At 60.4% G+C, this 56568-nt stretch carries 54 protein-coding genes and 1 pseudogene (2 of these 55 only partly in view); 22 read left to right on the top strand and 33 right to left on the bottom strand.

The features are described 5' to 3' along the window. Positions 1 to 203: the start of a dihydrodipicolinate synthase family protein gene (locus RHSP_RS27795; RefSeq protein ID WP_004126716.1), read on the bottom strand. It extends 703 nt beyond the left edge of the window; the window shows 203 of its 906 coding nt (coding positions 1-203); its start codon is at positions 201 to 203; its stop codon lies off the left edge, out of view. Positions 204 to 212: 9 nt separating this feature from the next. Next, positions 213 to 920: a GntR family transcriptional regulator gene (locus tag RHSP_RS27790; RefSeq protein WP_004126713.1), complete on the bottom strand. Its 708-nt coding sequence runs from the start codon at positions 918 to 920 to the stop codon at positions 213 to 215. 132 nt (positions 921 to 1052) lie between these two features. On the opposite strand from RHSP_RS27790, the gene RHSP_RS27785 reads away from it, so the two are divergent. From RHSP_RS27785 to RHSP_RS27760, 6 genes and pseudogenes are all read left to right on the top strand, one after another. Further along, positions 1053 to 2138 carry a quaternary amine ABC transporter ATP-binding protein gene (locus tag RHSP_RS27785; RefSeq protein ID WP_037154882.1) on the top strand — a complete coding sequence of 362 codons (1086 nt, stop codon included), beginning with the start codon at positions 1053 to 1055 and terminating at the stop codon, positions 2136 to 2138. Continuing rightward, a pseudogene (locus tag RHSP_RS27780) lies at positions 2138 to 3120 on the top strand (ABC transporter permease). The gene RHSP_RS27785 and the pseudogene RHSP_RS27780 overlap by 1 nt, the downstream one beginning before the upstream one ends. Continuing rightward, entirely contained in the window at positions 3117 to 4103 is a 987-nt protein-coding gene (gene proX, locus RHSP_RS27775) for a glycine betaine/L-proline ABC transporter substrate-binding protein ProX (RefSeq protein ID WP_004126693.1), read from the top strand. Before RHSP_RS27780 ends, proX begins: the two are co-directional and overlap by 4 nt. A gap of 208 nt (positions 4104 to 4311) precedes the next feature. Further along, positions 4312 to 4608, top strand: coding sequence for a helix-turn-helix transcriptional regulator (locus RHSP_RS36120; protein ID WP_081615367.1), 297 nt, complete (start codon positions 4312 to 4314; stop codon positions 4606 to 4608). After that, positions 4523 to 5257, top strand: coding sequence for an SDR family NAD(P)-dependent oxidoreductase (locus RHSP_RS27765; protein WP_004126690.1), 735 nt, complete (start codon positions 4523 to 4525; stop codon positions 5255 to 5257). Before RHSP_RS36120 ends, RHSP_RS27765 begins: the two co-directional genes overlap by 86 nt. Continuing rightward, positions 5254 to 5991, top strand: a complete 738-nt coding sequence (locus RHSP_RS27760; RefSeq protein WP_004126687.1) for an SDR family NAD(P)-dependent oxidoreductase — start codon at positions 5254 to 5256, stop codon at positions 5989 to 5991. Before RHSP_RS27765 ends, RHSP_RS27760 begins: the two co-directional genes overlap by 4 nt. 138 nt (positions 5992 to 6129) lie before the next feature. On the opposite strand, the gene RHSP_RS27755 is transcribed toward RHSP_RS27760, so the two are convergent. Both RHSP_RS27755 and RHSP_RS27750 read right to left on the bottom strand, forming a co-directional pair. After that, positions 6130 to 7215 (bottom strand): FAD-binding oxidoreductase, encoded by a 1086-nt coding sequence (locus RHSP_RS27755; protein ID WP_004126683.1) that lies wholly within the window; start codon positions 7213 to 7215, stop codon positions 6130 to 6132. Further along, a complete protein-coding gene (locus tag RHSP_RS27750) occupies positions 7205 to 8461 on the bottom strand; it encodes an aromatic ring-hydroxylating oxygenase subunit alpha (protein ID WP_004126680.1) in 1257 nt (418 codons plus the stop codon). The genes RHSP_RS27755 and RHSP_RS27750 overlap by 11 nt, the downstream gene beginning before the upstream one ends. A 140-nt stretch (positions 8462 to 8601) precedes the next feature. On the opposite strand from RHSP_RS27750, the gene RHSP_RS27745 reads away from it, so the two are divergent. Continuing rightward, positions 8602 to 9504 (top strand): LysR substrate-binding domain-containing protein, encoded by a 903-nt coding sequence (locus tag RHSP_RS27745; RefSeq protein WP_037154876.1) that lies wholly within the window; start codon positions 8602 to 8604, stop codon positions 9502 to 9504. Here the strand turns inward: RHSP_RS27745 and RHSP_RS27740 are convergent. Together RHSP_RS27740 and RHSP_RS27735 are read right to left on the bottom strand one after the other, a co-directional pair. After that, complete coding sequence (locus tag RHSP_RS27740; protein WP_004126660.1) at positions 9496 to 9867, bottom strand: hypothetical protein; 372 nt, start codon at positions 9865 to 9867, stop codon at positions 9496 to 9498. The genes RHSP_RS27745 and RHSP_RS27740 overlap by 9 nt on opposite strands. A gap of 152 nt (positions 9868 to 10019) precedes the next feature. Further along, entirely contained in the window at positions 10020 to 10727 is a 708-nt protein-coding gene (locus RHSP_RS27735) for a TetR/AcrR family transcriptional regulator (RefSeq protein ID WP_004126656.1), read from the bottom strand. Between the two features lie 199 nt (positions 10728 to 10926). Between RHSP_RS27735 and RHSP_RS27730 the strand changes: the two genes are divergently transcribed. The 4 genes from RHSP_RS27730 to RHSP_RS27715 are packed head-to-tail and all read left to right on the top strand — an operon-like array spanning position 10927 to position 16067. Further along, on the top strand, positions 10927 to 12054 hold the full coding sequence (locus RHSP_RS27730; RefSeq protein WP_004126650.1) for an HlyD family secretion protein: 1128 nt from the start codon (positions 10927 to 10929) through the stop codon (positions 12052 to 12054). Next, the gene (locus RHSP_RS27725) at positions 12051 to 13823 is read left to right on the top strand and encodes an ATP-binding cassette domain-containing protein (protein ID WP_004126648.1); all 1773 of its coding nucleotides are present in this window, start codon (positions 12051 to 12053) and stop codon (positions 13821 to 13823) included. Before RHSP_RS27730 ends, RHSP_RS27725 begins: the two co-directional genes overlap by 4 nt. After that, entirely contained in the window at positions 13820 to 14950 is a 1131-nt protein-coding gene (locus tag RHSP_RS27720) for an ABC transporter permease (protein WP_004126646.1), read from the top strand. The genes RHSP_RS27725 and RHSP_RS27720 overlap by 4 nt, the downstream gene beginning before the upstream one ends. 4 nt (positions 14951 to 14954) lie before the next feature. Continuing rightward, positions 14955 to 16067, top strand: a complete 1113-nt coding sequence (locus RHSP_RS27715; RefSeq protein ID WP_004126644.1) for an ABC transporter permease — start codon at positions 14955 to 14957, stop codon at positions 16065 to 16067. Between the two features lie 65 nt (positions 16068 to 16132). On the opposite strand, the gene RHSP_RS27710 is transcribed toward RHSP_RS27715, so the two are convergent. From RHSP_RS27710 to RHSP_RS27700, 3 genes are all read right to left on the bottom strand, one after another. Continuing rightward, positions 16133 to 16675, bottom strand: a complete 543-nt coding sequence (locus RHSP_RS27710; RefSeq protein ID WP_004126641.1) for a TlpA family protein disulfide reductase — start codon at positions 16673 to 16675, stop codon at positions 16133 to 16135. A gap of 61 nt (positions 16676 to 16736) precedes the next feature. Then, a complete protein-coding gene (locus RHSP_RS27705) occupies positions 16737 to 17261 on the bottom strand; it encodes a DsrE family protein (RefSeq protein ID WP_240535533.1) in 525 nt (174 codons plus the stop codon). 113 nt (positions 17262 to 17374) lie between these two features. Next, on the bottom strand, positions 17375 to 17800 hold the full coding sequence (locus tag RHSP_RS27700; protein WP_037154869.1) for a DoxX family protein: 426 nt from the start codon (positions 17798 to 17800) through the stop codon (positions 17375 to 17377). 179 nt (positions 17801 to 17979) lie between these two features. On the opposite strand from RHSP_RS27700, the gene RHSP_RS27695 reads away from it, so the two are divergent. After that, positions 17980 to 18603 (top strand): TetR/AcrR family transcriptional regulator, encoded by a 624-nt coding sequence (locus RHSP_RS27695; protein ID WP_037154865.1) that lies wholly within the window; start codon positions 17980 to 17982, stop codon positions 18601 to 18603. A gap of 104 nt (positions 18604 to 18707) precedes the next feature. Here the strand turns inward: RHSP_RS27695 and RHSP_RS27690 are convergent, their stop codons facing one another. The 5 genes from RHSP_RS27690 to RHSP_RS27670 form a co-directional block, all read right to left on the bottom strand. After that, a complete protein-coding gene (locus RHSP_RS27690) occupies positions 18708 to 20411 on the bottom strand; it encodes a phospholipase D-like domain-containing protein (RefSeq protein ID WP_004126632.1) in 1704 nt (567 codons plus the stop codon). 278 nt (positions 20412 to 20689) lie between these two features. Then, entirely contained in the window at positions 20690 to 22414 is a 1725-nt protein-coding gene (locus RHSP_RS27685) for a dipeptide ABC transporter ATP-binding protein (RefSeq protein ID WP_004126629.1), read from the bottom strand. Then, positions 22414 to 23313: an ABC transporter permease gene (locus RHSP_RS27680; RefSeq protein ID WP_004126626.1), complete on the bottom strand. Its 900-nt coding sequence runs from the start codon at positions 23311 to 23313 to the stop codon at positions 22414 to 22416. Before RHSP_RS27680 ends, RHSP_RS27685 begins: the two co-directional genes overlap by 1 nt. After that, on the bottom strand, positions 23313 to 24278 hold the full coding sequence (locus RHSP_RS27675) for an ABC transporter permease (protein ID WP_004126623.1): 966 nt from the start codon (positions 24276 to 24278) through the stop codon (positions 23313 to 23315). Before RHSP_RS27675 ends, RHSP_RS27680 begins: the two co-directional genes overlap by 1 nt. Positions 24279 to 24408: 130 nt before the next feature. Then, positions 24409 to 25980 (bottom strand): ABC transporter substrate-binding protein, encoded by a 1572-nt coding sequence (locus tag RHSP_RS27670; protein WP_004126619.1) that lies wholly within the window; start codon positions 25978 to 25980, stop codon positions 24409 to 24411. Positions 25981 to 26139: 159 nt separating this feature from the next. Here RHSP_RS27670 and RHSP_RS27665 point away from each other — a divergent pair, with 159 nt between their 5' ends. The 3 genes from RHSP_RS27665 (at position 26140) to RHSP_RS27655 (ending at position 29611) form a co-directional block, all read left to right on the top strand. Further along, a complete protein-coding gene (locus tag RHSP_RS27665; protein WP_004126616.1) occupies positions 26140 to 27507 on the top strand; it encodes an amidohydrolase family protein in 1368 nt (455 codons plus the stop codon). A 40-nt stretch (positions 27508 to 27547) separates the two neighbouring features. Beyond that, a complete protein-coding gene (locus tag RHSP_RS27660; RefSeq protein WP_004126613.1) occupies positions 27548 to 28741 on the top strand; it encodes an amidohydrolase family protein in 1194 nt (397 codons plus the stop codon). A gap of 153 nt (positions 28742 to 28894) precedes the next feature. Then, positions 28895 to 29611, top strand: a complete 717-nt coding sequence (locus RHSP_RS27655; protein ID WP_004126610.1) for a GntR family transcriptional regulator — start codon at positions 28895 to 28897, stop codon at positions 29609 to 29611. A 121-nt stretch (positions 29612 to 29732) separates the two neighbouring features. On the opposite strand, the gene dinB is transcribed toward RHSP_RS27655, so the two are convergent. Further along, positions 29733 to 30830, bottom strand: a complete 1098-nt coding sequence (dinB, locus tag RHSP_RS27650; RefSeq protein ID WP_037154860.1) for a DNA polymerase IV — start codon at positions 30828 to 30830, stop codon at positions 29733 to 29735. A 395-nt stretch (positions 30831 to 31225) separates the two neighbouring features. On the opposite strand from dinB, the gene RHSP_RS27640 reads away from it, so the two are divergent. After that, positions 31226 to 31549: a hypothetical protein gene (locus RHSP_RS27640; RefSeq protein ID WP_004126602.1), complete on the top strand. Its 324-nt coding sequence runs from the start codon at positions 31226 to 31228 to the stop codon at positions 31547 to 31549. A gap of 3 nt (positions 31550 to 31552) precedes the next feature. On the opposite strand, the gene RHSP_RS27635 is transcribed toward RHSP_RS27640, so the two are convergent. Beyond that, positions 31553 to 32161 (bottom strand): DUF2026 family protein, encoded by a 609-nt coding sequence (locus RHSP_RS27635; RefSeq protein ID WP_004126599.1) that lies wholly within the window; start codon positions 32159 to 32161, stop codon positions 31553 to 31555. 313 nt (positions 32162 to 32474) lie between these two features. Between RHSP_RS27635 and ftsZ the strand changes: the two genes are divergently transcribed. Continuing rightward, complete coding sequence (ftsZ, locus tag RHSP_RS27630) at positions 32475 to 33482, top strand: cell division protein FtsZ (RefSeq protein WP_037154950.1); 1008 nt, start codon at positions 32475 to 32477, stop codon at positions 33480 to 33482. Between the two features lie 64 nt (positions 33483 to 33546). Here ftsZ and RHSP_RS27625 read toward each other — a convergent pair whose 3' ends face one another. From RHSP_RS27625 to RHSP_RS27615, 3 genes are read right to left on the bottom strand one after another with little or no spacing between them, the layout of a single operon-like run. Continuing rightward, positions 33547 to 34269, bottom strand: a complete 723-nt coding sequence (locus RHSP_RS27625) for an RNA polymerase sigma factor (protein WP_037154947.1) — start codon at positions 34267 to 34269, stop codon at positions 33547 to 33549. 37 nt (positions 34270 to 34306) lie between these two features. After that, the gene (locus RHSP_RS27620) at positions 34307 to 34630 is read right to left on the bottom strand and encodes a cupredoxin domain-containing protein (RefSeq protein WP_004126590.1); all 324 of its coding nucleotides are present in this window, start codon (positions 34628 to 34630) and stop codon (positions 34307 to 34309) included. A 7-nt stretch (positions 34631 to 34637) separates the two neighbouring features. After that, positions 34638 to 35156: a DUF4142 domain-containing protein gene (locus RHSP_RS27615; protein WP_004126586.1), complete on the bottom strand. Its 519-nt coding sequence runs from the start codon at positions 35154 to 35156 to the stop codon at positions 34638 to 34640. A 366-nt stretch (positions 35157 to 35522) separates the two neighbouring features. Here RHSP_RS27615 and RHSP_RS34930 point away from each other — a divergent pair, with 366 nt between their 5' ends. The 3 genes from RHSP_RS34930 to RHSP_RS27605 all read left to right on the top strand — a co-directional run bounded on the left by RHSP_RS34930 (position 35523) and on the right by RHSP_RS27605 (position 38475). Beyond that, entirely contained in the window at positions 35523 to 35669 is a 147-nt protein-coding gene (locus RHSP_RS34930; RefSeq protein WP_157385454.1) for a hypothetical protein, read from the top strand. Positions 35670 to 36084: 415 nt separating this feature from the next. Continuing rightward, positions 36085 to 36999, top strand: a complete 915-nt coding sequence (locus RHSP_RS27610; RefSeq protein ID WP_157385453.1) for a CheR family methyltransferase — start codon at positions 36085 to 36087, stop codon at positions 36997 to 36999. A gap of 3 nt (positions 37000 to 37002) precedes the next feature. Beyond that, positions 37003 to 38475, top strand: coding sequence for an oligosaccharide flippase family protein (locus tag RHSP_RS27605; protein ID WP_004126580.1), 1473 nt, complete (start codon positions 37003 to 37005; stop codon positions 38473 to 38475). A gap of 310 nt (positions 38476 to 38785) precedes the next feature. Here the strand turns inward: RHSP_RS27605 and RHSP_RS27600 are convergent, their stop codons facing one another. After that, on the bottom strand, positions 38786 to 39103 hold the full coding sequence (locus RHSP_RS27600; protein ID WP_004126578.1) for a hypothetical protein: 318 nt from the start codon (positions 39101 to 39103) through the stop codon (positions 38786 to 38788). Between the two features lie 501 nt (positions 39104 to 39604). On the opposite strand from RHSP_RS27600, the gene RHSP_RS27595 reads away from it, so the two are divergent. Both RHSP_RS27595 and galE read left to right on the top strand, forming a co-directional pair. Then, the gene (locus RHSP_RS27595) at positions 39605 to 40579 is read left to right on the top strand and encodes a UDP-glucuronic acid decarboxylase family protein (RefSeq protein ID WP_004126576.1); all 975 of its coding nucleotides are present in this window, start codon (positions 39605 to 39607) and stop codon (positions 40577 to 40579) included. Beyond that, positions 40576 to 41550 (top strand): UDP-glucose 4-epimerase GalE, encoded by a 975-nt coding sequence (gene galE / locus RHSP_RS27590; RefSeq protein ID WP_004126572.1) that lies wholly within the window; start codon positions 40576 to 40578, stop codon positions 41548 to 41550. Before RHSP_RS27595 ends, galE begins: the two co-directional genes overlap by 4 nt. A 3-nt stretch (positions 41551 to 41553) precedes the next feature. Here the strand turns inward: galE and RHSP_RS27585 are convergent, their stop codons facing one another. The 13 genes from RHSP_RS27585 to ntrB form a co-directional block, all read right to left on the bottom strand. After that, entirely contained in the window at positions 41554 to 42783 is a 1230-nt protein-coding gene (locus RHSP_RS27585; RefSeq protein WP_004126570.1) for a glycosyltransferase family 4 protein, read from the bottom strand. Further along, positions 42780 to 43520, bottom strand: coding sequence for a class I SAM-dependent methyltransferase (locus RHSP_RS27580; RefSeq protein ID WP_004126567.1), 741 nt, complete (start codon positions 43518 to 43520; stop codon positions 42780 to 42782). The genes RHSP_RS27585 and RHSP_RS27580 overlap by 4 nt, the downstream gene beginning before the upstream one ends. Next, entirely contained in the window at positions 43517 to 44827 is a 1311-nt protein-coding gene (locus RHSP_RS27575; protein ID WP_004126565.1) for a glycosyltransferase, read from the bottom strand. The genes RHSP_RS27580 and RHSP_RS27575 overlap by 4 nt, the downstream gene beginning before the upstream one ends. Next, a complete protein-coding gene (locus RHSP_RS27570) occupies positions 44824 to 46047 on the bottom strand; it encodes a glycosyltransferase family 2 protein (protein ID WP_004126564.1) in 1224 nt (407 codons plus the stop codon). Before RHSP_RS27570 ends, RHSP_RS27575 begins: the two co-directional genes overlap by 4 nt. Beyond that, positions 46028 to 47851, bottom strand: coding sequence for an ABC transporter ATP-binding protein (locus RHSP_RS27565; protein ID WP_004126563.1), 1824 nt, complete (start codon positions 47849 to 47851; stop codon positions 46028 to 46030). The genes RHSP_RS27570 and RHSP_RS27565 overlap by 20 nt, the downstream gene beginning before the upstream one ends. Continuing rightward, a complete protein-coding gene (locus RHSP_RS27560) occupies positions 47848 to 48849 on the bottom strand; it encodes a glycosyltransferase family 2 protein (RefSeq protein ID WP_037154852.1) in 1002 nt (333 codons plus the stop codon). Before RHSP_RS27560 ends, RHSP_RS27565 begins: the two co-directional genes overlap by 4 nt. Next, entirely contained in the window at positions 48833 to 48958 is a 126-nt protein-coding gene (locus RHSP_RS35920) for a hypothetical protein (RefSeq protein WP_276307851.1), read from the bottom strand. The genes RHSP_RS27560 and RHSP_RS35920 overlap by 17 nt, the downstream gene beginning before the upstream one ends. A 113-nt stretch (positions 48959 to 49071) precedes the next feature. Next, positions 49072 to 50304 carry an SAM-dependent methyltransferase gene (locus RHSP_RS27555; protein WP_004126561.1) on the bottom strand — a complete coding sequence of 411 codons (1233 nt, stop codon included), beginning with the start codon at positions 50302 to 50304 and terminating at the stop codon, positions 49072 to 49074. Beyond that, complete coding sequence (locus tag RHSP_RS27550) at positions 50276 to 52930, bottom strand: nitrate reductase (RefSeq protein WP_004126560.1); 2655 nt, start codon at positions 52928 to 52930, stop codon at positions 50276 to 50278. Before RHSP_RS27550 ends, RHSP_RS27555 begins: the two co-directional genes overlap by 29 nt. Beyond that, positions 52930 to 53277 (bottom strand): nitrite reductase small subunit NirD, encoded by a 348-nt coding sequence (nirD, locus tag RHSP_RS27545; protein WP_004126557.1) that lies wholly within the window; start codon positions 53275 to 53277, stop codon positions 52930 to 52932. Before nirD ends, RHSP_RS27550 begins: the two co-directional genes overlap by 1 nt. Positions 53278 to 53287: 10 nt before the next feature. Continuing rightward, positions 53288 to 55738, bottom strand: a complete 2451-nt coding sequence (gene nirB / locus RHSP_RS27540) for a nitrite reductase large subunit NirB (protein ID WP_004126555.1) — start codon at positions 55736 to 55738, stop codon at positions 53288 to 53290. Between the two features lie 4 nt (positions 55739 to 55742). Continuing rightward, positions 55743 to 56540, bottom strand: a complete 798-nt coding sequence (locus RHSP_RS27535; protein WP_004126552.1) for an ABC transporter ATP-binding protein — start codon at positions 56538 to 56540, stop codon at positions 55743 to 55745. Positions 56541 to 56550: 10 nt separating this feature from the next. After that, positions 56551 to 56568, bottom strand: the 3' end of a protein-coding gene (gene ntrB / locus RHSP_RS27530) for a nitrate ABC transporter permease (protein ID WP_004126549.1). 876 nt of this gene lie beyond the right edge of the window; the window shows 18 of its 894 coding nt (coding positions 877-894); the start codon falls outside the window, past its right edge — the gene reads right to left on this strand; the stop codon is at positions 56551 to 56553.

The following is a 56568-nucleotide window of genomic DNA, read 5'->3' as shown; positions in this document are numbered from 1 at the left end:
ATGATCTCCTTGGAGAGCGTCGCCAATTCGATGCGTTCTTCCATGGACTGTGCGTAATATTCGCCGGTTGACCCGCCGTTGATGATGCCATGCACACCTGAGGCGATCAGGTGTTCGATCATCCTGGCAAAAGCATCGCAATCGATGGAACCATCATCACGATACGGTGTGATCACAGGCGTATATATACCCTCGAATTTCATTGACGTCTCCTAGGCTATACTTTCCGGCACGCGTCCCAGCGGTGCGAAAACGCTTGTGGGTGTGACGAAACTTTCGATCTGGGCGCGTGACAGCTCCCAGTGGGCAATGGCCAGTTCGGCGCATGCCTCTGCGTCTCCGGTTTCGATCAGGGCGATGAACTGATCGTGCTGCTCGACGGCGGCCGCTCGCTGGTCGGCCAGTTCGGCGCTGCGGGGGCTGTAGAAGATCATGCCAATCCGTGTGTGATCGATGAGCAGTCGCCGCAGGCTCGGCATCAGGAACTCGTTGTCCGCCATCTCGCCTATGATCGAGTGGAAGCGCTCGTTCGTCAGAGCGCGCTGCTCCGTGTCCGCATCGCGGATTGAAGCACGGAACAGCAACTGTGTGTCCTTGAGCCGCATGATTTGCGCCGGTGTTGCGTTCTGCGCGGCAAGTCTGCTGGTCGCGGCATAGATCATCGGCGCTGCGATGAAGAAATTGCGCAATGTCCTGTGAGTCATCGGTGCGACCTGCGCGCCGCGGTTCGCGTGAAGGATGACATAGCCCTCGCCGGCGAGTTGCCTGAGAAGCTCACGAAGAGGAGGACGGGAAATGCCGTAAGCCTCGGCGATCTCCGTCTCATCGAGATAGCTGCCCGGCTCAAGCGCCTCGGTCAGGATGCGGCGACGGAGGTCTTCGAGGCAGTTGTTCTTGTTGCGCTTGGGTTCGCGATTCATGGGGATTTCCTCTCGCAGGGTTTTGTTCTGCGCCCTTCGAAACTTTGTAGCGCAGCATAATACAACTTGTCTACTCTGAAAATTTATGTTGTAAGAAGAAAAAATGACGAGAAACTGTGGGGAACTAGCGCAATGGCTATAACTGACGAGGCCGTCATTCGATGTGACGGCATATGGAAGGTCTTCGGCGGCCGAGCGAAGGAAGCCATCGAGGCAATCAAGGCCGGCCAGCTTTCAAAGGCCGACATTCGCGACAAGCTCGACTGTGTGGTCGGGGTCCGCGACGCGACCTTCAGCGTCGGCCGCGGCGAGATATTCTGTATCATGGGGCTCAGCGGCTCCGGAAAATCGACGCTGATCCGCCATATCAACCGCCTGATCGAGCCCACCGCCGGCGCCGTCCATATCGAGGGCCGCAACGTCAACGAGATGGGCGCCAAGGAATTGCGTCGGCTGCGGGCAGAAAAGATCGGCATGGTGTTCCAGAGCATGGCGCTCATGCCCCATCGCAATGTTCGCGACAACGTCGCCTTTGCGCTCGAGGTTCGCGGCGTGCCGGAGGAAAAACGTCACCGGATCGCCCGCGAGTCCATCGCCGCGGTCGAGCTCACCGGCTGGGATCTGAAATATCCCGACGAGCTGTCGGGCGGTATGCAGCAGCGCGTCGGACTTGCCCGCGCCATCGCCGCGAACCCGTCAATCCTTTTGATGGACGAGCCGTTTTCAGCGCTCGATCCGCTCATTCGCCACCAGCTGCAGGGCACCTTCATGCAGCTCTCTTCGGAGCTTCACAAGACCACGGTCTTCATCACCCACGATCTCGACGAAGCCATCCGCATCGGCGACCGTATCGCCATCATGAAGGACGGTGTTCTGGTGCAGGTCGGCACGCCTGAGGAGATCGTCACCAACCCCGCGGACGACTATGTCGCCGACTTCGTGGGCGGCATTTCCAAGCTCGATCTCGTCACTGCGGCAAAAGTCATGCAACCGCTCGAACACTATCGTCAGTCCAATCCCGGCCAGGAGATATCAGGCTGGCCGGTCGCCCGACCGGACGACAAGCTCAATGCGTTGGTCGATCTCTCGATCGGCACACAACACCCGGTTCTGGTGAAGGACAGTGACGTGACGATCGGTGTGGTCACGAAGGATGCCCTGCTTCGGGGTATCCAGGGACGGGATGAAGCGGCTTCAACTGCATGGAGGACACGCTGATGGCTGAGAGCTTCAACTGGCTCAATCCTTTCGAGAGCATCGACCTTGGCATTGCCGAACATTCCGACGGCATCAAGCAATGGGCGATTGACCATCGCGAGGCGATCCAGCCCTTCAAGTTCTTCTTCGATGGCCTGATCCAGAGCATAGAGCGGGCGTTTCAGGCGGTTCCGCCGCTAGTAATGCTCATCATCATCGTGCTGATCGCCTGGCAGGCGGCCGGGCGGAAGACCGCCGTCTATGTCGCGGTTGCGCTCGCTGTGCTTGGGCTGTTGTCGCCCGAGGCTTGGCCGCTGGCGATGACGACGCTCGCGATCGTCGTCGCCGCCGTCATCCTGGCCGTCATCATCGGATTGCCGCTGGGCATTCTCGCCGGTAAGAGCGACCGGTTCGAGGCGGTGCTGCGGCCGGTCCTCGATACGATGCAAACGATACCCGCCTTCGTCTATCTGGTTCCCGTCGTGATGCTTTTGGGGATCGGCAATGTCGCCGGCGTCATCGTGACGATCGTTTTTGCCCTCGCGCCGCTCATCCGTTTGACGTCGCTCGGAATCCGCTCGGTCAACCAGAGCGTTGTCGAAGCAGCCCGCGCCTTTGGCGCCACGCGCCGTCGCAGATCATGTTCAAGGTCGAACTGCCGATGGCGACGCCGACCATCTTCGCCGGTCTCAACCAGACGATCATGCTGTCGCTCTCCATGGTGGTCATCGCCTCAATGATCTCGGTGCGCGGTCTCGGCAACGAAGTGCTGCGCGCCATGGGACGCCTGGACGCCGGCAAGGCGATCGTCGGCGGTCTTGGCATCGTCATGCTGGCCATCGTGCTTGACCGGATCACCCAGGGCCTGGGTCGATCCGGCCGCGAGCGGGGTCATAGGAATTGGTGGCAGACAGGTCCGATCGGCCTCGTCGTGCAACTGATCGGCCGAAGAAAACGGTCGTCCGCGGGGAACCAACAACAACAACTGGGAGTAAGATCATGAAACGACTTCTGACTACAGGCCTAATGACGCTGGCGCTGATGGCGCAGCCGATTTTCGCCAAAGACAAGCCGGGTGAGGGCGTCACCGTGCGCCCGATGCTGCCAACCCAGATTGAGGAATTCTTCCAGCATCGGATCCTGTTCCGTGCGCTGAAGGATCTCGGCTATACGATCGCCGAACCGAACGAAGCCGAATATCAGACAATCCACGTAGCCATCGGCTCTGGCGACGCTGACTTTACCGCCGTCAGCTGGGACAAATTGCATGACGGCTTCTTCAAGGAGGCTGGTGGCGAGAAGGTGATGACCAAGGTCGGCACTTATATCGAGGGTGCGATTCAGGGCTATCTGATCGACAAGAAGACCTACGATTCCGGCGTCCACGATCTCAGCCAGCTCAAGGATCCGGCGATTGCCGCCAAATTCGATGCCGATGGCGATGGCAAGGCGGATCTCGCCGGCTGTATCCCCGGATGGGGTTGCGAGCGCGTGATCGAGCACGAACTCGATGAATACAAGCTGCGCGATACGGTCACTCACAATCAGGGCGCCTACCAGGCGATGATCGCCGACACGATCGCCCGCTACAAGACTGGCAAGCCGATCCTGTACTATACATGGACGCCCTATTGGGTTTCCGGTGTTCTCGTTCCCGGCAAGGACGTCGAATGGCTGAGCGTGCCCTATACCTCGCTGCCCGGTGGAGCGAAGGCGAATACGACGTTCAACGGTAAAAACCTCGGCTTTGCCGTGGACAGTATCCGTGTCGTCGCACGCAACGACTTTCTCGCGGCTAATCCGGCGGCCAAGAAGCTGTTCGAGGTCGCCAAGCTCGACATCAACGACGTCTCGGCTGAGAACAAGCTGATCCAGGACGGTCAGAAGAGTTCGGCCGACATCGACAAGCACGTCGACGACTGGGTCAAGGCGCACCAGCAGCTTTATGACAGCTGGCTGAAAGCAGCCCGCGACGCCGCCAAATGATGGTCAACAGCGAGGCGTCCATTACGCCTCGCAATTCCTTGTGCAACCATGAGCCCTGCGACCGCTTTTGTCTTTCTGCTTGTCGAAGAGTTTTCGCATCTGGCGTTCTCTTGTGCGTTGGCGCCGCTCCGGATTGCAAATCTGGTGGCCGACCGCGAGTTCTATCGCTGGCAACTTTCATCCGCTGGAGCGTCTGTTCGAACGGTACATGAATATGAGGCCAAGACGCTGCGCGATGGACTTGAGGCATCACCGGGCGCGCAACCTGATCGTCCAGTCCGACCAGGCGCAGACCGAGATCGCGGTGGCGTGCGGCTTCACCTCAACCTCGCTTTTTCCAAAGTCCACCGCGAGCGCTTTGGCAACACGCCGGCAAGTCGGCGGTCCATCCTCAACTAGAGCAAGCAGGAAGGAAACACATGAGCTATTTTCAGGGAAAGACAGCCTTGGTGACGGGTGCCGCAGGCGGCATCGGTGCGGCGATTGTCAAGCGCCTTCGATCTGAGGGTGCAAGGGTCGCCGTGGCGGATCGCGATGTTGCCGGCATCGATGCGGAAGCGCATCTGCCCGGCAACCTCCTTGAGGCGGCCTATGCGGACGGCTTGGCGAAGGCCGCCTTCGATGCGCTCGGCGGCCTCGATATTGTCGTCAATAATGCAGGCGTCATCACCCGCGGCGCGGTCACCAGCACGACGGATGCGGATTGGGATCTGTCGCTCGGGGTCAATGTTCAGGCGCCGTTTCGCGTGTGCCGTTCCGCGATCCCGATGATGGCCGGGCGCGGCGGCGGGGCGATCGTCAACGTTTCGTCCTGCTGGGGCGTGCGCCCAGGCCCAAATCACGCCGTCTACTGCATGACGAAGGCGGCAATCGCTTCTTTGACCCAATGCATGGGGATGGATCACGCCCATCAGAACATCCGCATCAACGCCGTGTGCCCGAACGAGGTCAATACGCCGATGCTCCGGACCGGCTTCGTCAAGCGCGGCTTCGATCCTGATACTGCGGTCGCGGAACTCGGCAAGACCGTTCCGCTCGGCCGCATCGCAGAGCCTGAGGATATCGCCGATGTCGTCGTATTTTTGGCGTCTGACGCCGCGCGCTACATGTGCGGCTCGCTGGTCGAGGTCAATGGTGGAAAGCCTGTAGGATGAAGAGATTTGATGGCAAAGTCGCCCTTGTCACGGGCGGAAGGAGCGGTATCGGGCAGGCAATCGCACGCCGTCTTCGAGACGAAGGTGCGCGTGTGTTTACGGCGCAGCGCGGTGAGGACAGCGATTTCGAATCGATCCCGATCGATTTCACCGTCCCGGCCGAAGCGGGCAGGGCGGTCGACGCGGTCGTTAAGGCGGCCGCCCGGCTCGATGTCCTGGTCAACAATGCCGGGGTCATGCAGGAGGCGTTCGCCGAGGACATGAACCTTGCGGATTGGGAGCGGACGATTGCGGTCAATCTGACCACGCCTTTCATGCTGATCAAGGCCGCTATGCCGCATCTGCGCGCGGCTGGCGGGACGATCGTCAACATAGGCTCGATCGAGGGGCTGGGTTCCAATCCGAAACACGCAGCCTATTGCGCGTCCAAGGCGGGTATCCATGGCCTGACACGGGCGATCGCGATAGACCACAGCGCCGAGGGCGTCCGCTGCAATGCGGTGGCGCCCGGCTGGATCGATACAGACCTGAACCTCGATTTCATCGAAAACATGCCTGACCCAGTCGGTTTCCGTCAGCAGATCGGAAAAATCCATCCAGTCGGGCGCACAGGCAAGCCGGACGAGGTCGCGAGCCTCGTGGCCTGGCTGGCATCGCCGGAATCTTCCTTCGTCACCGGACAGGTCTGGACCATCGATGGGGGGCGGATGGCCAAGCTGAGCTTGCCGCAATAGTTAGCAAGGAATTTCGGTTGCCCGGCGGCAAGCGTGACCCGGAGGCCTCTACGGCTCTTCGGGTCACCTGTCATAGACTGGCCTGGGACGGCCACGGACGGAAAGCGTCGATGTCAGATCGGTCCGTTTGGGCAGTTTCTATCGCTCGACAACCAGATCGCTGAGCGGTTTCGAGCAGCAGGGCAGAAACAATCCGGCGTCGATTTCCCGTTGTCTGATTCCGCCGTTGTGGGCCATGTCGACCGATCCGGATAAGAGCTTGGACTTGCACGTTCCGCATACCCCGTTCGAACAGGATGACGGGAGCCTGACCCCGGCCTTCTTCGCGCAGGAGAGGAGCGTCTGGTCGCCCGAAACCTCGATCTTGCGCCCCTGCTTGGAAAATTCGACCTGAAACACGCGGGTCGTGGCTTCCTCGACAAGCGGGATATCGACGTCATCGATCACCGCCGCGTCGAAACTCTCTTCGATATAGTTGGAAGGTGGTACGCCAAGTTCGGCCGTGATATTGCGGGCCGCAGCCATGAACGGCGCCGGGCCGCAGCACATCACGATACGTTCGGCCAAGTCCGGAACAGCAAGTCTCACATACTCGACCGAAATACGGCCCGTCAGGCCGGGCCAATGGGTTTCACCCGCGACCGTTTCCGGAAGAAACTGCAGGCGCAGATCTTTGATCCGGTTTGCATGGCACGTCAGTTCGTCGCGAAACACCAGATCCTTCGGCGTTCGCGCGGCATGTAAGAAGACGACGTCAGCCGGCTCAAAGGTGTCAGCGAGTTCACGCAACATCGACATCACCGGCGTAATGCCTGAGCCGCCCGAGAGGAAGAGATACTTCTGTGCGCTCGGCCGGATGAAATGGCCAAGAGGGCCGTTTGCCCTGACTTTCGAATCAACGATGATGTTGTCATGCAGCCAGTTCGATATCTTGCCGCCCGTCACGCGCTTTACGGTCACCGAAAACGCATTGCGGCGGCAGGGCGACGAGGAGATGCTATAGCAGCGACTTTCCGCCTCCCCGCCGATGTCGAGATCGAACAGGAAATACTGCCCGGCCTCGAATGCAAAGCTCTTGCCCTCGGGAGAGGCGAAAGTGAAGGTCTTTACGTCATGGGTTTCCTGGTGGACGTCGACACAGACGAGATCTTCGTCCGTATCGCGATTCCAAAGACCGGCGCGAACAGGAGTTCCCGCTGCACGATCATGGCTCTTAATATCCATGGGCGCGCATCCGGTCGATGTACCAGGTCGCGAACTTGTCGAGATTGGTCTCGGAGAAGGCCGAATAGGGGCCGGGGATATAGGCGGGATCCTCGATACCTGCGTGGGACCGGGCGACGAGATCGGCATCCTGGTCGGTGGTCGCCAGCCAGACATCGGTCAGTTTTTGCAGGTGGTAGTCCACGCCTTCGACGGCATCCTTGTGGACCAGCCATTTGGTTCTCACGAGTGTCTTGTCTGCGGAGAGCGGAATGACGATGGCGACGACAGCATGGTCGCCCATGAAGTGGTTCCAGCTGTTGTGCCCCCAAAGATGCGTGTCGCCGAGATCCTTGCGGGTCATATGGCCGAGCAGTTTTGACGAAGCTGCGGTGGCATCATGCGTCTGGGATTCGCCGGCGCCGGAGATGATCAGCCGTTGGGTGCGAAAATTGGTGGCGCAGTCGACCAGCTGCTCCACGGCGGCTGACGGATACCCATCGGCTTCCCATTGCTCGGTCCGCCGGGCGTAAAGCGCGAAATGTTCTTCGGCCTGGCTGCGATCTTCCGGGCTGAGAGCCTCCGGGTCAAAGCCGAAATCGAGGTCGACGAAGGACACACAAAGCTCGGGATGGTTAGCGGAGCAATGGTAGCACTCGCGATTGTTCTCCATCGTGAGCTTCCAGTTGCCCTGTTCGATCACGTCGAACTCATGCGCGACCTTGGCATTGCGAATGTCGTAGGGCGCCAGCCGTTCCGCCATCACCTGCTCCAAACGATCGATATCCTCGGGTGGATTGTCGGAAAGGCAGACATAGATCAATCCGCCGATCGACTTGAATGTCACCGGCTTCAGGCTACGGCACTCCCTGTCGAAGCCGGCCCCCATATGCGGCGCGAAACTGAGCTCGCCGGTGAGCTCATAGGTCCAGGTATGATAGGGGCAGACAAGCTTGGAAATAATCGTCTTGCCCGGATTGAGCAGGCGTGAGCCACGATGCCGACAGACATTGTGGAGGACGCGAATTTCGCCCTCGTCATCACGCAGGATAATGAGGCTGGTCTTGCCTATATCGACGACGGTGGCGTCCCCCGGCTCGGGTACGTCGCATTCGACGCCGACACATATCCAGTGCTGGCGAAAGAAGACTTCGAGTTCGGCCTCAAAGACATCTTCGCGGATATAAAGACCGGCCGGAAGCGAATGTCCTTCGGCCCTCGAATCGAGAAGCGCCGATATGGAGGAGGAGGCAAGCGTCTGTAACATAATCCCACCTGATAGTTTGATCGCACGCAAATTGGAGCGAAGACAGGATTACTCGGAAGCCGTTTGTGCTCAACGGCACAAATGTGCGAGGATGACATAACTCAATGTAATGCGTGGGTCTTTCCATCGGAGATAATCGCGTGGTCAATCTGAGAAAAAAGCTTCCGCCATTGACAGCGTTGACGGCCTTCGAGGCGGCGGCCCGCCTGTCCAGCTTCACGCGGGCGGCGGCGGAATTGGGCGTCACCCAGGCTGCTATCAGCCGGCAGATCCATCTGCTCGAAGAGGATTTCGGTTTTCCACTCTTTCGCCGGCTACATCGCAAGATCGAGTTGACGGCGCAGGGCAAGCTCCTGTCGGTCGCCGCCGGTGATGCGTTCAATCTCATCGCAGATGTCGTGACCGATCTCAAAGCGGAGCGGTCAGATGACGAGCTGACGATCTCCGCAACGATTGCGTTTTCACATTTCTGGCTGCTTCCCCGAATTGCAGCCTTCTCGGGCGCCCATCCCGAAGTCAAGCTTCGCATCATCACTCAGGATGCGATGACCAACATGCAGGCCGGCGATATCGACCTTGCCATCCGCTACGGAACAGGTGTGTGGCTCGACGGGCAAGCCGAGATGCTGTTCGAGGACGAGGTGTTTCCCATTTGCAGCGCCGGCTATGCCGAAGCGGTAGGACCGGTGCTTGCGCCCGAAGAACTGGTCGATCATCCTTTGATTTCCAGCGACGTTGACGATCCGACCTGGATGGGATGGGAGGAGTGGCTGGCCGCGTTTTCGGTGAGCGTTCCGAGGAAGGGTCGCGGCCTGCGTTGCAGCTTCTACACCGAGGCGATCTATGCCGCGATGAACGGCCAGGGCGTGGCGCTTGGGTGGAGCCGTCTGGTGGACGACCTTATCCGGCAGGATCGTCTGGTCCGTCTTACCGAGGCGTCGATCCGAACGCGCGCCGCCTACTTTGTCGTCGTGCCGGCTCGCAAGATGAAAAAGGCGAGCGTCCGTCTCTTCGTTGAATGGCTGCGCGAAGTCTCAGCATAGGTCTCGCATTTGAGGGCATCGGCATTCGGCAAAGGCGGCCCGGTCGGCTTGTGCCGAGCCACCAGAGCCTCGGGCCAGTTTCGAAATATATCGGCCGCCGAAGCGCAGGATGATCCGACGCAAAATGAACATGACGCCATTCGGCGGGACGAAGATCTGCGATTTGAACCACGCCAGACGGCGCCGCTTCTCGGTCATGGGTCGGAGGATTTCCTCCCTCTTGTTGAGCCCCGCATCGATATCGGTGTTTGATACGGGCAGGGCTTCTCGCAAATCACAGCCGCCTTTTGTCGGGCGCCAGTTTTCAGAGTTCTCCGGTGTACGGATGTGGATGCCTTCACTCACACCGAGTTTGCGGGCCATCTCCTTGCCGATATCATTCAGTCCGATGACATGGCCACCGGTTCGCCTCTCGGGCGGCCGAGCTATGACGATTGGTTCTCAGCCATTCTCTTTAAGCGGGATGGCACTGGACACGCCGACGATGCCGAGGCCAACGACGAGTGCACGTGGTTTCATGATTTTCCCGCCCTAGTCAGCACGGCCATTGGAGCCGGTTGCGGAGCGCCGTGCATCGGGGTCGATCGAGACTGCCCGATCGCCTCCAGCCCGCCGACCGCGAACGTGTAGAGGTGGTCGACCAGATCCCTGCGCGGCATGTGGCGGATTTCATCGGCGACGCGGGAGACGTTTCGGCCGACGACCAGCAACATCGCGCATGGGGCGACGACGCTGATCAGACAGCGAAGCAGCATTGGATCGCCGGATGGGATCGCTGTGATTTCACTAAGAATGGTGAGTATGAACGGCATCTTCGCCGGTATCTCGCTTTCGAGCAGCGTCTGGAGATGGGAGGAGGGCGCCAGGATTTCGCGGCTGAGCACGCGTGCGTGCCAGCCATCATCGGCGGTCGCGCTTTCCACCAGCATTTCGATAAGCGCTTTCAGCTTTTCGCGTGCCGGCACCTCAGTCGCGACCAGTTGCTGCAGACCCTGGACACTGACCAGACGCCGATGAGCCTCGACCAGGACTGCCTGATAAAGGCCGTTGCGACTGCCAAAATGGTAGTTGATCGAGGCGAGGTCGACTTCGGCTTTCGCGGCGATCATCTTGTTCGTCGTCTCTGCGAAGCCGGTGAAAGCCAAGAGCTCGCCCGCCACGTCCAGAATGCGGCTTCGCGTAATCTCTCCATCGGTCCGCTGTGTTCGATTGGCCTTTTTCATGATTTTGCGTTGCACTCCCTTCATTGCGTCCCGGCGTTGATCTACGCCGCGCCGCTGAATGGCGCCGACAGAAGGCTGCTAAGGCTGTGAGACCTCGGCCAGAAATTGCACTGGCAAAGGCTTCTCCGTCGATGCGAGCGCGCGGCAAGCGTTGCTTCGATTTGACCAAGAGGGGTCTCAACCATCGGCCGAAAATTAAGTGTCAAAACTGGTTCCTCGTAAACAGGACTCGACATTAATCGTTTATGAATCTAAATTCAATTTAAATTTAGTTTTGCATCGAGCGCATGCCGCATTCCCCCGGAAGCTTGTCATGAAGAAAATCGTCATCACCATCCTGCTGATCGCGGCCATCGCCGCCACCGGCTGGTATTGGTGGAGCCATCGCAGTGCCGACAACTCCGATGAGCTGACGCTTTTCGGGAATGTGGACATTCGCCAGATCTCACTCGCTTTCGATAATAGCGGCAGGATCTCGGAGTTGCGGGCCGAGGAAGGCGACCACGTGGCAGCCGGACAGATCGTCGGCCGCCTTGATACCAGGACGTTGGAGTTGCAGGCCGAGCAGCAGGAGGCCAATGTCGAGGTCCAGCGGCAGGCCCTGCTCAAGCTGCGCAACGGCACCCGACCCGAGGAAATCGATCAGGCGAGGGCGCAGCTTGCGTCGGCGCAGGCGTCCTCCGTCCGGGCGGATCAGGATTTCGAACGCGCCAACCGGCTCTACGATGCTCGAGGTGGCGCGATCAGTGAGCAGAGCGTCGATCAGGCGAGGGCGGACGCACAGACGGCCAAAGCGAAGGTCGCAGAATTGCAGGCGGCGCTGAACCTGGCCCTGGCAGGCTCTCAAGTCGAGGACATCGCCGGCGCCGAAGCCCAGGTGAAGGCATCGGAAGCCAATCTCGCACTTTTGAAACACCAGATCGATCAAGGCCAGCTTCGCGCCCCCGTCGATGCTGTCGTGCGCTCTCGCCTGCACGAACCGGGCGATATGGTCACCTCTGCGTCGGCGGTGTTCTCGCTGGCGCTGACCGAGCCCAAATGGGTGCGTGTCTATGTGAGCGAAACGGACCTCGGAAAGATCAGACCGGGGATGGAAGCACAGGTTTCCACCGACAGTCATACGGATCACCCAGTCAGCGGCAAGGTCGGATATATTTCGTCGGTGGCGGAGTTCACGCCGAAATCGGTGCAGACAGCGGAGTTGCGCACCAATCTCGTCTATGAGGTTCGTATCATTGTTACCGACGCCGACAACGTTCTGCGTCTCGGCCAGCCGGCGACGGTGCGCATATCGACTGGGGCGACGCCCATCGAGGCAGCCCGATGAGCGATCAGAGCCTCACCGTCGCGATCGAGAACCTGCGCAAAACCTTCGAAGGTCCAGACGGCGGCGAGATTGCCGCTGTCGACGGGATTTCGCTATCGGTCCGAGCCGGCGAACTGACGGCGCTCGTCGGACCGGACGGCGCCGGCAAGACCACGCTCATGCGCATGATGGCCGGACTGCTGAAGCCTGATTCAGGCTCCTTGCATATGCTCGGCATTGATGTTGCCGCCGACCCTCAATCGGTTCAGGACCGCATCAGCTATATGCCGCAGCGCTTCGGGCTTTACGAGGATCTCAGCGTCCAGGAGAACCTGGATCTTTATGCCGACCTGCACGGCGTTCCGCAGGACGAACGGCGCGAGCGCTTCGCCCGCTTGCTGGAAATGACGGATATGGCCCGCTTTACAGACCGTCCGTCCGGCAAGCTCTCGGGAGGCATGAAGCAGAAGCTCGGGCTTGCCTGCACGCTAGTGCGCTCTCCCGACCTGCTGCTGCTCGACGAGCCGAGCGTCGGCGTCGATCCGCTATCGCGTCGCGACCTCTGGAAGATCGTGCAACAGCTCATAGATCAGGAACAGCTCAGCGTCATCGTCAGCACCGCCTATATGGACGAGGCAGAGCGCTGCGCGCAGGTCTTTGTGATGAACAAGGGAAAGCTGCTCGCGGATGGCGCTCCCGGCGAATTGAAGAAGCGGGCGGAAGATCTGACTTTCACCGCGACACCGCCCGAGGGCGTGCCGGCGCGCGAACTTCAGGCCCGGCTGATCGATGCGCCGGGTCTCATCATCGATGCCGTGCCGAAGGGCGGCGACGTGTGTTTCATCCGCCAGCCGGACTGTGATCAGGCACGCCTGGAGGAATTGCTCCATGACGCTCCGATGGAGCCTCGCGCGGAAGAGCTGGAAGATGCGTTCATGATGCTGCTGCGGGAAGAAGAAGGTCGAGCAGAAGCGGGAACGTTACCATCCGGGGGCCATAAGGCATCCCCTCACGATGTGCCGAAGAATGGCGGCGAGCCGGTGATTGTGGTGCGCGATCTCGTGCGCAAATTCGGTGATTTCACCGCGGTCGCCAGCACGTCCTTCGACGTTGCGAAGGGTGAGATTTTTGGGCTGCTCGGTCCCAATGGCGCGGGGAAGACGACAACCTTTCGCATGCTCTGCGGTTTGCTGCCGGCGACCAGCGGTCATCTTGAGGTCGCCGGCCTCAACCTGCGCAATGCGCGCGCCGCCGCACGCGGGCGCATCGGCTATGTCTCCCAGAAGTTCGCGCTCTACGGCAATCTGACCGTGCGCGAAAATCTGGAATTCTTCGGCGGCGCTTATGGTCTCAGCGGCAAAGCGTTGCGCAGCCGCGTTTCCGCATCGATCGAGCAGTTCGGCCTCGATCCCGGCGCGCAGAGCGGCATCCTGCCTGCCGGCTATAAGCAGCGCCTAGCCATGGCGACCGGACTTCTGCACGAGCCCGACATCCTCTTCCTGGACGAGCCCACCAGCGGCATCGATCCGCTCGCCCGTCGGGCTTTCTGGCGCACGATCACATCGCTTGCCAAAAGTGGCGTGACGATCATCATCACCACGCACTTCATGGAAGAAGCTGAATATTGCGACCGGATCGCCATTCAGGATGCCGGCGAGATGCTGGCGCTTGGCACGCCGCGCGAGGTGCGCGAACAGGCGGGCGATGCCGCCGCGGACATGAATAGCGCTTTCATCGCCATTGTCGAAGGGGGCCGTGCGGGCCGTGAGAAGAAGGGTAAGGCCGCATGAGCGAATCCGGCTTCATCAAACGTCTTGTCGCGCTGACACGCAAGGAAACCCGGCAGATGCTGCGCGATCGCAGCAATCTCATCGTCGGCTTGCTGCTGCCGGCGGTTTTGATCCTGCTGTTCGGATACGGGCTGTCTTTCGATGTGAAGGACGCGCGTGTGACGGTGGTGCTGGAGGACAGATCGCCGACAGCCCGCAATATTATTGCGGGCCTCCATGGCTCTCCCTATCTGGCTCCGAGCTGGGCCACCTCGATGGCCGAGGCCGAGCAGATGATACGCGCGGGCGAGACCGACGCCATCCTGCGCGTGCCGGTCGATTTCTCGCGCCGGCTGGCGACGGGCGATGCGCAGTTGCAGCTGCTGCTCAATGGTGTCGATTCCAATACAGCCTCGACAATGGAAGGTTACATCGGCGGTGCTCTTGCTCTCCCGAGCCAGCTGCAAACCGACCGGGCCGGTAACAAGCCTGCGCCAGCCGCCAGCGTCACGATCGTGCAGCGCATGTGGTTCAACGAAGCGGGTGAAAGTACCTGGTATCTCGTTCCCGGCCTGATCGTGCTGGTGATGACGCTGATCGGTGCCTTTCTCACCTCGTTGCTCGTCGCCCGCGAATGGGAGCGCGGCACATTGGAATCGCTCTTCGTCACGCCCGTCAGGCCGCTTGAGCTGGTTCTGGCCAAGCTCGCCCCCTACACCGTCATCGGCGCCATCGACCTGATCACGTGCCTGCTCGCGGCTAAATACCTGTTCCAGGTGCCGATGCGCGGCTCGCTGCTGGTCATCATCATCTCCTCCTTTCTCTACCTGATGGTCTCCCTCAGCCTCGGGCTGTTTATATCGGCGGCGACGCGCAACCAGTTCGCCGCAAGCCAGTTGGCACTTCTCACCAGCTTCATGCCGGCCATGATGCTGTCGGGCTTCGTCTTCGACCTGCGCAACGTGCCGGTGGTCATCCAGGTCATCAGCCAGCTCATGCCCGCGACGCACTTTATGGGTTTGATCAAGACGCTGTTCATGGCCGGCGACTATTGGCCCGATATCCTGCGCGATTGCGCCATTCTCGCGCTCTACGCCATTGTCCTGATCGTTCTGTCGCGGCGATCGCTCAAGAAGAAGCTGGACTGACGCCATGAACCCGGTGATCGTCTATCTCGTCAGAACATTCGCGTTGTTCCGCAAGGAGCTTTTGGCCCTTCTCAAGGACCCGTCGAGCCGCGCACTGCTCTTTGCGCCCGCCTTCTTGCAGGCCCTGCTCTTCGGTTACGGCGCGACCTACGATCTGACGCATGTTCCCTATGCGGTTCTTGATCAGAGCCGCGGGGCCGCCGCCACCGAACTGCTGGCGCGGCTTGATGGAACCGGAGTGTTCGAGCGGGTCGCGACCTTGAGCTCGTCCGATCAGATCGCCGGAATGATCGACAAGGGCAGGGCGCTGCTCGTCATCAGCATTCCCTCGGATTTTGAGGCGCGTCTTGCCGCCAACCAGCAGGCGCCGTTACAGGTCATTCTCGACGGGCGCAACTCCTCCACCGCGGGGGCCGCGACAGCTTATGTCTCCTCGATCGTCGCGTCCTACAACGAAACGCTCGGCAACACGTCTTCCATGACGATCGTTAGACGCTCCTGGTTCAATCCTAACCTCGAATCCCGCTGGAATATAATGCCGGCGCTGATCGCCTCGCTCAGCATGATGCAGACGCTCATGCTCGCGGCACTCTCGGTCGCGCGCGAGCGCGAGCAGGGTACGTTCGACCAATTGCTGGTCACGCCGCTCACCCCATTGCAGATACTGATCGGCAAGGCGCTTCCCTCGATCTTCGTCGGTCTCCTGCAATCGACGATCATCTTCCTGATTATCCTGTTCTGGTTCCAGATCCCGATGAATGGATCGGTTTGGCTGCTTTATCTCGGGCTCCTTTCCTTCACGGTGGCGTCCGTCGGCATCGGCCTGTCGATTTCGGCGGTCTCGCTCACCATGCAACAGGCGATGCTTTACACCTTCATGCTGGTGATGCCGCTGATGCTGCTGTCAGGGCTATTGACACCCGTGCGCAACATGCCGGCGATCCTTCAGGTCGTCACCTACGCCAATCCCTTGCGGTTCGGCATCGATCTCGTGCGCCGTGTTTATCTGGAAGGGGCGACATTGGGAGATGTCGCGTTCAACTTCATACCTCTACTGGCCGTGGCGGCAGTCACTCTGCCGCTGGCTGCATGGCTGTTTCGAAATCGCTTGTCGTAGCGCGCGTGTAGGATCGTCGCCCAGGCTTGTGCTTCGCCGCCCCCGCGTCGGCTCCTCTCCGGCAATCAAGCGTTCGCGTAATATCGAAGCAAGCTCCGGGCGTCCGCGGAGAGCCAATCGGCAACGCCCAGAATATATCCCGCGATACGGCCCGACGGCGTGACGAGGTAAGTTGCCGGCATTCCCCTCGACAATGGGAAGGGTGCTTTCGTCCCTGGCGTACTATTTCCAAGTTGCCCGGTGTCGTCGAGAAAAACCGGCAGCGATCGGATGGAGAGCCGGTCGAGATAGTCCCGAACTGCGTTTGCTTGCCCTGGCGCATCGGTCGAAACCGCAGCCACCTTGACTTCCTTTCCCATGACATCGTGGAAGCGTTCCAGCAAGGGCAGGTCCCATTGACATGCCTGACACCACGTTGCCCAGAAATTAATCAACGTTATCCTGCCCGGCGTCGCGCCAAGCCGAGCGGGCCGTCCCTTTAGGTTCGGCAGCGTGACCGCCGGCATCTGAACGCTCGGTTCGATCAAGGTAAACTGATGTCGCGCCGTCGCGAACACCGGCGGGTAATCGTGCACTTCGGCAAGCGCCGGCCTATCCATTGCGGCCATGAATGATAGCGCCGTCAAGGAGGAAAGAAGCTTGCGCCGACTCATTTCCGGAGATGAGCTTTCAGCCATGGATGTAGGTCCAGCCGCTTTCCTCAAGATCGACCACCCTGCCGATACCGAGGGGCACGAGCCTCGCGCCGTCGATCAGAACGATGGGATGACCTTCTTTCGCTTCGGCAATCTTCTTGGAGGACTCGCACATGCTGAAAACGATGTCGGGAATAGTCTGGCGCAGCATTGCAAGCGGCTGTCGCAATGGTGAGCGGTCGGCACGGAACACGGCAATGCCGGGACCGTTGGCCACGACCTCGATTTTGACGCTTTCGTTTTTCAGGGCGAAGGAGCGAGTGATGTTCAGTGAATAGCTGATCGCATGCCCCATGACTTTCTGGTCGTCCGAATCGATAAGGATGACCACATGGTGTTCTGGGAGCCGCGCTTGTGCACTCGCCGTGGTGACATTACCACCGGACACATAGACGATTGCCGCGGCGATTGTCGCGACCGTCGAGATCGCGACAACAGGCAAGCGTGCAACCCGCCTCATCGTCGCGTCGACGAAACGCGAAACATAATTGATATCCATCGAGGTTCGTTTCCGTTTCCTGACTGACCTGGCGGCACAGTCTGCGGGAGAAGCAAAGGAGCCTTGGCGAACGCCTGAGTTCTCAATTGTTCGCCTAAGCCCTGCGAAGACGTTCAGGCGCGCGGGAAGATCGGCGCCTTCTTTCCTCTGCCCCAAAGGATGAATGCCGATAGCGCCAGGAGCACAAAATTGAGAGGCGTCACCATGGCTTCCCCTCGCGATATGTGGAAGACGATCGCCGAAATCTGAAGCACGACGCATCCGAGAGCCGCGAGAACGGTAAGGCCTGGTTTGATCCGGGTGACGGCCGGCAGAAAGACGCCGGCGCCGCCTGCCGCATCGACCAATCCCATTAGGCGCAGGAACCAGGTCGGAAGCTGGCCGGGCCAGACCCACATGGCGGCTAGTGTGTCCACGGGCATGAACATCTTCATGAAGCCGAAGACCGCGAACGAGACGAAGATCAGGGTCTGCGCCGCCCACAGACCGATATTGAGGCCGCGGGAGGGGGGCGAGGGGGAAATCTGGTGTATGCTCATGTCGACGTCTCCTGTGTTTTCAACGGATGTTTCCATGGCCTGCCTTCGTGCCCGGCGACGCCCGCCAGGCAGGGGATAATCCAAGAGAGACAGACGGGTACGTATCATGATAATGGTGGCTCCATTATCGTTTGTGATACGATAGGCTCTATTATCATATGGTGGGGAAGTCAATAGCGATGAAGACATGGGCGGAAAACCATCCCAAGGCCAGATTGATGGCGCAAAAGCGCGCTTCGATCCTGAGAGCCGCGAAGGAATGTTTCCTGAATGTCGGCTATGAGGGTGCATCGATGGAATCGATCGCCGCAGGCGCGAACGTCTCCATCATGACGCTTTATCGCCATGCCGACAGCAAGGACGATTTGTTTGAAGCCGTGATATCGGCTGCCTGCGAGCATAAGGTCGACGTTGGTCCCGAGTCCGCCTTGATAAAAAGGCCGCTCCGGGAACTGTTGCTGCAAGTCGCAGACCTGTTCCAGGAAAGATTGTCCAATGCGGAAACGCTTGCACTGCTGCGAGCCGTAATGATCGAGAACCAACGTTTCCCAAAACTTGCCGAAGCGGCTTATGAGGGGTTCATCGAAGCTTGGAAAAACAATCTTGAGGCGCTTTTTTCGCATCGAGTTGAATTTGCCGACATCTCGGTGAACGACAGAAAGAAGATGCTATCGGAGTTCATCGACGGGCTCATTGGCGCAGACATCCTGCGACTTCTACTTGGGGGGAAGGGACTGTCGGGGGCAGAAAAAGGCCGACGCGCTGAAGCGGCTACCGACACGTTGGTCGCTAAAATTAGCTGAGCACTATGCTGCGTTAAACGCCATGCGAATCCTGTTTGTCGGATGGCCTCGATGGCGTTGATGCCCCTTCGGGTGCGGCCAAGCATGCTGCCGAGCTTCACCATTCATAGTCCGCGCGTGCGCGCCAAAAACTGCTTTGTACCAGCCGTGTAGGCTTCTTTTGCCCAGTCATCTCGCTTTGTTTTGAGGACGAGCGGATCGGCTTCTGCAGGTGGTGCCTTGCCTGGGGTCTCGTGGTTCCTCTTCCAGATCGCGCGCGCCCGGTAGTGATTGTAGAGCCGAATGAACTCCGCGACATAGATCCGAGCAAGAGGGACGTTGTCTCGCAGCTCCAGAACATTCTCGTCGTTGGAACTCTCCGAGGCCGCGCTGAAGTTTGGAGAGCCGGTGTAAATGATCGGGCTATCTGTATCCCCGTCGATGACAATGAATTTATGATGGATGTGGATCGGCGGGATCGACGTTCTCCTCTCTCCGGGCGTCTTCGACGCGTCGAACTCGTCGCAGTTGATCGTTCGCAGTTCGGGGAGAAAGCCTCGCGGGGCGTTTTGACCGAACGCGGAGTAGGGAAGAGTGTCCGGTTTTTCGGAAGATCGATGGAAGATGGTTGCTGCGATCTTCGGGAGCCGGCGCGGCTTACCGGATTTCGTCGGCTTCTCCGGATCGTCGATCGAGTTCAACACGCCATAGGCAATATGATCGGCAGAATCCGCCTTCTCAAAAATGGCGTTCATGAGCGCTTCGTCCGAGGCCGTGAACATGCAGAACAGGACTGATGATGTCGCGGCCTTGACGGATTCGGTTACCGTATCCAGAAAAACGCGGCTGGAACCCGCCTCCGGCAGGAAGAAAACCCGAACTTTCGTATCGCCGACATCGTCGACCGATTTCCATCCGGCACCGGCGGCGATTTCCCTTTTACCCTTGTTTGCGGCGAGAAGTGCTGCGCGCTCCAAATAGAGCTTTGCCAGGTCGTTCGAATGGAAAACATGCAGCAGGTTGGCCTGCACCGTCTGGGCTTCCGGTGTGAAGTTGGTCGAACCCATCAGAACGGCGTCGGTTTCGCCTTCCTTGCGCGCGACGATGAACTTGTCATGCATCAGCTTCGGGATCGCGTCGCGCTTATACGGCGTTATCGACTGGTTCTCTGCGAGTAGTTCTATCGCGGCATCGGATTTTGTATCGTCGCCCTTGGAGAAATAAATCAGCGAACCCTTGCCGTTGAATTTTTCGAATGCGGGAAGGATCCATCGCTTATCCGACAGGTGATAGATGGCGCAGTCAAATTCGCTGCAGGCGCCCAGGACCTGCGGAATCGCTTCCTCCAAGCCATTGGCCAGCCAGTCCATCTGGGCACCTAACCCGCCTTTGATCGTCAGGAAGCTTTGGGCGCTGACCACGGCGCGATTGAAGTAGGTTTCGATATCGGCCTGCCGCGGTTTCGGGACCGTGACCTTGAGGGCGGCTGCTGCCGCCGTCTGAAGCTCGAGGTCGTCCGGACCTGTGCCGAGGACGGGCGTGATGGTGTACTCGAAGGTTTTCCCTTGGTCCTCGCTTTTGAGACCGCCGTCCCACCAGTTGAATTTCTGGATTGGAGCGGCATCGCTGCCCTTTGGTTTGGCGCCGGGCTCGATGGGCGAGAAGTCCAGCTTGTTGAAGAGATATTGAGGTTCGCCAGTCTTTGCGTATCCCGGCGCCCTTTGGATCGCAAAGCCGAGAAAATCCGGATGGGTGGTGCCATCGGGCCAATCAAAGGCCAAGAGAATGCAGCTCGGACTTTCGTATGCCTTGGCCGTTACGCTTCCCATTTTCTCCCCTCCGAGATAGCTGATGCATGAGTCTCCTCTGATATACAGCCATCAAATGACGCATCCATGAAGGGCATATTTATCTTGGCCGCAACCTTTTGATCCGTGGTCGGCTCTTGGTGCGGTTGTTCCGGCTTTCCCGCGATCGATATCCGAAAGCTCACTCACTGCCGCCTGGCGGCAGTGAGTGAGTTCGCCGCTGGCACCTTTGGGGCATGTCGGTGACTTTGGCGACTACATGAAAGGGGCTGAGACGAGGAGGTATCTACCTCCTCGTCTCAGCCGCTCGCTGCGGCTTGTTCCTTGGAGAAGATGCGATCGAGCGAAGGCGCAAGGCGCAGAAGCTCGCGCGTGTAGGCATGCTGTGGTGCCGAAAACAGGGTCTCCGTGGCGGCAAGCTCGACGATTTCGCCTGCCTTCATCACCGCAACGCGGTCGCACATCTGGCGAATGACCGCGAGATCATGGCTGATGAAGAGGATCGACAGCCCGGCAAGGTCGCGCAGATCCTTCAGGAGATTGAGGATCTGGGCCTGCACGGAGACGTCGAGAGCCGAGGTCGGTTCGTCGCATATCAGCATGGTCGGTCGTGGCCCAAGCGCTCTCGCGATCGCGATACGCTGGCGCTGGCCACCGGAGAAGGCGTGCGAGAAACGTGTGCCGGCATCGCCTGGCAGACCGACGGCCTCAAGCAGTGTCCTGGCATCAAGTTGGGCCTGCTCCGCATTTGCTGCGAGTTTGTAGAAGAGAATCGGTTCGGCGATGGCCGAGTTGATCCGCAAACGCGGGTTGAGCGCGGAATAGGGATCCTGAAATACCATCTGCATCGATCGGCGAACGGATTGTTCGCGGTTGCGCGCGAGCGGCGTTCCCTGGAAATCGATGCTGCCCGACGTCTGTGTCACTAGGCCGGCGATGGTATTCGCAACGGTCGTCTTGCCGCAGCCGGATTCGCCGACAAGGCCGAAGATCTCGCCGCGGCGCACATCGAAGGACACCTCCTTCACCGCCTTGAAGACCGAGGCTTTTCGGCCTGCCAGGAGCGAGCGTTTGCCGTACTCGACGCAGAGATCGCGGACATTCAGCACGACGTCCTCGGTTGCTGCGTCGCCGATCTCGACGCTCTTTCGACGCACGCTCTCGCGGGCATCGAGCGTGACCTTGGTTTCCTCGCTTGGAACCGGCAGGCGATTAAGCCTGACGTCGATCGGAGGAACGGCAGCGATCAGCGTGCGGGCGTAGGGTGCCTTCGGTGCGGTCAGCACCTCGCGCGTCGGCCCGCTCTCGACCACACAGCCGTTCTGCATGATCGTCACGCGGTCGGCGATTTCGGCGACGACGCCCATATTGTGCGTCACGAGCAAAACGCCGACCCGGCGCTCATTGGCTAGATCGCGGATGAGCTTGAGGATCTGCGCCTGCACCGACACGTCGAGCGCCGTCGTCGGTTCGTCGGCGACGATCAGTCTGGGGTCGCAGGCAAGCGCCGTCGCGATGACGACACGCTGACGCTGGCCGCCCGACAGCTGATGCGGATAGCTGCCGAGCCGGCGTTCCGGTTCCGGAATGCCGACGGCTTTCATCAGTTCTAGCGCGCGGGCACGGGCCTGACGCCGATTGATCTTCAGATGCGTTAGCATGCCCTCGCACAACTGGCTTTCCACCGTGAACAGCGGATTGAGGCTGGTCATGGGGTCCTGAAAGATCGCGCCGACATCGCGGCCGGGGATGATGCCCTCCGTGCGGCCAGTGCGCACGTCGATGGATTTGCCGTCGATCACGATCGATCCCGCAGCGATCCTGCCGGGCGCCTGCAACAGGCCCATGAGCGCGTTGCCGACCGTGGTCTTGCCCGCGCCGGATTCGCCCACCAGCGCGTGGATCTCGCCCGGAGCAATGGTCAGGTTGATGTCGTTGACGGCGACCAGCGTTTCGCCGCTGGCGAGCGGGTACTCGACCCGCAAATTCCTGATGTCGAGGACAGGTGTCTGTACGTTTATCATCAGCGTGCCATCAGTTTGGGGTTGAAGCGATCGCGGAGATAGTCGCCGATCACATTGACGGCGAGAACGAGGATCACCAGAACAGTGGCCGGCATAACAGCGATCCACCAGAGGCCGGAAAACAGGAACTCATTGCCGATCCGGATCAGCGTGCCGAGCGAGGGATAGGTCGGCGGCATGCCGGCGCCGAGGAACGACAGCGTCGCTTCGGTGAGGATGGCGCCGGCCAGGTTAATGGTGGCGATGACCATGACAGCGCTGATCACGTTCGGCAGAATGTGCCGGATCATGATGCGGCGCGCCGGCAGTCCGATCACCTTTGCAGCGCGGACATAGTCCCGCGACACCTCGACCATGGAGGAGGCCCGGACGGTACGTGCATATTGCACCCACTCGTTGATGGCGATCGCAAAGACCAATATGGCCGGCGCCCAGGCGAGAACCGTGTCGGCGTCCAGCTGCGCCTTGGCGATGCCGCTGATAAGAAGCGCCACGAGGATCGTTGGGAAACTGACCAGCACATCGGCGATGCGCATCACGACGCTATCGACCCGTCCGCCGAAAAAACCTGCGACCAGACCGAGAAGAACGCCCATCATGGCGGCAAACAACACGGCTCCGATGCCGATCAGCACGGATATGCGCAGGCCGAAGAGGATGACCGAGACGAGGTCGCGGCCCTGATTGTCGGTTCCGAGCAGGAAGCGCGGATCGCCGCCGTCCATAAAGGCGGGCGGGATTTCCGCATCCATGAGCGAATAGGACGAGACATCACGCGGATCCATGGGCGCGATCATCGGCGCGAAGATCACCAGCACGAGCATCGTCGCGAGAACCAGGGTGGCAACGATGACAGAAACCGGGGGGAGTCGTTGTATGAGTTGAGCTTGCCTGGCCATTATCTTGTCCTCAGTCGCGGATCGATGAAGATGTAGAGAATGTCGACGACTGTGTTGATGAGAACGAACAGGAAGCCGACGAAGAGGAGATAGGCGGACAGAACCGGAATATCCGGGAAGCCGACCGCATTGGTGAAGAGCAGGCCCATGCCCGGCCACTGAAAGACCGTTTCAGTGACGATGGCGAAGGCGATGAGCTGGCCGATCTGCAAACCCGTCACGGTGACGACGGGCATCAGCGCGTTGCGGAGCGCCAGGCGTCCGTAGATATAGGAGCGCGGCAGGCCGCGCGCGAAGGCAAAGCGGATGTAGTCCGACGAGAGCACATCGATCATTTCCGAGCGCACCAGCCGCATGATCAGCGTCAATTGGAAGAGGGCTAGCGTGATCGACGGCAGGATGAGCGATTTCAATCCGGAGGCCGTGAGAAAGCCGGTCTGCCAGAAGCCGAGATCGACGACCTCGCCGCGACCGGAAGAGGGCAGCCAACGCAGATTGACGGCGAAGACCAGGATCAACAGCAGCCCGGTGACGAAGGTGGGCATCGAGATACCGACGAGCGTCAGCGACTGGGTCAGTCGCGAAAGCGCGCCATTGGGTTTCAGCGCGCAGACGACGCCGAGCGGAATGCCGATCGCCAGCGACATGATCGTGGCGACGATCACCAATTCCAGCGTTGCCGGGAGCCGGCCGAGCAGCAAATTGGCGACGGGTTGCTGGTAGCGGAAACTGGTGCCGAGATTGCCGTGCAGCACGCGGCCGACAAAATCGAGAAACTGAATGACGAGCGGTTTGTCGAGACCGAGCGTGGCGCGAAGCGCGTCCTTCTCGGCCTGGCTTGCGCCTTCCCGCACCATTGCGGCAACCGGATCGCCGACAAATCGAAACATGATGAAGGCGATGGCCGTCACGGCAACCATCACGAGGATGGCCTGCAGCAGCCTTGTCGATAGAATCCTGATCATCGGAATACACCTTGCAGCTGCGCGACGAGGCTCTGAGGCCCAAAAAACGCGCGGCTTTGCTGCGCCTTGTCTTTAGGGCGACCCCGAACCTTTGTCCGGGGTCGCATAGCAAGACGAGGCTAAAACGGGTTCACTTCATCTGGGCGAACCAGGGGCGTACATACTCGTCAGCGAACTGAGGAATATCGACCTTGTCGCTCATCGCCCAGGCAACCGGCTGCTGGTGCAGCGGCAGGTAGAACGCCTGATCGTGGGCGATCTTGAACGCATCCTTCAGCATTTCGATGCGCTTGCCTTCATTGAGCTCGGTCGAAGCCGAACGGGCTAGTGCATCGATCTTCGGATCCGAGAGACCGTTCGGATTGCTGCCGCCATAGGTGCCGTCGTTGGTGGCGAGGAGGGATTGCAGGACGCTATAGCCATCCATCGGCGGCAACGACGCCCAGCCGAGCATGTAGATGTCCAAATCGCCCTTATCCATCCGCGGGAAATAGGTGGTCTTGCTTTCGACGCCGACTTCGGCCTTGACGCCGATCTTGGCCCACATGGAGGCGACGGCCAGGCAGATCTGCTCATCGGCGATGTAGCGATCGTTCGAGCAATTCAGGCTGACCTTGAAGCCATCCGGGTATCCGGCTTCCGTCAGCAGCGACTTTGCCTGTGCCACGTCGAAGGAAAGCGGGACGTCGATGGACTTGTCGTAACCGGTGACCTCGGGCGCGACCAGCATGCCGGAGATGCGGGACTTGCCGCGCATCAGCCGCTTCTGGATCGTGCTCAGATCGACGGCATGCCACAGAGCCTGGCGCACCTTTACGTTCAGAAGCGGGTTGGGCTTGCCCGGCATGGCATGGAGTTCCGGCCGGAAGTTGAGGCCGAGGAAGATTTCGCGCAGCGACGGATTCTCGACCACCTTCAGCCCCTGCGTGCTGCTGACACGGTCGATGTCCTGCAGCGGGATGGGGGCGATCATATCCAGCTCGCCGGAGAGAAGGGCTGCGACGCGCGTGGCATTCGAAGCGATCGGCCGATATTCCACGCCCGTCAGATTATGCTGGGGCTTGTCCCACCAGTTTTCATTAGCAGCGAAAACCGATTTCGTGTCCGGTTCATAGCTGACGAGCTTGAACGGACCGGTGCCGTTGGCATGATTACTGGCATAGGTGGTGACGCCGGTTGATGCATTGCCCGGCTTCAAGGCGTCATGCGCCTGCATCCACGGCTTGCTCATCATGTAGACAGCGGCGAGGTCATTGAGAAGCAGCGGATAGGGGCCGCGCAGAATGATGTCGACGGTATGGTCGTCGACCTTTTCGGCGCCGATGACCGCGGGCAGATTTTCGCGGTTGCGCGAGCCCGGATCGATCTCTCGCAGAATGGTGGCGACCACGTCGTCGGCGTTGAAGGGCTGGCCTTCATGAAACTTGACGCCCTGCCGCAGCTTGAAGCGCCAGCGGGTCGGTTCGACTATTTCCCAGGACGTGGCAAGCGCGGGCTCGAGCTGCAGGTTCTTGTTACGGCGTACCAGCGGATCGAACACCATGTGGTGAACGCTCTGGGTAAAACTGTCGACCTGAGCGTTCGGGTCGTACGAGATGACATCCCCGGCCGACGACCAGCGCAGCGTCTTTGCGAACGACGGCGTCGTCAGCGGTATGATAATGGCAAGCCCTGCCAAAAGGGTCTTCACATAGTTGTTCACATGAACCTCCCGTTTCACGTATACATCGCAACGAATTTAGCGTATACGATTTTCCTCCATATTTAGTATACATATGATGTGCACAGTTTCAAGATGCGAGGGTTCGATTTCACAGTTCGCTGTGGAAGGCCCGCAATTCCGTCGAGGGAGGAAGACCGGATGACGAAATCGCTTTTGATCACGAACGGCGTGGTCGTGACCATGGATGCGGATCGCCGTATTCTTGAAAGAGGGCATGTCCTGATCGAGAACGGACGCATTATTTCCGTCGGCGACCGACACCCGGAAACTGTCGAAGCGGCGGAGCGCGTCGATGCCGCGGGCATGGTGGTGATGCCTGGTCTTGTCGACACACACGCACATGCCGGACATATGCTAACCAAAGGGTTAGGCGATGATTCAGACCGCTGGATGGATATCACCGGCCAGATTTATGCCCGGGCGACGGATGTCGAATTCTGGGCGGCGGAGGCCGCACTGTCGGCATTCGAGCGCATCAGATGCGGCACCACCACCGCAGCCCTGTTGTTTGGCGGCGGCCCCGACATCATGCGGACCGAAACCCCGGAAGCCGCACAGGCGCATCTTGCCGCGCTTGCCGACATGGGGTTACGTGAAGTCCTCGCCGTCGGGCCGAACCGGCCGACCCTCACGCATGTGTATCGGAGCCACACCAAAGGATCGTATACAGATTCTGTCATTGATCCCGTACATCAATTGTCCGTATGCGCCGAACTTATCGATGCATGGGCAGGCCGCAACGATCGTTTGCGAGTTGCACTTTCGCTTCCTGTATTCAACAGGCGAGAGCTGGAAGACGGCGCTGTATACGACCTGTCGCGTCAGGCCCTGGAGCTTGCGCGCGAGAAGGATGTGCCGATTATCCAGGACGGTCACCGGGAAGGCTCGATTGCTGCGAATGCCGCACGGCTTGACCTGTTCGACCATCGCTCGCTGCTGGCGCATTGCATCGAGCTGACAGACGAGGACATTGCTGTCTTGAAACGCACCGGCGCCAAGGTGGCGCACAATCCAAGCGCCCTGATGTCGGTGTTCGGCCGCTGCCCGGCGCCCGAGTTGATGGCCGCCGGCGTGACCGTATCGCTCGGCACGGATGCCGCCGCGCCGGACCGGCCCTTCGATATGTTCCGCAATATGTTCCAGGCACATCGCTATCACGCGCGGCATTTCCAGGATGACAGCGTTCTGCCGCCGATGCAGCTTCTGGAAATGGCGACGATCGAAGGAGCGCGTGCTCTCTCGATGGACCAGGAAATCGGGTCGCTCGAGGTCGGCAAGCGCGCCGACATCATCCTCGTCAACATGCGTCAGCCGCATCTCTGGCCGCCGGCCAATCCGATCCAGCGGCTCGCCCGCTTCGCCAACGGCGCGGATGTCGACACGACGATCGTCGGCGGCCAGATCCTCATGCGCTCCCGACGGCTCGTGCATCACGATGAAGACGCGATCCTCGGCCGCGCCGAGCGCGCCTTCCGTCAGATGATGGAACGGATAAATATCGCATAAATGCGTATTTCAATCGCTACAATTGATGGGAGCAGCGGTCATGGACGATATTCTCATTCGCAATGTCAGGCCGTTCGGCGGCGAGACGAGGGACCTTTACATTCTGGACGGCCGCTTTGCCGACAGCCGGGCCGGAAAGCCTGCAGTCGAGATCGATGGCAGTGGTTATGTCGCGCTGCCCGGATTGGTCGAGGCGCACACGCATCTCGATAAGACTCTGGTCGGCATGGACTGGTTCGAGAACCGCGTCGGCCCGACACGCAACGAGCGGATTATCGCCGACCGGCAGGCGAAACGAGAGCTGGGCATCGACGCGCGCCGGCAGTCGGCGCGACAGATTCTGCAAACGCTAGCCTTCGGCGTGCTGCACATTCGCAGCCATGTCGATGTCGATACCGAAATCGGCCTCGCCAATGTGGAGGGCGTCATCGAGACGCGCAACGCATTCAGGGACTTGGTGGACGTCCAGGTCGTGGCCTTCCCGCAGAGCGGCATGCTGGTGCGCGAGGGGACGCTTGACCTGATGGAGGCGGCGTTGAAGGCCGGCGCCGACATTGTTGGCGGCATCGATCCGGCAAGCATCGACCGCAACCCGGTGCGCCATCTGGATGCGATCTTCGCTCTCGCCGACCGTTACGGAAAACCGATCGATATCCATCTGCACGAGCCCGGGGAGCTCGGTGCTTTCTGTCTCGAGCTCATCGCCGAGCGAACCCGTGCCCTTTCCATGCAGGGCAAAGTCATGGTGAGTCATGCCTATTGCCTCGGCATGCTGGATGCACCGAGACAACGGATGCTCATTGACATGCTCGCCGCCGAAGAGATTGCCGTCATGACGGTCGGCAGCCCCTCCGCACCGGCTCTGCCGCTGCGGGCAATGCGCGAGGCCGGCATCGTGATGGCCTCCGGCTCCGACGGCATCCAGGGCACATGGGAGCCATGGGGCAACGGCGACATGCTGGAAAGAGCAAAATATCTCGCGCAGCGCAACGGCATGACCAACGATGTCGATCTGGCGGAGGCGGCACGCATCTGTACTTTCGGCGGCGCCGAGTGCATGGCTCTTGAGGACTACGGTCTGTCAAGCGGTTGCCACGGCGACGTGGTGCTCGTGCCGGCAAGAACCCTTGCCGAGGCCGTCGCGTTGACGCCGCAGCGGCGAACCGTCATTCGCCGTGGTCGCATTATGGTGCGCGATGGCGTTCCAAGCGGCAAGCTTCCAAATGTCGGCTAGCGACACTCATCACGGGCGCGCGCCTCTGCGGGGCGAATGTTTCTGGTGAGCCAGGACTTTGTGTGATCGTTGAGATGATAGAAGTTCTTGCCTCCTGCGATGCGTGAAATTCTTGCTTTGCCGCATCCTCGGATATCATAGTTGAGGACGATTATGGCTTTCAATTCCAGTGATAAGAAACCGAAAACCGCGGTCTCCAAATCTGATGCGGTCTATCGCACCTTGAAGCGGGCGATCCTCGACCAGACGCTGGCGGCGGGGACGAAGCTTCCCGAGGATTCGATCGGCGACCGGCTTGGCGTCAGCCGCACGATCGTCCGTCAGGCACTCGCCCGGCTTAACGGTGAGGGCCTGATCGAGCAGCGCCCGCACAAGGGCGCCTGCGTCGCGCAGCCGAGTCTCGAAGACGGTCGCAACATCCTGGCCGTGCGCAGCGTCTTGGAGGCGATGGTGGTGGAGACGCTGATCGGCAGACTGACGCCGCAGCAGATCCGGCGGCTCGAAGCCCATGTCGATGCCGAAGACAATGCAAGGGTCAACAACGCCTCCACTTCGATCCAGCTCTCCGGCGAATTTCACGTTCTGCTCGCCACGCTGACCGAGAATGACGTGCTCCTGCGCTATGTCACCGAGCTCGTTTCGCGCTCGTCGCTCATTCTCTCGCTCTACGGTCGCCCGCATTCCCCGGATTGCGCCGTCTCCGAGCACCGGGAGCTCATCGCCGCTCTCGCGCGGGCCGACCGCGACAAGGCGCGCAGCCTGATGACCGATCATATCGAAGCCATCACCACGCGCGCCTTGTTGAAGGCTACGCCGGAGAAGGATTTTCCCGACTTGTTGACAGCCTATGCCAGGGAAGAGGGCCTGTAGAAGCGGGGCGCCCCGCACGCGTCAAAACACGCCGCTGTCGGCCGGAAATTTCGCCCCCGGCAATGCGGCTGCTTGCATCGAAGCGCTGCATCTCGTTCCGCGGCAGACCCATGACCGCTCCTCAGATACCGAGATCGAGCTGGGGCTGTGATTGATCATCGTCGGCTTCTTCGTTCGTCAGGGAAGAGAGCGTGACGCCGAGCAGGCGCACGGGGCGCTTGAACGGGTAGACGGTTGCTAGAAGCGCTGATGCCGTCTCGAAAACTTCGCCGACATCGGCGGCCGGAAAGGGGCCTGTCCGGCTGCGCGTCGCTTGGGTGAAGTCCGAATATTTGATCTTCACGGTCACTGTCTTGGCACCGATGCCGCCGGTCTCGCAGTAGCGCCAGACCTTCTCTGATAGCGGTCGCAGCTCCGCCGTCGCCAGTGCGAGATCGTCGATATCCTCGACAAATGTATCCTCCGCGCCCACGGATTTCCGGACCCGATCGGCTTTCACCTGACGCTCGTCGATGCCGCGCGCGATGCCGTAGAAATATGCTCCCGCCTTTCCGAAATGCTCCTGCAGGAAGGCGAGGGACTTCGACTTCAGATCGAGCCCGGTTTCGATGCCGTATTTGCGCATGCGCTCGGCCGTTGCCGGGCCGACACCATGGAATTTCTTGACGGGAAGCGTTTCGACGAAGGCCGGTCCGTTCTTTGGCGTGATCACCGCCTGGCCGTTGGGCTTGTTCAGGTCGCTTGCCATCTTGGCGAGGAATTTGTTGTAGGAGATGCCGGCCGAGGCATTGAGCCCGGTGGTTTGCTTGATCCTGGCCCGGATCTCCAGTGCAATTTCGGTGGCGATCTCCATGCCCTTGAGATTCTGCGTGACATCGAGATAGGCTTCGTCGAGCGATAACGGCTCGATCAGCGGCGTATATTCTGCAAAGATTTCGCGGATCTGCTGCGACACCGCCCTGTAGACATCGAAGCGAGGCGGCACGAAGATCAGGTCCGGGCATTTCCGTTTCGCCGTGACAGACGGCATGGCCGAATGAACGCCGAAAGCGCGGGCCTCGTAGCTTGCCGCTGCCACTACGCCACGCGCCGCGGAGCCGCCGACCGCAAGCGGCTTGCCGCGCAGTTCGGGGTTGTCTCGCTGTTCGACCGATGCATAGAAGGCATCCATATCCACATGGATGATCTTCCGGACGGGGCTCGAGCTCATATCGTTCATGGCGATCTCAGTCATCAAACTGCATGTTCAACAGGGCCTTCAATCGCCGACAACGAAACAAATGCAGAACATACCACCATTGACGGCGATATCAAACCGGCTCTGCGTCTCGCTGGTGGAGACTTGGACAAATCGCCTCATGCAACGCATGCGGCCAATGTATGCCGCAAGCGCCACCTTGCTATGCGTCCGAAGCTCACTATCTCTTATCAGTCCCCGCCATGGAGCCTTGATATGGGCCATTTCGCTTCCGACCCGCTTCCCGACCTGCATATGGAGATCCTTCCGCCCGAGCGTGTCGAGGAGACCTGCGCAGACACCAAAACATGTCTTTGCTGTCGAAGGATGCGCTCGGCGGCGAGAATGGACGACGATGGCTGCGGCATATGTGACGAATGCCTCGCACCGTGATGACGAGCGAGGAAAGGGACCCGTTAGTCGACGAATTCCCGGAATTCGAACACGCTCTTGCCCGGCTGCCCGACGGTTACATCGAAGGACGCTTTCAGGGACGCCCCTGGAGCGCGACCGTGAAGCGGTCGGCCGACGGCAAGCGGATCTGGCTCTATGGTGAAGAGCTTGGCGGGGCCGACATAGTCAGCTTCAATCTTTATGTGCTTGCAGGCGCAAAGCCTGCTCTCAAGCCCTGCGAAATGTCATCATCGAAGGTCGTTGATTTCGTGCTGGGCTTCAGGCCGATCCCGGTTCGCAAATCATAAGGCTCACCATGCGCCGATAAGCGAGCTGCCGGTAAGGGGGAGGTCTCTGAGTTTCCCTTGCCGGTCGTTGACGGATATCGAAGGCTGCATCTGTTTGGGAGATTTTCGGAACCAGTTGGAGGCGATGCCGGCAAGGTCGCCGATCACAGCGTGCTTGTGCCAGTCTGCGAAGCGTCGGGCCATCGCCGCCGGTTCGGACTGATAGAAGAAATCGCCTGAACCGCTGAGATCGTTGATGGATGGAGCCATTGCTGTCAGCGGACGCTGGAACATCTTCGACGCTATTCCAAGCTCGCGCGCGGTTTCGGCAAAGGCTGGCGCCATGAAATCGATCGCCCAGCCATCAGCTTCCACCCAGCAATGAAAATTGTCGCCGGCACCGGTCACGTAACCGTCTTCGCGGTGGTCTGCGAAAAGCAGAACCGTCCCTCCGAAATTGTATGCGGCAAGACCGCCCTTGGGCGTGGCTCTGATCTTGTAGTGCTGTTCGAGGATGAAGGCGCCGAATGTGCTGAAGTACATGCTGGCGACGGCGGGATTGCTATTTTCGTTGACGACCAGGCTATTGATGACCCGATAAATCCGATGGTAGTCGCTTTGCTTGATCAACATGGTCGCTCACCTGCTCATTCTATGGCTTTCAGCCACCACTAGGCGACGACGCCAACGATGTAAACGAGGTAGGACCCACTGTAGCCTTGGCCGGTGATCGACTATCTCATCGCCACAGATTTCCAGATGCGGGTCATATCGTGGGATCCCCTCAAGCTCATTGCTCATTAAATTGTGGAGGGAAGCCGGCCGGTGCCGCAATGCGCACATGTTCCCCGGTAAGATCCCTATGTTCAGCGAATCGCCAAGGTCTCTATTCTGGGAGGCCGCAAGCGATCCCGTTTGAGAGTGACTTGATCCAATGGAGTTCTTCATGACCGACATCCGCACGCCCATATCTGGGGTGATCCCCAAGATTTCCATCGTGGGCGTTGGCGGCGGCGGCGGCAACGCAATCAACAACATGATTGCCGAAAAGCTCCAGGGCGTCGAATTCATCGCGGCCAATACGGATGCTCAGGCGCTCGCGACATCGAAAGCGACCAGGCGCATTCAACTTGGGGCGCAGGTAACGGAAGGTCTCGGCGCCGGCTCCTTGCCGGATATCGGCCGCGCGGCGGCCGAGGAAACCATCGATGAGATCATGGATCATCTTCACGGGACGCATATGTGCTTCATCACTGCCGGAATGGGTGGCGGTACGGGGACAGGCGCCGCTCCGGTTATAGCCAAGGTCGCGCGGCAGGCAGGCATTCTGACGGTCGGCGTCGTCACCAAACCCTTTACCTTCGAAGGCAACCGTCGCATGCGCACCGCCGATGAAGGTATCGAGCGGCTTCGCGAAAGTGCGGATACGGTCATCGTCATTCCCAATCAGAACTTGTTTCGTATTGCAGACGCGACCACCACCTTCGCCAATGCTTTCGTGACGGCGGACAGGGTCCTCTATGCCGGCGTGAGCTGCATCACGGATCTGATCGTTAAGGAGGGCCTCATCAACCTCGATTTTGCCGACGTCAAAACCGTCATGCGTGGAATGGGTCGGGCCATGATGGGAACGGGCGAAGCGTCGGGACCGGGCCGCGCCCTGAAGGCGGCGGAGGCTGCCGTCGCCAACCCGCTTCTGGATGACATGAGCATGAAGGGCGCGCGAGGTGTGCTGATCTCCATTTCCGGCGGAACGGACATGACGCTGTTTGAGGTGGACGAGGCCGCAAGCCGCATAAGGGACGAAGTTCTCACTGACGCCGATATTGTTGTCGGAGCGATCTTCGACAGAAACCTCGATGGGGTTTTCCGGGTGTCGGTCGTTGCAACCGGTTTGGATGGTGTCGCAGCACCCGCTAGCCAGCCCGAGCGGGTCGGTGTGGACTGGCAGTAACGGATACCTGAGCGATCGGTTCAGGCCGGTTCGATTCCGGCCCAACCCCAGCTCATCGCCCCGATTATGTTCTGTTCGGCTGAGCAACTCGCAGCTGCGCGATGACGCGGTCTGCCATCGCGACGCATCGCGCTCCGTCGAACGGGAACAGCTGCGTGAATGCTCCCACCAACTGCTTTTCGATCGCGGTTCGCATCATCTTGCGTGCGCGGTGTAGCCTGGTTTTCGCTGTTGCCGGCTTGATGCCGAGATATGACGCGGCCTCCTCGGTGCTCATCCCTTCGACGTCCCGCAGCACGAAGATCGCACGGAACTCGTCAGGCAACCCATCGACCGTCCGCTCAAGCAGACGGCGCGCCTCGCCACGGGAAAACTCGGTCTCGGGGTCTGCGCCCGAGAGCGGGGTTGGAAATTGCAGCAGCTCGCCCCGTCCTGCTTCTACAGTCATGTCGATCTCCTCCAAACCGACGTTTGGCCGGTGGCGTCGTACGCGCCCGAGCGCTTCGTTGAGCGTGATCCGGGTGAGCCAGGTCGAAAGTTGTGCCTCGTCGCGAAATGCGTTGAGATGTGTGAAGGCGTGCACATAGGTCGCCTGGACGATATCTTCCGCTTCCGCGTCGTCGCGGACGATGGCGCGGGCCGATCGAAACAGGCGACGGTTGTGCCGCTGCACAAGGATACGTATGGCCATCTCGTCGCCCGTCCTGGCGTGGACGACGAGATCGGTATCGGATAGCGCTGCCATGTCCGGCACGTGCCTCGACGCCGCAGTGGGGATGCCAGCCATGATCACTCCAGCATAGTTCAGTGCATCCACGCCCAGCCTATGGCTGGACATCAAGCGTGCCCGTCATCATCGGATGAAAGCGGCAATAGAAATCCACTTTCCCCGCCTGTTTGACCGTCATGCTTTTTTGCGACTTCGGCGGCAGGTCGATGTCGAAGCTCTTGTCGCGTGCGGTCGCGCTATGGCGGAATATATCATCATTACGCCAGGTGATCACATCGCCGACATGCAACGGCGGCACCGTGCCGAACTGCATATGGGCGATGATGATGTCGTGATTGGCGGCCACCGCGATTGCGGGGCCTCCAACCACGAGCCCTGCGAATACCAACGCCGCAAGGATGCGAAACGGAGAACGCATGGCGAGCCTACTTGACCATCGACGCAAGGTGCTCGGCATGCGTCTGGTGCTCCTTGAAGAGCTTCAGACCAGTCTGCAGCAGCGATTTCAGTTCATCATTCTGAGCCGACGGGATCAGCAATGTCTCAAGCGCTCCGTTGACCTGCTTGTGATAGGCCACTTCGTTATCGACATAGGCCTTGTCGAACGCTGAGCCATGAAGCTTGGAGAGTTTCGTCAGCTCCGCTTTGGCGGCAGACGACAGCGACTTGCTGGTGTCGTTGTCTTCGGGCTTGACTTTCAATTTCTTGAGCAGGGCAAGCGCCTGTTTGTTCACGGCCGCGTGGTCGCGCTCCATTGTCTCGGCGAATTGCCGAACCTCGGCGTTCTTGCTCATCTTGAGAGCCTGCTTGGCGGCCGCGATGTCGATCTCGCCAGCCGTGTAGGCGATATGCGCGATCTGCGGATCCGTCGGTTTGTCGGCGGCGAACGCCGCGGTCGCGAGTGCCGCAGCCATCGCGGTTGCCGTGAGAAGTCTCTTGAACATGTTGGTCTCCTATCCTCCATGGGAAAACTCCAGACGCCTTCGGCACCTGAAACAGCCGTTAGATGCGGTTGCCAGCAAAAGGTTCCCGAAAATCTTTTCTTGCTCGGCATAGGCGCCCGTTTCGGCCGGAACGAAGAGAGCGGTCCGCCCTTGCGGCAAAGCCTTTGCCATTGCGCGGCGAAAAAAGCCTATCGCCATCGGCGAACAGGTGGCCGACCAGCGCAATGGTGCCTGCCGCAAACGGCCACAACCTGATGATTGTTGGCGGCGGGGCGGGCCTGCGGGTGTGCCGCTACTCCATTTGGCCGATAGTCCGACACGGTTTGCCGAATTGAGACAAAGGATGGACAGCCCTAAAACTCTAGTATGAAGAAGTCCCAGATCGCCTCGGCCCTGAATTTCCCATTGATCGCCGGCTATCTGGCGGCCATGGCGACGCTGCGCCGCTGGGTTTCTACCATGATTGTGCCCGGACCGATCTCGGCAATGGAACCAAGCAGATGCGCCAATTGATATATGCTCGCCGATGCAGCAGCGTCGTTTGTTCCGTCTTTGACGTCGTCAGCCCGCGGGCTTTTCTCCCGGCGCCGGCGATTGTGCGGACATATTTCGCAAGGCATTGGTCGCCGCCGTCTCCTCCCGAGCCTTGGGCTTTTCATCCTCCACCATAGAGCCTTGCCCAACACCGCCAGGAATTTTTGTACTCGGTCGGACAGTCGCTCCTTGCATCATGAATGCAGCTCGAACTCAATCGACGCTGCCGAAACCAGTCGGCCTCTTCGGACATAGATTTCGGCAGGCTTCAGGTGAGTTCTTCGATGACGGCGCAGGTCATCTTATCGGCTTGCGATTTGTCCCGACCCGATTCAGGCCCCCATTGCCTGCCCGATCTCCACGGGATCTGTCGGCAATTTCGAAGGAGTATTCGATGTCGATGACCATGACTGGTTTCATCTCTCTCCGTCAGGTCCCCCGTCGCCTTTGTCGTGCGGTTTGGGAGACCATCCCAAGCCCCGTGCGGCAGACGCCGCTCATGTTTCGCGCCGGACGGTACATCTACCGAAAATTCACGCGGAATACCGTGCGGCTTCAGACCCACTATACCCATTTCATGCGCAACCCACCGCTATTGTCGGTGATCGAAGCGCTCGCCTCGCAATTTCCGCGCGATGCTCAAGTCAAGATCGCGTCGATCGGCTGCAGTACGGGCGCCGAGCTCTATTCGGTCCTCTATGCGATCAGGCGTGTCCGCGATGATCTGCGCCTTACGGCATATGGCGCAGACATATCCGACACCGTCGTGGAGGTGGCAAGGCGGGGGATCTACCATCCGGATGTCCCGGCGGCTCAAGGAAGCGCCTACGCTGCGGGCAGGGCGGAGGTCGCAAGTGTCGACGTGTCATCGCTTAGCGAGTTGCTGCAGCCTCTTCCAGATGGATCGCTACGAGTGAGAGACTGGCTCAGACAAGACATCACCTGGCTGACGGCCGATGCGACGGACGACAGTCTCCAAGATCTCTTGGGGCGGCAGGACTTCCTGCTGGCGAACAATTTTATGGGGCCGATGGAAGATCCGCTGGCCGAAAGGTGCCTGCGCAACATGATAAGGCTGGTCGCTCCGGGCGGATATCTGTTCGTCGACGGAATCGATCTCGACGTCAAGACCCGGGTGCTGAAGGCCTCCGGATTGCGGCCTGTGCTGACCAGTCAGGAGGAAATCTGGGCGTCTGAGGGTGCGAGGGGTGGGTGGCCCTGGCTTCGCTGGGGCCGAGAGCCGCTCAATCGCAGCGAGGCTGACTGGGCTATCCGATATTCCATCATCTTTCATCTGGGAGACCGTTAGCCCGTGAGTTCGCAACCGGTTGGAGCCGTGGAACGTCAGTTCGTCCCGTTGATCGTATCCGGCGGAATCTGGATCGTCACGGCCAAGATTGTTTCGCAGCTTTCGCAGGTCGCGACGTTCCTGGTCGCAGCGCGCATGCTGAGCCCGATGGAGTTCGGGCTTTTCGCATTCGTTTCCGCCATCGCCACCTTGCTTGTGGTGGTGGCGGAAGGCGGATGGGCGGAATTCATCATGAAGGCGCACGATGGTGACGATTGCTTCGATCAGGTCGCCACCATCTCGCTCATCAGCGGCGGCTTATTTACCGCTGTTGGCGTAATCGCCGCCGCCGTCTTCTACACCCGCACGGCCGACGAAACCCAGAGTGCGCTTATTGTCCTGTTCAGTTGCTGGATGTTGCCCGCGGCGCTCACCGCGGCTTTCGATGGAATGCTCGTCGCCCTGGGCCGCCTGCGTCAACGTGCAATCGTCAGGATCGTGGGGGAGCTGTCAGGCCTGATGACCGTAGTAGCGTTGCTCCACCTGCATGGGCATGCGTCAGCGCTGGCGGCGGGCAAAATAGTTTGCCAGCTCGTTTTGCTGGTAGGGTCGATGCAGATCGCGATGCGGCTACCGCGCCTGCGCCTGACGAGACCTATGCTTGTCGAGGTCACGGCGTTTTCGCGCCAGATCGTCGGCAACCGCCTGCTCGTCTTTCTCGGCTCCTATTCGGGCACCCTCGTTGTCGGAAGTTTTCTCGGAATAGCGGATGCCGGCTTCTACCGCGCGGCCGAGCGTGTCGTCGCCGTCGTTGCAGAGTTGCTGGGCGAGCCGGCGCGCTCGTTGAGCTGGGTGGTTTTCCGGCGTGCACATCAGCAGCCCTCGGCACCGGGGCGATCGGTCGGCTTGGCCGGTGTCCGGTTCCTGCTCGTTCTCTTCGCCATCGCCGCGCCCATGTATCTCGGACTGGCACAGATATCCGAGGCTGTCGTACGGCTGGTGCTTGGAGAAGTGTGGATGCCTGCGGCGTCCATAATCCCCTTTCTTTGCTTGCGTCAGCTGCTGCTTGCGCCGGGCTACATCAACGAGGCTTCGCTATCCGTCGTTGGAAACATTCGATACCGGCTTCCCGTCACTCTGCTGAACGTCGCCGTCTCGCTTGGGGTTGTCGTCATGGTCGCTCGCTTCGGGCTACGGGAACTGGCGATCGCGCAATGCTTCACGGCGGCCTTCGCGCTGGTGACCTGCATTGGATTGCAGTCGAAGATGGCGAATGTGGATTGGCTGGAGATTTCGAAGGGTGTCATTCTGCTGATCGTGCCGCCGAGCCTCGTCATGCTTGCGACGGTGGCTCTGGTCCGGCATGATTTTTCCCGCGACTTGTCCTGGCGGGTCGTTGTTGCCCTCCAGATCGGCGCCGGCGCTCTGGCCTATGCTGCCGTGCTGATAGCTCTGGTTGGACTAAGCAGGCGCCTGCGCTGGCTAACCTTGGAATAGGGGCACCAAAAGGCTCTGCCTTTAAGGGCCTTTTCCAACTTGGTCTGACATCGCCGGCGCTCGGTTTGTCGCCCAGCTGCCGATCGCGCAACGCGTAGCGTCCTTAAAAGCCTGGCGATAGCGGGAACGCATGGCCAGGCAAGAGAATTGTCATATGCGCATGTAATGGAGCTGCACGGCATGGGCGACCGTTAGTGTAGCAGAACCGGGAATTGGACAAGTAACGCGATCCAGAAGGCCATGCCGGCTTTCGATGGCATGGCGTAGTCCTGGGCGCCTCTTACAGCAGGTAGGAGGGTGGCTGCGGCCGCTATCTCCGGCGGCTCTCCGTGCCGAGCTCTGCATCAATACGATTATATGTAGCCTGGATCATGTCCATGTCGCTGAGGTGGCTGGCAACGGCGACTTCGATCATCAGGTTGGCGACGGCGGCGTCGACGCGCAGATTCTTGGTCCGGCGGGCCTTGCTCACCAGGGCGGCGGCCATATCCTCATCGCCACCAAGGGAGAAATAGAGGTCCAGTGCACTCTTGAGAAAACGCGTACTGCGGTAAGAGGACGACTGTGGCGCAAGATCGCCTTCTTTTTGCATGACCAGCGTTACCGCTCTATTTTGGATCTCACTCATCCGAATTTCCCGCAATCCTTGAGACTATTCATGGTGTTCCGCCTATCTAACCTGCCAAAACTAGCCCGAGCCTGACCTCTTGAAGCTCGCGGCCATGGTGACCTCGAGCGGATCGCCGGGATGCCCGCATCGTTAAAGCATGGCGCGGTGACGAGAAGGAGGGCGCCGAAGTCTTCGAGATCGTGGCGTTTCACCACTTGTTGGGGAGCAAGGCGGCAGCACCCATTCTGAGAACTGTCACTCTCAATCAGACTAAAGTCTGATCCATGACTCGACCTTAGTCCGAAGACACAATCTTTGGTCCTATTGCCATGGATTGCCCTGACCGCTGCGCCAGTTTTCCGGCGATGGGAGCGGCGGAATATCCGCCTGCCTTTGAAACGCATATGGAGAAGTTCGATGAACATGAACGGCATCCTTGAAAGCGGCATTCTCGCTCCGACGCTTGCCGCGGTTTCCGAACGCCATGGCGTCACCGCATCGGCTGCGAGATAACCGGCCATGCAGCAAACAAAGCGAATTCTGGTTACTGGCGGTGCAGGTTTCCTCGGCTCATTCCTTTGCGAACGACTTTTGCAGGAAAAGCAGGAGGTTATTTGCGTCGATAACTTCTTTACGGGACGCAAAAGCAACGTCTCGCACCTGCTTGAGAACAAGTCCTTCGAAATCGTCCGTCACGACATCACCTTTCCCCTCTACGTCGAGGTCGACGAGATCTACAATCTCGCCTGCCCGGCGAGCCCGGTCCACTACCAGTTCGATCCGGTACAGACGACCAAGACCAGCGTCCACGGTGCGATCAACATGCTGGGCCTCGCCAAACGGGTCGGCGCCAAGATCCTCCAGGCCTCCACCTCCGAAGTCTATGGAGATCCCGAGATTCATCCGCAGCAGGAGAGTTACTGGGGCAGGGTGAACCCGATAGGACCGCGCTCTTGCTATGACGAGGGCAAGCGTTGCGCCGAGACCCTGTTCTTCGATTACTGGCGCCAGCACCGGCTGCAGATCAAGGTGGCGCGCATCTTCAACACCTATGGTCCAAGGATGCGTCCGGACGACGGCCGGGTCATTTCCAACTTCATCGTCCAGGCACTGCAGAACAAGCCGATCACGGTTTATGGCAGCGGTCAGCAGACCCGCTCGTTCTGCTATGTCGACGACCTCATTGACGGTCTTGTGCGGCTGATGGGGACAAAGGACGAGGTGACCGGCCCGATCAATCTTGGCAACCCGGCGGAGTTCACGATGCTGGAGCTTGCCAATCTCGTCGTAGAGCTGACCGGAAGCCGGTCGGCGATAAAATACCTGCCCCTGCCTGCCGATGATCCAAGACAACGGCAACCGGATATCGGGGTTGCATCGCGCGAACTCGGCTGGAAGCCGAAGGTTCAGTTGCGGGCCGGGCTTGGTAAAACGATCGCCTATTTTGAGGACCTGCTGTCGTCCGGCGGTTCGCACGCGATCGCTGCCGAATGAAAACCGTCCTCGTCACAGGAGGAGCCGGTTACATCGGTTCGCATTGCTGCAAGGCGTTCGCCAAGGCCGGGTGGTCGGTTGTCACCTACGACAATCTGTCCCGCGGCTGGCGCGACGCCGTGAAATGGGGTCCGCTGGTCGAGGGTGACATTGCCGATGCGCAGGCCGTCGCGGCAGCGCTGCGCCAGTACCGCCCTGATGTGGTCGCCCATTTCGCCGCCTATGCCTATGTCGGCGAATCCGTCGAATTTCCTGAACTCTACTATCGGAACAATAGCTTCGGGACTTTGGTGCTCATCGAGGAAATGCTGAAAGCCGGTATCAACCGGCTGATCTTTTCAAGCACCTGCGCATCCTATGGCATTCCGGCGTATACGCCGATCGATGAGGCCCATCCACAGTGGCCGATCAATCCCTATGGGTGGTCGAAATTCATGATCGAGCGGATGGTGGAGGATTTCTCGCGAGCCCGCGGCCTCAATGCGGTGATGCTGCGATATTTCAATGCCGCCGGCTGCGATCCCGACGGCGAGATCGGTGAGCGGCACGAGCCCGAGACCCATGTGGTTCCGCTCGCCATAGAAGCGGCGATCAGACCGGGCCGGACTTTTACCATCAACGGCACCGATTTCGACACGCGCGACGGCACCGCTATTCGCGACTACATCCACGTCAGCGATCTCGCGCAGGCGCATGTCCTTGGCGGAGAAAAGCTGCTGCGGGACGAAGGCGTGCATGTCTACAACCTCGGCACCGGCAACGGAACGACGGTGAAAGAATTGGTCGATGCCGTCGGCCGCATTTCCGGGCAAAGCCTCCCCGTTGCCTATGGCTCTCGCAGAACCGGCGATCCACCGGCTCTCGTCGCCGCGGCCGGCAAGGCAGAGGCGGAGCTTGGATGGGTGCCTCGTCATTCGAGTATCGACAGGATTATCGAGACGGCGCTTGCCTGGTATCGCAGCCGGATGTGATCCTTACCTGCTTGTCGCTGTCAGAAAATCATCGAGCGCGGCGCCGACCGCTTCGATCGAGAATTTTTCCGTCACCCGTCTTCGGGCGGCCGCGCCAAGCTTTGTCCGAAGGGCTCCATCGGCTCTCAATCTCGCCAGGGCCTGCGCAATTTCCTCCGGCTGCTCCTGTCTCACCATAAGGCCGCCCGAGGCCTCGCCGTCGGCCAAAATGTCCGGCAAGCCTTGTGCATCCGAAGCGACGACGGGAAGACCGCAGGCCATGGCTTCTAATGGCGCGACCGGCATGCCCTCGACACGGGAGGCCGTGACATAGACGTCGGCGGCCGACAGCCAGCGCCGGATCAAAGTCCGATCCGTCGTATAGCTGGAAAGCCACCGCACATTCGACGGGCCGCTTTCACGAAGCAGCTTTGCAAACGCCTGGCTGTCCTGGCCGGAGCCAATGATGACCAGTTGGGTGAGAGGATCGTCGCCGAAGCGCGCCCAAGCCTCCAGCAGAACATCGAGCCCCTTGCGGCGAATATCGATGCGCCCGTGATTGAGGACGGTGAAGCAATCCTGCGTCAGGCCGAGGCTGGCTCGCGCCTCCACGCGATCCATCGCTTGCCATTCCCGTGTATCCAACGGATTGGGGATATCCGCAATATCTGGAGCAATGCGCGGATAGGCCCTGGCAAGGCGGCTGCGTTCTGCAGAGGACGCTACGATCAGGCCGCGGCATGCGCGCAGGGAAAGCTGTCTCGCTGCAGCCTCGATCCACGACAGCGTGCGATCCCCTCCCTGAAAGGTGGCGTAAAGCGGAACGTTTAAGCCACGCGCCAGCCAAGCCAGCGCGTCGAAGCGCGTATATTCATATTCCTGGGCAAGCAGCAGATCACATTTGGAGCGGGAAAGGATCTCGCGAAAGGCGGAAAGCGGCGTTTGAGACCAGCGTCGCAGGCTATAAGCGGCGGGGGAATGGCCTTGCAGGGGCCGCCGTGCCGGGGCGATCCAGATCGGCGTGCCCGTGCCGAAATGCTCGTAGCACTCAATCTTCGTCACCCGCTCGGATGCACAGACGATGATCGGCTTTTGGCCCACCGAACGCAGCGCAGCCGCATAGCCGAACAACCAACCTCCCGTCATCCGCTCGACGAAATCCTGAAGTTCGAGTCCGATCGGCTCGAGAAACTCCTCGATCACATCTCCCCATGGAAAGAGGGCTATCACCTTGGACGTCTGGTCACCTGTCATTTGCGCCAGGCAAAGGCCGTCTCAGTACCGCGGGTGGAGGGCCGGTGCATCAGATAGCCGAGGAAGGTCACGGGCGCCGCGAGCGCATAGAGCACCTTGCGACGACGGCGTCCGATGCGGGAAAACGAAATGTCATGGAAGAATGCCGTGGCGGCGTTGATGAAGGTGGCGCGCTTTTCCGGCCGCCTGTCGAACAGCGCTGCGAGTTCCGGGTCCCGGTATCCCCGCCTGACATGGCCCCATTCGCGCATCAGCTCGCTTTCATGCGGGCAATGGCGTTTCATGACGTTGAAATAGGGGTAGTGCCAATTGACCTCAGGGGTGGAGATCAGGACATATCCACCCGGCCGCACCACCCGCAATGCCTCCTGCGCGGCGCGGCGGTCGTCTTCGATGTGCTCCAGAACGTCGAACATGGTGACGATATCGAAACTGTCGTCATCCATTGGCAGCGAACAGGCGTCGCCGCAAATGAAGGTCGATTTCGCCCAGGACGGTTGATGGTCGCCAAGCTCCGGGTCGATGTCGAGTGTGACGATATCAGCTTGCGGATAGAGGATGCTGGCAAGGCCGCTGCGACCGCCGCCGATTTCCAGCACCTGTCCGGTGCCTCCGGTTTCCACCGGAGCGACCCGATGGATGGCACGCATCTTTTCGCGATAGAACAGACCGTCCGTCAGCCCGTTCGGATAGGGGTTCCCGGAGAGAAACTGGCGGAGCGCCGCTTTCTTGATCATCGTGGTATTCCTTTCTCAGCAGTTGCGGCAGTCCCCATCGGGATTCGCCGCATTCTCCAGCCGAAGCGCAGGAGAAACTGCAGGCCGGCGAGCCAGCCCTGTACTTCAGCCGCCAAAATTCCGAGCCTGCCCGGAGGTCCTTCGAAGAGCGCCTTGACGAAGGTCTTGGCGAAATAGACCGGCAGTTGCTTGCCGATGCGCACGATGTTGCCGCGATCGCCGAAATTATCGTGCTGCGTCACCAGAGCCGCGACATGGCCCTTCATATAGGCTTTGATCTGCCGCCTGAGGCCGGGCCAGTCGCTGCGATGGTGGTGGAAGACGACGGCCCGAGGCTCATAGAAGCACACGCCGCCGGCCGCAAGCAGCCGGTACCAAAGCTCGGAGTCCTCGGAGCATCCAGCAGCACCCGCGCCAAGGCGTTCATCGAACAGGCCGACCCGTTCGAATACGGAGCGGCGAAAGGCCATGTTGGCACCGGCGCCGATCTTCCAGACATGCGCTCCGCTCGGCCGCGTCTCCTCAAAGAAGCGCCTGTCGAAGGTGAGCGGCACGAAGGTCGAACCAAACCCGCCCATCGTGAACTGAAAGGAGCATTGCGCCGCCGTATCGAGACGCGCCGGCAGCACAAGGCCGGTGAATGCATCTACATCCTGTTGCGCAAAGGCGCGCGCGATCTCCGCGGTCCAGCCTGGATGGGCTTCGACGTCGTCGTCGGTGAAGGCGATGATATCAAACCGGCTTGTTTGAACGCCGGTGTTCCGGGCCCGGCTCAAGCCGGCGTGGGGCTCATGGACATAGCGAAAATTGGGGAATTGCCTGCACACGTCCCTGGCATTCCCGTCTTGGGAATTGTCAACGACGACGACCTCACCGGGCGTGCTGCGTTGCGCTGCCAGGCTGCTCAGGCATTTGCTCAGAGCCGGACCGCGATCGCGGGTGCAGATGACGACGGAGATATCCTGCGCCGGAGCGAAGGATGGAGTTGCGATCGCGTCGAGCGCCTCTACCAGATTTTCCGCTTCAAGCGCTGCCTCCAGCGAGAGCGCAGGCTTTGGCCATCCTTCATAGGTGGCTCGCAACGGTGCGCCGAGCCCGATGCTGCGCGCTTCCAGTTGCGCGGCCGCATATTCGGCAGCAAGCTGGCGCAATTGAGAGGTCCCGTAGGGTAGCTCGTCCTCCAGCGAGGCTCGTGCTCCCAGTGGCAGGTCCTTCCACCAGAAGATCGACAATGCGGGCGCGCGATGGCTACCGCTATCGGCATCAGCAAGATCGATATGCCTGACCTCAAAACGTTCTGTCCTCATGAATTGCGCTCCCGGATCGACCTGATGCGGGCGCATGAGCGATCATATTCGCCGGCAAGGCCGTAGATCCCGCCCCACAGCTCCGCTATGCCGAAACGCAGCTCATGACCACGCAGCCGGCGAGCGGCGCGAGCAAGCGCCTTCAATTGATCGAAGAACCACCAGCGGACCATGGCGCGATGGCGCGCCCGCATCTCGTCATCGGTGCGATAGCTCTTGACTAGAAAGGCCATCATGCCGAGGCCCCAGGTCCAATATTGCCGCCTGAGCTGCGGAATGGTTTCGCGGTGCTCGTGATAGACGGCATATTCCGGCTCATAGATCATCGGGCGTCCGGAGCGTAGAACGCGGTAAAAGATATCGAGATCGCCACCTCCGGGCAGCGGCGCTCCCGTATCGAGCGCCTCATCGAAGCCGCCGAGTTCGATCAGCAATGCGCGGTCGAAGGCCATGTTGCAGCCGGCACCGAGAACGCCGGCCCCAACAGGATGGAGCGGGTTGTCGAAGCGAGCCTTGTGAAACTCCCTCCGGGCAAAGCCGCGGCCAAACCCTCCACGTCGCTCGAAGAAGATCTGCGCTTGCGTGTCGAGACGAAACGGCAGCACAAGGCCTGTGAAGCCGCCGACGCCAGGGTTGTCGCGGCACGCCTTGGCAAGGCCTACAAGCCAGTTGCGGTCGACTACGACATCATCATCCAGATAGGCGATGATATCGCCCCAGGCCGCGTGAAGGGCGGCGTTTCGGGCGAAATCAAGCCCAGCCTTCGGTTCGAAAACATAGCGGATATCACGGAAGCTCTCGACCGCCTCGCGCGTGGCCGTATCCACCGAAGCATTGTCGACAACGATGATCTCGACGAACTGAAAAGCGGTGTCCGTCCGGATCCGGTCGAGCGAGCACAATAAACGGGAGAGGCGCTGTGCACGATCCTTGGTGCAGATGGCGATGCTGAGGCTTGGCAGCGGCGCGTCTTGCCCAGGCGACCGCACCGTCAGTTCCTCCTCCAGCTTTGCAACGAGGATACGTTGCGCAAAGCACTCGTTGGCAAGAGTTCTCAGGCTTTCGATCGTCAGCGTCGATCCGGCTGGCTGCTCGATCATTTCAAATGCAATCAGCCGGCCTTGCCACCGTGCGACCAGGCCGACACCGGTCTGTTCCGCCGAGAGTTCGATCGGCGCCAAGGGCTCCGACAACTCGATATCAATTAGCTTGTAACTCATGACCCAACTCCCGGCCGTCACGGCGGCCGTGCTGAAATTCGTGGAGCCTGGAAAAATGTCCCTGCCGTTTGAAGAGCTCATCCGGCGAACCGGTCTCGACCACGCGGCCCTTTGTCATCACGATGATCTGATCGGCCGCGAGAACGGTCGAGAGCCGGTGAGCGATCACGACAACGGTGCGGTTATGCGAGTACTCGTCGAGCGCCAGCTGAAACGCCTGTTCGGTTTCGGCGTCGAGCGCGTTCGTCGCCTCGTCCAGAAGCAGAATATCGGGATTTCGAAGGATCGTCCGGGCGAGCGCGACGCGCTGCCTTTGCCCTCCCGACAGGCGCATTCCCTGATCGCCGATCCGCGTCTCGTAGCCATCCGGAAGCAGCCGGATGAAATCGTCCGCCCTGGCGATTTCGGCAGCCTTGCGGATCTCGGCCGGCCCGGCCTCCAGATTGCCATAGGCGATGTTGGCGGATATCGCGTCATTGAAAAGGTGGACCTCCTGCGACATCAGCGACAAGCGCTTGCGCCAGCTGCGAAGATCGAATTCGGGAAGAGGCATTCCGTCCGCCGCGATCTCACCGGACGTCGGATCCATGAAGCGAAAGAGCAGCGCCATCACCGTGGATTTTCCGGCCCCCGACTCGCCGACGATCGCCGTGGTCTTGCCGGCGGGAATGCTGAAGGAGACGCCCTCCAGCGCCAGTGGTTGTCCGGGCGCATAGCGGAAAGAGACATTGCGGAATTCGACGGCTTGCCTGAAGGCCGGCGCCTGTACATGGCCCTCCGAGAGGAAAGGCTTCTCCGTCGTCCGCAGAAACTCATCGACGTCGTCGATGCTGCCGGCGAGCCCGTCCAGCGCGATCTTCGATTGCAGCAGCTCACGGGTAGGGCCCTGAAGACGATATAGCAGCGAGAGAAACGCGGCCAGCGCTGCAATGCCCAAGCCAACTGATTGCGCGACGAGAACGAGCGCGCCAATGAGAATCGTGATCGAGATTTCCGAGACTGGCCCGGGTGTTGCCCACAGCATATCGAGCTTCAGGAGGCGTCGCCGCACATTGTCGGAGGTCTTCCGGAAGCGATTGCGTTCATAGTCTTCCTGGGCGAAAGCGCGGATCAATTGCAGCGCGTTGATGCTCTCCCACATCCTCAAGCCGAACTGCTTGTTTTCTTCGACAACGGCCTTGCCGGTCTCGTCTGCGCGGCGCGTGGCCAGGCGAATGGCCATGGCCCCGAAGAGCAGGAACATCATCGAGAAGAAAGTCAGCCGGATGGAAATCAGAAGCATCAGCAGCATGAAGACGATGAAGGTGCAGAAGCAGATCATCAAACGATAGGCGAGGCTCAGGGCCTGACTGACCTTCCAGGTGTTGTTGGCAATTGTCGTAATGATATCCGAGCGCTTGTTCTCCACCCTATAGTCGACGCACGAGCTGATCGTCTGGTCGAAGACCCTTGCTCTCAGCCGATGCGCAACGAGACCATCGACATACCGGGTCACCCAGGTATTGATGAGATGGACGGCATTCTTGAGGAGGATGCTGACGCACAGCACGCCCACCAGGAAAGCCGTCAAATGGCTCTGCGGAATAGGCGCCAGCAACTGGTTGAAAATTCGCTGCCATTCCCCCTCCTGCGCCGTCGCAGCGCCGAGGCTCTGAATGAGGGGAATGAAGAGAAAGAGGCCGGCGCCCTCAAGGACTGCGGCGGCAAGGCCGAGCCCGACGATGGTTGGTCCTGCCCAAGTAGGCGCCTCCGCCAAGCGGATAAGCCGCCGCAGACGCGCGAGGAGAGAATTGCCCGACGTCACTGGATCGTCTCCGTATAGAGCGGTCGCAGTTCGGCGTTTCTTTGCAACCCCCTCAAGCGGGCTTTGAGCCAATCGGGAACCAGCCTGGCGCGGCAATATACGTCCAGCATGTTCGGCAGGCTCGAAATCGCCAGGCGCGGCTCCAGTGCTAGAAATCGCCTCAACAGATCACAGCCGTCGAAAAATCGCCCGCTGACAAACGCTCTGACGACGAGCCAGTGAATCATGTCGACCAAATGGGCGTCGAGGTCGCTGCCGTATTGAGGATATTTTCTACGATACTCGGCAAGGACGATTTCGCACGAAGCGAGCATCCGCTTGACGTCGCTCGACATATTGGTGTTCGTCATACGATAGCCGATCAGGTGTTGCCGTATGACGCGGAATTCGTAGCTCTCCGCAATTCTGAGACAGATCAGAAGATCCTCGCAGCCCTGGGCATTGCGTGCCCTTAAGGACGGGTCGAACTGCCCGGCTTTTTCGAACGCGGAGCGACGCATCAGCATCGAGCTGCCGTTGCCGACGAAATTGTTTCTGCACATGCGCTGCAGCACATGGCCCTCGTGGCCTGGCTGATTATGGAGGGAAAACACGCGGCTGTGCTCGTCGATGAGCGCATACCAGCAATAGGCCAATCCAACCGACGGCCCGCCCTCGTCAAGAGCTTGCCATTGAAGGGCTATCTTTGACGGAGCCCATAGATCGTCAGCGTCGATAAATGCGAGAAATTCGGCGTCGGTTGCAGCTGCACCAGTGTTGCGCGCCGCGGCAACGCCGCTGTTGGCCTGCCGAAGGATCCGGATCCGCGGATCCTGCGTCGCGTATTCGGCTGCGATTGATAGCGATCGATCCGATGAACCATCATCGACAATGATGATGTCAAGCGCCCGATGCGTCTGTCGGCAGATGCTGGCCAAGGTCGCGCCGATCGTTCGTTCGGCGTTGTACATCGGCACGACGACCGCAACCGTCGCACTTCGCTTAGGTTCCACAGTCATTGCCACCCTTGGCGATGAGGCCGACGCAACCGATGATGCCGTCGTCGGCGAAAGCATTGGCAAATGCCGGGGCAAGTGTGCCGCGTTCAGGGATGCCGTTCATGCTCATCGACCTTCTCCGCATCGGTTACGATAGCGGCTGATATCCCGCCGCTTCCATCGCCGGAAACAACTGGCGCAAAGGTCGGCGCAATCCATGGCAATAGGACTAAAGAATGCGTCTTAGGACCAAGGTCCTGTCATAAATCGGACTTTAGTCTGATGGAGGGCAAGGTCGGGCATCATCTCCGATCCTAGATGTCCACCCCGGTGGCGCGTAGCGGCGTCAGATTGTGCTGCCTGAGCAGCGCGGGCGGCAATCGCCAGATGGCCTTGGTGTCGGTGAGTTTGCGTGGCCGAAGCAATGCCCGGCACGATATCCACCGGGATGCGCTCCGCCTCGAGGCGGGCGATCCCTTCAAAGTCGCACCCGAGCATCGTCGGATCGCCGGATTTCAACCGCACCACGCATTTTCCAGCTTTTGCGAGCTTCACCATCATGTCGTTGATGTCTTCCTGGCGGCAGCTCGTGCGGCCACCGCGCTTGCCAACCAGCATGCGCTTGGCTTCACGCCGGGCAAGCTCCAGGACATCCGTGGAAACCAGATCGTCGAAGAGGATCACGTCGGCCGCCTGGAGCGCCCGTATCGCCTTAAGGGTCAGTAGCTCGGCATCGCCCGAACCGGCTCCAACGAGGATTACTCGTCCCCGGCTTGGAGACTTTGCCGAGACGCGGGCGGCGTCCATCAAGACGGCGGCTTTTGTCCGCTCGTCGGGCGCAGGACCGAATGCGCGGTCGCAAAAACGCTCCCAGAAAAGGCGACGCTGCGGTCCCGGAGGCAGGCACTTGTTGATTTTGTCTCTTATCGACTGGGCAAGCTCGGCCCAGCTTTTCAGCGATTGCGGCAGGACGGCTTCGATGCGCCGGCGGATCGCTTGAGCGAGGATCGGCGCGGCACCGTCGGTCGAAATCGACACGATGACCGGCGAACGGTTGACGATCGAGCCGAACTGGAACTGACAGAAGGCTGGCTTGTCGATGACATTGACCGGCACACCAGCCATACAGGCGGCTTCGAAAAAGGCCTGGGCGTCGCTGTCTTCCTCGCAATCGGCGATGGCGATGGCCGCACCTGCAAAGCTTGCTTCATTCCACACCCGTGGGTGATGGGTGAAGCCGGCTTGCGGATGGTCGGCGCCGCGCAGGATCAGCTTTTCGAACGTGTCGGAAAGCGCGTCTGCATAGACATGCACTTGCGCACCGCAAGCGGCGAGAAGCTCCGCCTTCCAGGCCGCCGCATCCGAGCCGCCAGCGACGATCACGCGTTTGCCTTCAAGCGCCCAGAACACCGGCAATTTGGCAAGCGGCGCGATGCGGGTGGGTGCGTCACTCCGCGGCAGCTGCAAGACATCCATCGATGATCCCTCCGATTTCGGCGCGGCAGGAGCCGCAGTTGGTGCCGGCTTTGAGCTCTTTGCCCACCGCCTCGACGCTGTGGCAGCCACCGCGAATGGCCGCGACGATCTGGTTGACGCCGACCCCGAAGCAGGAGCAGACGGTGGCGCCGGGATCGGGCTTGTCCGCGCCTGGACGACCGGCGGCGAGAGCGAAGCGCTTGCGCAGATTGGTGTGTTCGGCGGTGAGCTGGGAGATCGCCCAGCTTCGGGCGACGGCGACCGGCTGTCGGGCGACGAACAGAGCCGCAAGCAGCCGCTCCCCATCGAAGAAGGCGAGACGCAGATCGCCGGAGGCTTGATCGGCATAGCCGAGCGGCTCCAGATCGGTGGGGATATCGAACGTCGCGCGGCACCATCCCACCCAGTTATCCGGCGCCAGATCGAAGGCAAGTTCGGTCCGCCATCCACCGTTGGTCCTGGCGAGTGCCCAATAGGGGCTATCGAGATAGCGCGGCTTTGCTGCAGAGACCGCGAAGCAATAATGCGATGCCCGGAAACGACCGGCGCGAACCGCGACATTCTTCGAGGCCGGCTGGCCGGACAGCGGATCCGTGACAGGAGCAACCACGGCGTCGATCCGCGCTGCGGCCGCGAACTGGTCGTTCCAGTGCATCGGCACGAACAGGCTGCCGCGCGCCTGCCGCTCCGTCACCAAAGCGCGGACGATCACCTTGCCATGCGGGCTTTCGATCTCAACCAGGCTGGCTTCCGCGACACCGATCTCGATCGCGTCGCGCGGATGGATCTCGGCAAAGGGCTCGGCGATATGGCCGGAAAGCCGCGGGCTTTTGCCGGTCCGGGTCATGGTGTGCCAATGATCGCGGATGCGGCCGGTATTGAGTGTCAGAGGAAAACGGCTATCGGTTCGATTGCCTGCCGGAGGCTCGATCGCGACAAAGCGCGCCTTGCGATCGGGATGATAAAACCCGCCATCTGCGAAGAAGCGCGTCAGCTTTGGTGTCGCTCCGGCGGGCTGCGGCCATTGGAAAGGTTGAAGTGCCCCATATTCCGCTGTAGCGGTCGTTTCATAGGCGCCGATATCGAAGTCGCGGTTGCCGCCATTCTCGAAGGCGGACAGGGCTGCATGCTCGGCAAAGATGTCGGCCGGCGAAAGATAGTCGAAGCCTGGGAAACCCATGCGTTTTGCAACTTCGGCCATTTGCCACCAATCCGCCCGGGCGCGTCCGGGGGCATCGAAGAAGGGACGCTGGCGGGAAATGCGGCGTTCGGAATTGGTGACGGTGCCGTCCTTTTCTCCCCAGCCAAGTGAGGGCAGCAGAACATGCGCGTGCCGCGTCGTATCCGTCTCGCGCAGGACATCGGAGACGACGACGAAGGGACAGGCCTTGATGGCGGCCTCGACCGCGTCGGCATCCGGCATGGAAACGACCGGGTTGGTCGCCATGATCCAGAGCGCCTTGATTCGGCCATCGGCGACGGCGCGGAACATGTCGACCGCTTTCAATCCTGGCTCTGCGGCAATCCGCGGTGACTGCCAGAAGCGCTGCACGCGGTCTCGGTCGCCTGCGCTTTCGATTGCCATATGGGCGGCAAGCATGTTGGCAAGGCCGCCGACCTCGCGGCCACCCATGGCGTTCGGCTGACCGGTCAGCGAAAACGGTCCCATGCCGGACCGGCCGATACGGCCGGTCGCTAGGTGACAGTTGATGATGGCGTTCACCTTGTCGGTGCCGGACGAGGATTGGTTGACGCCCTGGCTGTAGCAGGTGACGACCTTTTCGGTCGTGGCAAACAGCCGATAGAACTCGCGAAGCTGCATGGCGGGCAGGCCGGTCAGCTCAAGCACCTGATTGAACGACAAGGCGCTGGCGGCGGCGAAAGCCTCGGCAAAGCCGCCGGTATGTTCGGCGATGTAGTTCTGGTCGATCGTATTGCTTGCGATCAGATGCTCGAAAAGACCCATGAACAGCGCCACGTCGCCATCCGGCCGGATCGCCAGATGCAGGTCGGCAATATCGCAGGTCATCGTCCGGCGTGGGTCGATGACGACGATCTTCATGCCGGGCCGCGCCGCCTTGGCGGCGGCGATGCGCTGGTAGAGCACCGGATGGCACCAGGCAAGATTGGCGCCTGCCAGCACGACGAGATCGGCGAGTTCCAGATCCTCATAGGTGCCGGGCACCGTATCCGAACCGAAGGCGCGGCGATGGCCGGCAACGGATGACGACATGCAGAGCCTGGAATTGGTGTCGATATTACCCGAGCCGATAAAACCCTTCATCAGCTTGTTGGCGACGTAGTAATCCTCGGTCAGCAACTGCCCGGAGACATAGAAAGCGACGGCATCCGGCCCGTATTTCTCGATCGCATCCGCAAACTTTTCAGCGACGAGATCGAGTGCCTCGTCCCAGCTGGCCATTTGGCCGGCAATTTCCGGATGCAGCACGCGGCCGTCGAGATCGATCGTCTCGGCAAGCGCCGACCCCTTGGAGCACAGGCGCCCGAAATTGGAGGGGTGGTCGGGATCGCCTTTGACGGAGACCCTGCCGTCGTCGCCAACCTTGGCGATGACGCCACAACCGACGCCGCAATAGGGGCAGGTTGTCTTGACCTCGGTTTCCATCATTCGGCCGCCATCATCAGGCTTTCAAGCGCGATGAAGAGAGCGCCATTGTCGTTGCGGACCGGAATGGTCCGCACTTCGCCCTGGTCCGCGCCGAGCGCCTTGCCGGTTTCGAGCGAGATCACCCAGTTGTGCAGCGGGCAGGTCACGGCCGTTCCGTGAACGATGCCCTGGGAGAGTGGCCCGCCTTTGTGCGGGCAATGATCTTCGATGGCGAAGACCTCGTTTTCAGCCGTTCGGAACACGGCGATCTTGCCCTGCGGAGTTTTCACGCAGCGGGCGCCGCGCAGCGGAATGTCCGAGATCTCGCCGATTGCATGCCAGGTTTCCTTTGGCCAGGTCGTCATATCCATCTCCTCACTCTGCAGCCTGATGGAAGCCGACGGTCGCCATCGGCTTGAACTCGTGCTTGTCCTTGCCGGAGACGCGTTCCGACCAGGGATCGACCTGCGCAAATTTCTGGCTGAAGACGAAGCGCTCGTAATAGGCCTTGCGCTTTTCCTGATCCTGCATGATCTGGCGGCGGATCTCGTCGAGGCCAATGCGCTTCGCCCATTTATAAATGCGTTCGAGATAGCGGGCCTGCTCGCGGTACATCTGTGTCAGCGCGACGATATGTTCGAGCGCCTCGTCCTCGGTCCTGACGAGGCCCAGAACCTCCGTACCCTTGATGTCGAGACCGGCGGCACCGGCGAAATGGATTTCGAAGCCGCTGTCGACGCAGATGACGCCGATGTCCTTGCAGGTCGCTTCGGCGCAATTGCGCGGACAGCCGGAGACGGCCATCTTGAGCTTTGCCGGGGTCCAGGACCCCCACATGAATTTCTCGATGCGGATGCCGAGGCCGGTGGAATCCTGCGTACCAAAGCGGCACCAGTCGGAGCCGACGCAGGTCTTCACCGTACGCAGGCCCTTGGCATAGGCCTGGCCCGATATGAAGCCGGCCTTGCCGAGGTCGGCCCAGACGGCGGGAAGATCCTCCTTCTGCACGCCGAGAAGGTCGATGCGCTGGCCGCCGGTCACCTTCACCATCGGGATCTCGAACTTGTCGACGACATCGGCAATGGCGCGCAGCTCGTTCGAACTGGTAACGCCACCCCACATGCGCGGCACCACGGAATAGGTGCCGTCCTTCTGGATGTTGGCATGCACGCGCTCATTGATGAAGCGCGACTGGTAGTCATCGGCATATTCGTCCGGCCAGTCGCAGACGAGGTAGTAGTTCAGCGCCGGGCGGCACTTCGCGCAGCCGCAGGAGGTCTTCCATTCAAGCTCCTGCATGATGGCAGGGATGCTCTTCAACCCTTTGGTCTTTATGAGTCTTCGGACATCGTCATGGCCGAGCTCGGTGCAGGTGCACATCGGCTGGACGGCGGCCGGATTATAGCTGTCGCCCAGCGTGATCGACATCAGCTGTTCGACAAGGCCGGTGCAGGAGCCGCAGGAGGCCGAAGCCTTCGTGTGGGCACGCACGTCGTCGAGCGAGGTCAGGCCCTTGGCAGTGATGGTCGAGGTGATCTTGCCCTTGCAGACGCCGTTGCAGCCGCAGATTTCCGCATCATCCGGCAAGGCTGCAACGGCCGCCATAGGGTCCAGCGGCGACCCTCCCTGATAGGCCTGGCCGAAGATCAGGGTTTCGCGCATCTCGGAGATGTCGGTCGCCTTCTTCTTCAGATCGTTGAACCAGGCGCCGTCGGCCGTCTCGCCGTAAAGCACGGTGCCGATGATCTTGTTGTCCTTCAGCACCAGGCGCTTGTAGACCCCGGCTGCCGCATCGCGCAGGACGATCTCCTCGCGGTCGTCGCCATCGGCGAAGTCGCCGAGCGAAAACAGATCGATACCGGTGACCTTCAGCTTCGTCGGCGTGTCGGAGTGCACGAAGGCGGCGCTTGCGTCGCCGGCAAGATGCGCGGCGGCGACGCGCGCCATCTCGTAAAGCGGCGCGACAAGGCCGTAGATCATGCCGCCGACTTCGGCGCATTCGCCAAGCGCCATGATCGAGCCGTCCGAGGTCTGCATGCCGTCATCGACGACGATGCCGCGGTTGACGGCGATGCCCGCCTCCCTGGCAAGGCCGATATTGGGGCGAATGCCGACGGCCATGACGACGAGCGTGGCGGGGATCACGCGGCCATCGTCAAGCTCGATTCCTTCGACCTTGCCGTTGCCGACAATCGCCTTGGTGTTGGCCTTGGTGATGACCTTGATGCCACGTTCCTCGACCGCCTTTTGCAGCAGATAGCCGGCAGCCGGATCGAGCTGGCGTTCCATCAATGTCGGCTGCACATGCAGAACGGTAACATCCATGCCGCGCAAATTGAGGCCGGCCGCCGCTTCCAGACCCAGAAGGCCGCCGCCGATGACGATGGCCTTGGCGCGTGACTGTGCAGCCAGCAGCATCGCCTGTACGTCGTCGAGATCGCGATAGGTCAGAACACCAGGCAGCTCCTTGCCCGGAACGGGAATGATGAAGGGAACGGAGCCGGTGGCGATGACAAGCTTGTCGTAGCTCTCGGTGACGCCATGGTCCGAGGTGACCGTCTTTGCCGCCCGGTCGATGGCGACGATCTTGTGGCCCTTGTAGAGGGTGATGCCGTGCTTGATGTACCAGCCATCGCCATGAATGATGATCTGCTCGTAATCCTTCTCGCCTGATAGCACCGGCGACAGCATGATGCGGTCGTAATTGACGCGCGGTTCGGCGTTGAAGATCGTGACCTGATAGAGGCCGGGCGCCTTTTCCAGAAGATGCTCCAGCATGCGCCCAGGCGCCATGCCATTGCCGATGATGACAAGTTTTTGGGTCATGATATCACTCCGCGGCTTCGACGAAGCGGTGGCGTTCGTAGAGGAACTTCAGCACGGCCTCGCGGCATTTGAGGTAGGTTCTGTCGGACGCAAGCTCGATGCGGTTGCGCGGCCGCGCGATCGGCACTTCAAGGATATCGCCGATATGGGCGGCCGGGCCGTTGGTCATCATCACGATGCGGTCCGACAGCAGCACCGCCTCGTCGACATCGTGGGTGATCATCACCATCGTACTGCCGAGCCGGGCATGGATTTCCATGACGGCATCCTGAAGATGGGCGCGGGTGAGGGCGTCCAGCGCGCCGAAGGGCTCGTCGAGCAACAGGATTTTCGGCTGCATGGCGAGCGCCCGGGCAATGCCGACGCGCTGTTTCATGCCGCCCGATATTTCCGAAGGCCGCTTGTCCTTGGCATGCGCCATCTGCACGAGATCGAGATTGCGCATGACCCAGTCATGGCGCTCGGCCTTGGTCTTCGTACCACGAAACACTTTCGTGACGGCGATATTGACGTTCTCGTAGACGCTGAGCCAGGGCAGCAGGCTATGGTTCTGGAAGACCACGGCCCGATCCGGACCCGGCGCGTTGACTTCGCGGTTCTCCAGCAGCACGGCACCGGCGGAAACTGGCGTAAGACCGGCAATGAGGTTGAGCAGGGTGGACTTGCCGCAGCCGGAATGGCCGATGATCGAGACGAATTCGCCCTTGTCGATGACGAGTTCGATGCCTTTCAGCACTTCGGCCCGCTGGCCGCCGCGATCGAAATATTTGTCGATATGATCGAGCTTCAGATAGGCACTCATTTTGTTCTCCTCAGTTGCTCGTCATGCC

Source organism: Rhizobium freirei PRF 81 (genome assembly GCF_000359745.1).
Lineage (GTDB): Bacteria > Pseudomonadota > Alphaproteobacteria > Rhizobiales > Rhizobiaceae > Rhizobium > Rhizobium freirei.
This window is presented reverse-complemented; position numbering and strand designations above follow the sequence as displayed.

Coding starts and splice junctions, on each gene's coding strand:
- RHSP_RS27790 (WP_004126713.1), bottom strand. CDS start 920: ATGAATCGCGAACCCAAGCGCAACAAGAACAACTGCCTCGAAGACCTC.
- RHSP_RS27785 (WP_037154882.1), top strand. CDS start 1,053: ATGGCTATAACTGACGAGGCCGTCATTCGATGTGACGGCATATGGAAG.
- proX (WP_004126693.1), top strand. CDS start 3,117: ATGAAACGACTTCTGACTACAGGCCTAATGACGCTGGCGCTGATGGCG.
- RHSP_RS36120 (WP_081615367.1), top strand. CDS start 4,312: ATGAATATGAGGCCAAGACGCTGCGCGATGGACTTGAGGCATCACCGG.
- RHSP_RS27765 (WP_004126690.1), top strand. CDS start 4,523: ATGAGCTATTTTCAGGGAAAGACAGCCTTGGTGACGGGTGCCGCAGGC.
- RHSP_RS27760 (WP_004126687.1), top strand. CDS start 5,254: ATGAAGAGATTTGATGGCAAAGTCGCCCTTGTCACGGGCGGAAGGAGC.
- RHSP_RS27755 (WP_004126683.1), bottom strand. CDS start 7,215: ATGGATATTAAGAGCCATGATCGTGCAGCGGGAACTCCTGTTCGCGCC.
- RHSP_RS27750 (WP_004126680.1), bottom strand. CDS start 8,461: ATGTTACAGACGCTTGCCTCCTCCTCCATATCGGCGCTTCTCGATTCG.
- RHSP_RS27740 (WP_004126660.1), bottom strand. CDS start 9,867: ATGGCCCGCAAACTCGGTGTGAGTGAAGGCATCCACATCCGTACACCG.
- RHSP_RS27735 (WP_004126656.1), bottom strand. CDS start 10,727: ATGAAAAAGGCCAATCGAACACAGCGGACCGATGGAGAGATTACGCGA.
- RHSP_RS27725 (WP_004126648.1), top strand. CDS start 12,051: ATGAGCGATCAGAGCCTCACCGTCGCGATCGAGAACCTGCGCAAAACC.
- RHSP_RS27720 (WP_004126646.1), top strand. CDS start 13,820: ATGAGCGAATCCGGCTTCATCAAACGTCTTGTCGCGCTGACACGCAAG.
- RHSP_RS27715 (WP_004126644.1), top strand. CDS start 14,955: ATGAACCCGGTGATCGTCTATCTCGTCAGAACATTCGCGTTGTTCCGC.
- RHSP_RS27710 (WP_004126641.1), bottom strand. CDS start 16,675: ATGGCCGCAATGGATAGGCCGGCGCTTGCCGAAGTGCACGATTACCCG.
- RHSP_RS27705 (WP_240535533.1), bottom strand. CDS start 17,261: ATGGATATCAATTATGTTTCGCGTTTCGTCGACGCGACGATGAGGCGG.
- RHSP_RS27700 (WP_037154869.1), bottom strand. CDS start 17,800: ATGAGCATACACCAGATTTCCCCCTCGCCCCCCTCCCGCGGCCTCAAT.
- RHSP_RS27695 (WP_037154865.1), top strand. CDS start 17,980: ATGAAGACATGGGCGGAAAACCATCCCAAGGCCAGATTGATGGCGCAA.
- RHSP_RS27690 (WP_004126632.1), bottom strand. CDS start 20,411: ATGGGAAGCGTAACGGCCAAGGCATACGAAAGTCCGAGCTGCATTCTC.
- RHSP_RS27685 (WP_004126629.1), bottom strand. CDS start 22,414: ATGATAAACGTACAGACACCTGTCCTCGACATCAGGAATTTGCGGGTC.
- RHSP_RS27680 (WP_004126626.1), bottom strand. CDS start 23,313: ATGGCCAGGCAAGCTCAACTCATACAACGACTCCCCCCGGTTTCTGTC.
- RHSP_RS27675 (WP_004126623.1), bottom strand. CDS start 24,278: ATGATCAGGATTCTATCGACAAGGCTGCTGCAGGCCATCCTCGTGATG.
- RHSP_RS27665 (WP_004126616.1), top strand. CDS start 26,140: ATGACGAAATCGCTTTTGATCACGAACGGCGTGGTCGTGACCATGGAT.
- RHSP_RS27660 (WP_004126613.1), top strand. CDS start 27,548: ATGGACGATATTCTCATTCGCAATGTCAGGCCGTTCGGCGGCGAGACG.
- RHSP_RS27655 (WP_004126610.1), top strand. CDS start 28,895: ATGGCTTTCAATTCCAGTGATAAGAAACCGAAAACCGCGGTCTCCAAA.
- dinB (WP_037154860.1), bottom strand. CDS start 30,830: ATGAACGATATGAGCTCGAGCCCCGTCCGGAAGATCATCCATGTGGAT.
- RHSP_RS27640 (WP_004126602.1), top strand. CDS start 31,226: ATGCCTCGCACCGTGATGACGAGCGAGGAAAGGGACCCGTTAGTCGAC.
- RHSP_RS27635 (WP_004126599.1), bottom strand. CDS start 32,161: ATGTTGATCAAGCAAAGCGACTACCATCGGATTTATCGGGTCATCAAT.
- ftsZ (WP_037154950.1), top strand. CDS start 32,475: ATGACCGACATCCGCACGCCCATATCTGGGGTGATCCCCAAGATTTCC.
- RHSP_RS27625 (WP_037154947.1), bottom strand. CDS start 34,269: ATGGCTGGCATCCCCACTGCGGCGTCGAGGCACGTGCCGGACATGGCA.
- RHSP_RS27620 (WP_004126590.1), bottom strand. CDS start 34,630: ATGCGTTCTCCGTTTCGCATCCTTGCGGCGTTGGTATTCGCAGGGCTC.
- RHSP_RS27615 (WP_004126586.1), bottom strand. CDS start 35,156: ATGTTCAAGAGACTTCTCACGGCAACCGCGATGGCTGCGGCACTCGCG.
- RHSP_RS34930 (WP_157385454.1), top strand. CDS start 35,523: ATGAAGAAGTCCCAGATCGCCTCGGCCCTGAATTTCCCATTGATCGCC.
- RHSP_RS27610 (WP_157385453.1), top strand. CDS start 36,085: ATGTCGATGACCATGACTGGTTTCATCTCTCTCCGTCAGGTCCCCCGT.
- RHSP_RS27600 (WP_004126578.1), bottom strand. CDS start 39,103: ATGAGTGAGATCCAAAATAGAGCGGTAACGCTGGTCATGCAAAAAGAA.
- RHSP_RS27595 (WP_004126576.1), top strand. CDS start 39,605: ATGCAGCAAACAAAGCGAATTCTGGTTACTGGCGGTGCAGGTTTCCTC.
- galE (WP_004126572.1), top strand. CDS start 40,576: ATGAAAACCGTCCTCGTCACAGGAGGAGCCGGTTACATCGGTTCGCAT.
- RHSP_RS27585 (WP_004126570.1), bottom strand. CDS start 42,783: ATGACAGGTGACCAGACGTCCAAGGTGATAGCCCTCTTTCCATGGGGA.
- RHSP_RS27580 (WP_004126567.1), bottom strand. CDS start 43,520: ATGATCAAGAAAGCGGCGCTCCGCCAGTTTCTCTCCGGGAACCCCTAT.
- RHSP_RS27575 (WP_004126565.1), bottom strand. CDS start 44,827: ATGAGGACAGAACGTTTTGAGGTCAGGCATATCGATCTTGCTGATGCC.
- RHSP_RS27570 (WP_004126564.1), bottom strand. CDS start 46,047: ATGAGTTACAAGCTAATTGATATCGAGTTGTCGGAGCCCTTGGCGCCG.
- RHSP_RS27560 (WP_037154852.1), bottom strand. CDS start 48,849: ATGACTGTGGAACCTAAGCGAAGTGCGACGGTTGCGGTCGTCGTGCCG.
- RHSP_RS35920 (WP_276307851.1), bottom strand. CDS start 48,958: ATGAGCATGAACGGCATCCCTGAACGCGGCACACTTGCCCCGGCATTT.
- RHSP_RS27555 (WP_004126561.1), bottom strand. CDS start 50,304: ATGGATGTCTTGCAGCTGCCGCGGAGTGACGCACCCACCCGCATCGCG.
- RHSP_RS27550 (WP_004126560.1), bottom strand. CDS start 52,930: ATGGAAACCGAGGTCAAGACAACCTGCCCCTATTGCGGCGTCGGTTGT.
- nirD (WP_004126557.1), bottom strand. CDS start 53,277: ATGACGACCTGGCCAAAGGAAACCTGGCATGCAATCGGCGAGATCTCG.
- nirB (WP_004126555.1), bottom strand. CDS start 55,738: ATGACCCAAAAACTTGTCATCATCGGCAATGGCATGGCGCCTGGGCGC.
- RHSP_RS27535 (WP_004126552.1), bottom strand. CDS start 56,540: ATGAGTGCCTATCTGAAGCTCGATCATATCGACAAATATTTCGATCGC.